The following is a 47,019-nucleotide window of genomic DNA, read 5'->3' on the forward strand; positions in this document are numbered from 1 at the left end:
GGCCCGACTTGTGACGGGGACCCGCCCGGACCGCACCACCCACGCAACGCAACTCCGCCCAACGCAACAGGCGTGCCATCAACCCACGCACGGCGGAGGCCCCCAGATCAGATTGGCGGGGGTCTGGGGGCAGCGCCCCCAGGAAAGGTGACCACCCTCAAACTCGCGCCCTAAGGCAACCGATGCCGAGACCCCACCGGCACCACCAGCGGCGTCCCAGAAACCGGATCCTCCACAACCCGAGCATCCAGCCCAAACACATCCAGCAACATCGACTCAGTCAGCACCTCCCCAGGCACCCCCTGAGCCACAATCCGCCCATCCCTCATAGCAACGATGTTGTCCGCATACCGAGCCGCCAGGTTCAGGTCGTGCAACACCATGATGATCGTCCGCCCCATGGACACATGCAGCTCCTGCACCAGATCCAGCACATCAATCTGGTGAGCAAGGTCCAAATAGGTAGTCGGCTCATCCAACAACAACAGGTCAGTCCCCTGAGCCAACGCCATGGAAATCCAAGCCCGCTGCCGCTGCCCCCCAGACAGCTCATCCACCGTCCGCTCGGCCAGGTCAGAAATCCCGGTCATCGCCAACGCAGCCTCAACCGCCTCGGCATCATCCGACGACCACTGCCGATACCAGGCCTGATGCGGATGCCTCCCCCGAGCAACCAGATCCGCCACAGTCAGCCCCTCAGGCGCCGACGGAGCCTGCGGCAACATCCCCAACACCCGAGCCACATCCCGGGTGGCCATCCGGTCGATCGCCTTGCCGTCCAGCAACACAGCACCGGACCGGACAGGCAACAACCGCCCAAGCGCCTTCAACAAGGTCGACTTCCCACACCCGTTGGGCCCGATCACCGCCGTGACGGTCCCAGCAAGGATCGACAGATCCAACGTGTCGACAACCAGCCGATCCCCGTACCCGACGCACAACGACGAAGCCTCAAGCCGCACGCCCGGACTCACACCCGCGCTCACACCCGCGCTCATACCCGCGCCTCCCGACGGCTCCGAACCAGCAGGAACATCAGATAGGGCGCCCCGAGCACCGCCGTGACCACACCCACCGGCAACTCAGTGCGATAAACAGTCCGCGCCACCAGATCCGACAACATCACCAGCACCCCACCCACCACCACAGACCCGAACAACGGCGGCTGAGCAGTCCCGGCCAACCGCAACGCGATCTGCGGCGTGGCCAGCGCGACGAACGCGATCGGCCCAGCCGCAGCGGTGGCCACCGAGGCCAACACGATCGCCACGAGAATCAGAAACGACCTCGCGACGTTCACCCGCACACCGAGCCCGCGCGAAGTCTGGTCGTCGAACTGCAGCGCCCCCAGCACATGACCACCGATCAACGCCACGGGAACCAGCACGCCCAGCGCCAACGCCACCGGCACGACGTGCTCCCAGCCGCGCCCGTTCAGGGACCCGGTGATCCACACCATCGCCCGCCCGGCGTCCAGCACGTCGCCGACGGTCAGCAGGTAGTGCGTGAAGTTGCCGGCCACGGCAGTGATGCCGATGCCGACCAGCACCATCCGGAAGCCCTCGATGCCCTGCCGCCACGCCAGCGCGTAGACCAGCAGGCCCGCGAACAATCCGCCGGCCAGACCGGCCAGCGGCACCCCGATCGACGCCGCGCTGCCGGTCACCACGCCCAGCGAACCGGAGAAGGTGATCACGGAGACCGCGCCGGCGCCGGCTCCCCAGGTCACGCCCAGGATGTCCGGTGAGGCCAGCGGGTTGCGCACGATCGCCTGGAAGATCGCGCCGGACAGACCGAGCGCGCCGCCGACGAGCAGGCCCGTCAACGCGCGCGGCATCCGCAGTTCCATCACCACGAACTGGTCGCGCCGGGTGCCGCCGCCGAACAGCGTGTCGACGACCTGCGACACGGTCAGCGGGAAGTCGCCGATCATGATGTCGACGACGAACAGGGCCGCCAGCACCACCAGTGCCGCCGCCACCACCAGCAGCGGCCGGCGACGCAGCTTGAACGAGGTGGCGCCCAGCCGCAGAGCGGGCGCCACGGGCCTGGACCTGGTCGCCGTCAAATCTTCACCAGCCTCTTGCGCCGCACCAGATAGATGAAGAACGGTGCGCCGATCAGCGCCAGCATCACGCCGACCTCCACTTCGGACGGACGGGCGACCACCCTGCCGACGATGTCGGCGAACAGGATGAGGATCGCTCCGAGCAGTGCCGAGTACGGCAGGATCCAGCGGTAGTCCGGCCCGGTGAACGCACGGGCGATGTGGGGCACGACGAGCCCGAGGAACCCGATCGGCCCGCACGCGGCCACGGCCCCGCCCACCAGCAGCGTGATGGCGAAGATGCCCAGCGACCGCGTCCTGCTGACGTTGACGCCCAGCGACTTGGCCACGTCCTCGCCCAGCGACATGGCGTTGAGGCCCGGCGCGTTGAACGCCGCCACCACCAGGCCGACGAGGAGGAACGGCAACACCTGCGTCAGCACCGTCATGTCGCGGCCCGCGATGCCGCCGACCTGCCAGAACCGGAACGCGTCGAGCGACTGCTGGTCGAGCAGCACGATCGCGGACACCAGGCCGTTCATCAGCGCGGAGACCGCGGCACCGGCCAGCGCCAGCGTCACCGGCGACGGCCCTCCTCGCCCGGCAGACCCGAGCAGGAACACCACGACGCTCGCGATCATCGCGCCGGCGAAGGCGAACCAGATGTAGCCGACCAGCGAGTTGACCCCGAGCAGGAAGATCGACAGCACCACGGCCAGCGCGGCGCCGTGCGTGACGCCGAGGATGCCGGGGTCTGCCAGCGGATTGCGCGTGTGGCCCTGCATCAGCGCGCCACCGACACCGAGTGCGATGCCCACGGCGATGCCGATCAACGTCCGCGGGACCCGCAGCTCGCGGATCACCACGTCGTCCTCGACACCGGTCGGCGTGAAGAGACCGTGCCAGACCCCGGACAGCGGGATCTCCTTGGAGCCGATCGCGATGCTCGCCAGACACACGGCGACCAGCACGAGCAGCAGGAAGAGCAGGCCCAGCGACTTACGACCCAAGGCCCACCCCTCCTAGCGGCAGCTGAAGACAGGCAAGCCTAACCGAAGTACCGCTGGTCACCGGCGCGCAGGCGCGCGGTCCTGGTCACAACCGGCACAGGAAGAAGGGGGGCAAGAAGATCGGAACGCAATATTTAGGCGAACACGTTGTTGGATCAACCAAATCTCGTTTGGACCGACCATCGTCACCCAGTGAGTAGTTGATCAGTCACTCAAATAGCACGAAGGGGTTCCGGGACGATTCCCGGAACCCCTTCGTGTTTTACCGAATTTCAGCCCTGCTGGTGGTAGGCGTCGAGCACCTCGGCCGGGATCCGGCCGCGGTCCGACACCTTCATGCCCTGCTTGCGGGCCCACTCGCGAATGGCCTGGTTCTGCTCACGATCCGCAGATGCGGGGCGCGCCTTCACACCCGCCGGGCGACCAGGGCCAATGCGCTTGCGACCACCCGCGCGACGAGCACCACCGACGAAGTCGGCAAGAGCGTCCCGCAGTTTGCCTGCATTGCCCGAGGAAAGGTCGATCGTGTAGCTGACACCATCCAGCCCGAACTCGACGGTCTCCTCCGCAGTGGAACCGTCCAGATCGTCGACGAGGGTCACCGTGACCTTCTGCGCCATGCGTATCCTCCAGGACCCCGAATGCGCGGTCACCCGCGTCGCCAACTAAAGCCTCTTGCGAGGCAGGTTAGCGCACGGGTGCCGCATTGCACCTATCGACATCCGGAAAGTTACTCATTCAGGGCGAACGAGCGGGAACAAGATGGTCTCCCGGATACCCAGACCGGTGAGGGCCATCAGCAGCCGATCGATACCCATTCCGACGCCACCACTCGGTGGCATTCCGTACTCCAGTGATCGCAGAAAGTCTTCGTCGATCGGCATCGCCTCGACGTCACCGGCGGCGCCAAGACGCGCCTGTGCTTCCAGGCGTTCCCGCTCGATCACCGGATCCACCAGTTCGGAGTAACCGGTTCCGAGTTCGAATCCGCGGACGTACAGATCCCACTTTTCGGCGACACCCGGCTTGCTGCGGTGCTGCCTGGTGAGCGGCGACGTCTCGATCGGGTAGTCGCGCACGAACGTCGGGGCGTACAGCGAGTCGCACACCAGGTGCTCCCACAGCTCCTCGACCAGCTTGCCGTGCCCGAACTTCGGGTTCACCTCGAGTTCGTGCCGGTCGCAAAGCTTGCGCAGCGCCTCGGCAGGCGTCTCGGGGGTGATTTCCTCACCAACAGCTTCGGACAACGACTCGTAGATGCTCAGCGTCGTCCATTCACCCGACAGGTCGTACTCGCTGCCGTCCGCCAACGTGACGATCTGTGAACCGGTCACCGCTTCAGCGGCTTCCTGGATCAGCTCTCGCGTGAGTACGGCGTTCGAGTCGTACGTCGCGTACGCCTCGTAGTACTCCAGCATCGAAAACTCGGGCGAATGCGACGAGTCGACGCCCTCGTTGCGGAAGTTGCGGTTGATCTCGAAGACCTTCTCGATCCCACCGACCACGCAGCGCTTCAAGTACAGCTCCGGCGCGATGCGGAGGTACAGATCGATGTCGAGCGCGTTCGAGTGCGTGATGAACGGACGCGCGGACGCACCACCCTGCAGCGTCTGCAACATCGGCGTCTCGACTTCGAGGAATCCACGCCGGTGGAACGAGTCGCGCAGAGAACGAACGACGTTCGCACGGGTCCGAACAGTGTCCCGCGCCATCGGCCGCAGGATCAGGTCGACGTATCGCTGACGAATACGGGTTTCCTCGCCGAGTTCCTTGTGCGCGACCGGCAACGGGCGCAGCGACTTCGACGTCAGCTGCCATGCGTCCGCCATCACGGAAAGTTCACCGCGGCGCGAGCTGATGACCTCGCCGTGCAGGAAAACGTGGTCACCGAGATCCACATCGGTCTTCCACTCGGAAAGTGCTTCTTCACCGACACCGGCGAGGCTCAGCATCGCCTGCAGTTCGGTGCCGTCGCCTTCGCGCAACGTCGCGAAGCACAGCTTTCCGGTGTTGCGCATGAACATCACCCGGCCGGTGATGCCGACGATCTGCCCGGTCTGCGTGTCGGGTTCGAGTTCGGGATGCGCTTCACGAATCTCGCGCAACGTGTGCGTACGCGCGACTTCGACGGGATACGGCTCCTTACCGGAAGCGAGCAGCCGCGCACGCTTCTCCCGGCGCACGCGCATCTGCTCGGGCAGGTCTTCTTCGCTGGTCACGAGGTTTTGCTTCGGCTGCTCACTCACGCAGAGAAGGGTACGGAAGCCCGTGGAGTCAAAGCGAACCGGATACCCGTTTCACGAGGTGGCCACCGATGCCGAGCTCGCCGAGGAAGTCGCGAGCGATGACGATCTCGGCCGTGGTGCAGTCGACCAGCACCTTCATCTCGGCGTCGCGCTTCACCACGTCCGCCGTCAGCAGGACACCCGCGACCCCCGCTTCCGGCGCCGATCCGACGAACACGTCGATGCCGTCACCGTCGCCGCTGGTCGTACCCGCCAGGTAGCCGTAGTCGAGCGGGTAGATCACCTCGGGGATGCGCGGGTGGGGCTTGCCCTTCGGCCGGTCGATCACGATCTCGCCCTCGGCGACGAGCTGGTCGAGTGCGGCGAAGAACCTCGCCGAGCCGGGATGTGCCATGTGATCAGTTTTCCTGTGCGCGTGACCAGGTGGGCAACGGCTCGGACACACGTGGGGCCCTAGCAGACCATTTGGGACAAGACAACGGGCGACGAACTAAGTTGGACGGATGGATCTACACGCGAGGCGAGCGGACTCGTTCGGCGCGCAGGCCGAGGCCTACGCCGAACACCGGCCTGACTATCCCGTGGCGGCGATCCGGTGGGCGCTGGAGCCTCTGGGCACGAGCGAGCGGTTAGACGTGCTCGACCTCGCCGCCGGCACTGGCAAGCTGACCGCGGGCCTGGTCGCGGAGGGGCACCGCGTGACAGCCGTGGAGCCCAACGAGCAGATGTTGTCCGAGTTGGTGCGGCGCGTTCACGACGTGCGTGCGCTGCCGGGTCACGCCGAACACATCCCGGTTCCTGACCACACGGTCGACGCCGTGTTCGTCGGCACGGCTTTCCACTGGTTCGACCAGGAGAAGGCGCTGCCGGAGATCGCCCGCGTGCTGCGGCCCGGCGGCGTGCTGGCGGCCTTGTGGATCGAGCCCGACCCCGACGTCGAGTGGTACGCCGAGTTCGAGCAGGTGTCGTCGAGCAGCGTCGAGTCGCAGCGGCACGACCCGGTGGACTTCATGGCGCACCCGTCGTTCACGCGGGCGGAGCGCGGCACGTTCCCGCACGCACTGCGCAGGGACTCGCCGGAAGCGCTCGTCGACACGACCAACACCTACTCGCGCATGCTCGTCATCGACGAACAGGAGCGGGCCGCGATCAACGACAAGATGCTCGCGTTCCTCCGCAGCCGCCCGGAGACGTCGAACGGGCCGTTCGACGTCTCTCTGCGCTCGGAGGTCTACCGAATGGTTCGGGTGAGCGACTAACGCGTCGCCATGTTGCGCTCGAACACGAGCCGCAACCCCAGCAGGGTCAGGTCGGGCACGTGGTGCGCGATCGTCGAGGACTCCGACACGACCAGTGGAGCGAGGCCGCCCGTGGCAATCACCGTCACGGGGCCGGGATCGGTCTGCTGGAGCTCTTCCGTGATCCTGCGCGCGAGACCGTCCACCTGGCCGACGAACCCGTAGACGATGCCGGACTGCAGGCACTCCACGGTGTTCTTGCCGATCACGTTGCGCGGCCGGACCAGCTCGACCTTGCGCAGCTGGGCGGCACGGGCGGCCAGCGCGTCGACGGAGATCTCGATGCCGGGTGCCAGCGCGCCACCGAGGAACTCGCCGCGCGACGAGATCACGTCGAGGTTCGTCGACGTGCCGAAGTCGACCACGACGCACGAGGTCGAGTAGAGGTGGTGCGCGGCCAGCGTGTTGATCACGCGGTCCGAGCCCACCTCCTTCGGGTTGTCCACGAGCAGCGGCACGCCGGTCTTGATGCCCGGCTCGACCAGGATCTTCGGCACGGCGTCGTAGTAGCGGCCGAGCATCACCCGCAGCTCGCGCAGCACCGCGGGCACGGTGGACAGCGCGGAGATGCCGGTGATCTTGTCGGCGTACTCGCCGAGCAGGCCGCGCATGGTCAGCGCGAGCTCGTCGGCGGTCATCCTGGCGTCGGTGCGCATCCGCCAGTCGCGCACGAGCGGGGCCGAGTCGCCGACCCCGTCGTACAGACCGAGCACGATGTTGGTGTTGCCGACGTCGATGGCGAGCAGCACGTTGCGTTTCCTTAGTTCTCGGCCTGGATCAACGCGTCCAGCGCTGTCGCTTCAACGGTCTCAGAAGAAGGTGCGCTCGTGGAGCCGTTCACCAGACCGGACCCCTCCGGGGCGTGCGCGGGATCCGCGCCGAGGTCGACGACCTTGTTGTCGGCGTCCACGAACACGACGCGGGGCCGGTAGGTGCGCGACTCGGCGTCGTCCATCTGCCCGTACGCGATCAGGATCACGATGTCGCCGGGGTGCACGAGGTGCGCCGCCGCGCCGTTGATGCCCAGCACGCCGGTGCCGCGCTCGCCGGGGATGACGTAGGTCTCCAGGCGCGCGCCGTTGGTGACGTCGACGATGGCGACCTGCTCGCCGGCCAGCAGGTCGGCGGCCTCCATCAGGTCCTCGTCCACCGTCACCGAACCGACGTAGTGCAGGTCGGCCTGCGTCACGGTGGCGCGGTGGATCTTGGACTTCAGCATCGTGCGGAACATGTCATCCCCCTACTCGTCGCCTTCACCGAGCAACACCGCGATGTTGTCGATCAGGCGGGTGGAACCGACGCGGGCGGCCACGAGCAGCCGGGCGTCGCCGTTCTCCGGCGCGGGACCGAGGTCGACCCCGCGCAGCTCCAGGTAGTCCAGCTCGATCTCGGGCGTCTGGGCCAGCACGTCGTGCGCGGCCTTGAGCACCGCGTCGGCACCCTGCGACGAGACGTGCGCGCCGGCCGTGAGCGCGGCCGACAACGTGATGGCCTGGTGACGCTGCTCCGCGCTCAGGTAGGCGTTGCGCGACGACAGCGCCAGACCGTCGTGCTCGCGGACGGTCGGCACGCCGACGACGTCGAGCGGGAAGTTCAGGTCGCGCGCCATCTTGTGAATGAGCTGCAGCTGTTGGTAGTCCTTCTGCCCGAACACCGCATACGTGGGCTGCACGATGTTGAACAGCTTCGACACGACCGTGAGCACGCCGCCGAAGTGACCGGGGCGGGAGGCGCCCTCCAGCTCGTCGCCCAGCGGGCCGGGGTTGACCGTGACCTGCGCGCCGGCGGGGTACATGTCCTCGACGGACGGCGCGAAGACGATGCCCACGCGCTCATCGCGGCAGATGTCCACATCGGACTCGAACTGACGCGGGTACTTCGCGAGATCCTCGTTCGGCCCGAACTGCAACGGGTTCACGAAGATCGACACGACGACCACCGTGTTCTGCATGACCTGGGCTTCGCGGATCAGCTGCCGGTGGCCCGCGTGCAGAGCGCCCATCGTGGGCACCAGCGCGACGTTGCGACCGGCGTTGCGCAGCGCCCTGATCACCCGGTTCAGGCGGACGGGGTCGCGGTGCACCGTGACGTCGTCCGGGCGGTAGTCGTCCTTGGTGAGTGGCTTGGTCACGTCAGTCCTCGAGAGTGGTGCGAACGTCGTTGGCCGTGTCGGGCTTGAGCAGCCCGGAGCGTTCGGCCCGCTCGGCGGTGCGGCGGGCGAGCACGCGATAGCTGGGCAGGGTGTCAGGTGCCTGCTCGGCGAGCACGTCGAGATGCTTGCGCAAGGTACCCGTGTCGCCGCGGGCGACCGGACCGGTGAGGGCGCGGTCACCGTGGCGCAGCGAGTTGTCGAGCGCGGCGGAGAGCAACGGGCCGAGCAACCGCTCGGCGTTGGCGACACCGGCGTTGGTGAGCAGGTCGGCGGCGTCGCGGACCAGCGTGATCAGGTGGTTCGCGCCGTGGGCCAGTGCCGCGTGATAGAGCGGGCGGACGGCCTCGGGAACTCGGACCGGTTCGGCGTCCATCTCCACCACCAGCGCCTCGCCGACGCTCCAGGCCACCTCGTCGCCGTCCGCGGCCGTCACCCCGACGCACGCGGCGCTCATCCGCAGCAGGTCCTCCGCGCGGCCGGTGAACGTCATGACGGGGTGCAGCGCGAGCGTGAGCGCACCGAGCTGAGCCGCAGGTTCGAGGACTTCGACGCCCTGCGCGCCACTCGTGTGCACGATGATCTGGCCCGCCCGCAGCGAATCGGTGGCGATGAGGCCCCTCACCAGGCCGGGGAGCTCGTCGTCCGGCACGGCCAGCAGCACCAGGTCAGCGCGTTGGGCGACCTCGGTGGGGTCTTCGATCGGGACGCCGGGCAACAGCTCTTCCGCGCGGTTGCGGGACGCCTGGGAGACGGCGGTCACGCCGACCACCACGTGGCCCGTCCTGGCCAGCGCGGCGCCGAGCACCGAACCGACCCTGCCTGCCGAGATGACACCGACGGCGAGCCTGGCCGGACGTGGGGTCGCGTCCATGCGACTAACTCCTTCAGACGTTCCAGTCCCTAGTGCGGGTACCAGACGACGTCGCCGAGGGTAATCCCGCTCTTCTTGGCTTGTACCTGGTCGGTGACCGGACTCACCGGCGAGCGGCGGCCCTGGCGGCGTGCAGGGTGTCGAGCAGCACGCCGTGCCGGTGCTCGGCGCTCTGGCCCGCCGTTCCCTGTTCGATGCGGTGCCGCAGGAAGGCGAGTTCGGTGACCGCAATCTGGTAGGTCCGCACGGACTTGACCGCCGCGTCACCGGACTTCCGCTTGACCGCCCTGAGCCAGTTCTTGCGGCCGTTGAGGCTGGCCAGCAGGGCCACCTCGCTGTTGGCGATCCACCTGTTCTGCGCCATCGCGGCGAGTTGTCCCGCGACGATCCGCTGCTCCCTGCGCCGCTGCCAGACGACGATCGCGACCGCGCCGGCGAACACCGGCACCATGATCAGGAAGTACAGGTTGATGAAGTCCGAGCCGGTGCCGACCGTGGTCGAGAAGTTCCACAGCGAGTGCAGACCCACCGCGGTGAGGTACCCGAGGATCGGCGAGACGATCCGAGTCGTCGCGTTGCTGGTGGTGGCCGCGATGCCGACCCCGATGCCGGTCATGGCCGTGAACAACGGGTGCGCGAACGGCGACAGCACCCCGCGCAGCACGAACAACGCGATCACGCCGCCACCCATGCCACCGAGCCCGTCCTGCAGGAAGACCCGGCCGAAGTACCAGATGTTCTCGGTGAACGCGAAGCCCGCGGCCGTGATGCCCGCGTAGACCATGCCGTCCACCACGCCGTCGAACTCGTGCCTGCGCCGCACGAACACCGCGATGAGGAACGCCGCCTTGGTGGCCTCCTCGACGATCGGCGCCCCGATCACCGCCGTGAACGTCGTGCCGTCGTTGTAGAGCAGATCGCCGAGCACCCGGCTGGTCTGGTTGAACGCGAGCGAACTGATCGTGGCGCCGCAGGAGCCCCACACGAACGCGAAGAGCAGCATCTTCGCCGGTTCCGGCTCCCACCGGTCGATCCACAGGAACGCGGTCACCACGAACGCGACGGGAATCAACGCGGCGGCGGCACCCACCAGCAACGGCTCGATGCCGATGCTCGACGTGCCCAGTGCGAACAGCACCAGCCCCGCCGCGGCGAGCGCGATCAGCGCCACGACCGGGAACAGGACGGTCCAGCGGCGTTGCTCGATGCGCTTCTTCGTCGGCGTCGGCGTGAGGTCGGCGTCGGTCACGGGAAATGACCTTAGATGCACACTTGTCCGGTGTTCGACTGGGAAGCCGCTTGGCACGCCGCTCTGTACGGCCCTGGAGGCTTCTTCGCGCGCGGCGAGAAGCCGTCATCGCACTTCCGGACCTCGCCGCTGGTCGGCCCGGAGCTGGCCTCGGCGCTCGTCGTGCTGCTCGAACGCGTGGACGCCGCGCTGGGATTTCCCCCGGTCGTGGACTTCGTGGACGTCGGCGCCGGGGGCGGTGAGCTGGCCTTCGCGGTTCGTTCGCAGGCTCGCGGGTCGCTGGCCGAGCGGTTGCGGGTGACGGCGGTCGAGCTCGGCCCTCCCGTGTCGCTGCCCGGGGTCCGGTGGACCACGTCGGTGCCGTCCTGCGTCGGGTTGCTGGTCGGGCACGAGTGGCTCGACTCGATCCCCTGCCCGGTGGTGACCGGACCTTCCGCGGATCCGTGGATCACCCGGTGGTGGCCGTCTTTGGGTGACGGGGAGCAGGCCGAGGTGGGGGCGTCCCGGGATGCTGCCTGGGCCGCTGCGGTTTCCTCGGTTCGCGGGGCGGCTCTGGCGATCGACTACGGGCACTTGGTGTCGTCGCGGCGGTTCACCCTGACCGGGTATCGGGACGGGCGTCAGGTGCCGCCGGTGTTCGACGGGTCCTGTGACATCACCGCGCACGTCGCCCTGGACGCCTGCGCCGCGGCGGCCGGCGGGGACCGGGTTCTGGTGTCGCAGCGGGATGCGCTGGCCGCGCTGGGGCTGACCGGGTCCGTATCCGGTTCCGGGTGGGAGTGGCTGGAGTCGGCCGCACGCGCCGGGCGGATCGCTGAGCTGCGGGATCCTGCCGGGCTGGGGGCGTTCGGCTGGCTGCTGCACGGGAACGGGGTGGCGGTAGCGGACCTGCTGCCCGCGCTGCCGCCCTGGCGTCCGATTCCCGCCAGCTTTTCGCAGGCCTGACGACGATCGTTCTCGGTATGCGAATCCACAACGTCCTGCCAGCCGCTGCTCTGTCCGACGCCGGCCGCGAGTACCGCGCCTCCGAGCCCGACGTGCCGTTGCGGTGCTGCCTGCGGAAGTCGCTACCGGACGAGCCGGTGTGGCTGTTCCGCTACTCGCCTTCGAACGGCAAGGGCCCCTACGCCGAGGTCGGGCCGATCTTCACGCACGTGGACTGCCCCGACTCGCCTTCGCTTGACCGCCTCCCCGCCGAATTGTTGAACAATCCCCGGATCCTTCGCTCTTACAACGCCGCCGGCCAGATCCACGACGGCGAGGTGGTCGAGCCGGGATCCTTCGACCGGGTGATCGAAGGACTGTTCAACGACCCTGCGATCGAGTCGGTCCAGGTCCGCAGCTTGTCGCACGGGTGCTTCTTCTTCGGCGTCACGAGGGCGTGAAACCATGCTCCGGTGAGCGAGCAGATCACCGTCGGCGTCGGCGCAGGCGCCCGCTACCTGGGCGTCGACCGCGTGATCGACCTGGGCCCACTCCACCCGTCGGCCCACGGCGCCTACCGCCTGCGCCTCACCGTCACGCCGGACCTGATGATCACCGCCGCCGAGCCGCTCGTCGGACATCTGCACCGCGGCGCCGAGAAGCTCTTCGAGGTTCGCGACTACCGGCAAGTCCTGACGCTCGCCAACCGGCACGACTGGCTTTCCGCGTTCTGCAACGAGTTGGCGGTCGCACTGGCCGTTGAACGCATGACGGGCATGGACGTGCCGGCCCGTGCGCAGTGGTTGCGTGCGTTGCTGTGCGAGCTCAACCGGCTGATGGCGCACATGGTCTTCCTGACTCCGTTGTGCCCCAACGCCGCCGTACACCGCGAGGGTGTGCAGGCGCTGATGGAAGAGGCCTCCGGCGGGCGCATCCACTTCATGTTCAACCGGATCGGCGGGCTGCGCGAAGACGTCCCCGCCGGCTGGGCCACGAGGGTCGCCGGCTTCCTGTCCACTGTGGACCCCGCGCAACTCGAGATCGACTTCGGGAAGCTCGAGGGGCTCGGGGTTCTCCGGCACGACGACGCGCTGCAGTACGGCGTCACCGGGCCGATCGGGCGGGCCAGCGGGGTGGACTTCGATCTGCGGCGCGACGACCCGTTGCCCGCCTACCAGAAGCTGGACTTCACGCCTGTGGTGCGGACCGAGGGCGACGCCGCGGCGCGGGTGCGGTGCCTGGTGGACGAAGTGGGGCTGTCCAAGGCGTTGGCGCGGCAGTGTTTGGAACAGCTGCCGTCCGGACCGGTGAACGTCCGGCTGCCCAAGGCCATCAAGGCGCCAGAGGGTTCGGTCTACACGCGGGTCGAGGCGCCGCTGGGCACCTCGGGCGTGCACCTGTCGTCACGCGGCGAGAAGACACCGTGGCGGTTGAAGCTGCGCACGCCGTCGTTCAACAACGTTCAGGCGCTGTCCGCGCTGCTGCCCGGCACGAAGGTGGACGACCTGCCCGCCGTGCTGAGCTCGTTCGCCGTCATCGTCGGCGACATCGACAAGTAGGCGGACCCGCCGCCCCGCCAGCTAGTCGTCGCGGCGGCGACGGCGGCGCGGTGCGTCGCCCCCGCCGAGAGACGCCAGCAGCTCGCTCACGGACTTGCCGTCCGCGTGGGCACCAGAAGGGTCTTCCGGCGCTGCACGGCGGCCGGTCGAGACCGCGGGCAGGCGCGTGGACGAGTCCTCTGCTATCCGGCGGCCGGAGACCGGCGGCTCGTCCGCCGCGGTTCGGCGACCGGTCGGCACCACCGGCAGGCGGGCCGACGACTGCTCGGCGGCGCGGCGGCCCGAGGGCGGCAGCGACACCAGTGAGTCCTCGGGTGCGTCGTCCGCCCGGCGGCGGCCGCGGGAGGTCGAGGTGGCCGACGAACTCGGCGCAGGTTCACCGGCGCCCGGCTTCAGGGTCTCCCAGGAGCCGCTGTCCTGCACCGGAGCCGGAGTCGGGCGGTCGTCGGCACGGCGGCGGCCGGTGTTCGACGGCTGCGCGCGTGATTCCAGGACGGCCGGGTTGATCATCTCGGTGCGGTCGGCGACGCGCGGACGTGGTTCCGGCTTGCGGGTCTCCACGGCCTTGGCGATGGCGGCGGGTGCCTTCGGCGGCTCCTGCGGGCGCGACAACGCCTCGGTGCGGGCCGGCGGCTTGGGCTGGGACGGCGGCTGGGGGCGCGGCACTCGCTCGGTCCGGTGCACCTGTGCCTGCACGGGCTGCGGCTGCACCGGCTGGGCCTTGACGGTGTGCGGCTGGGCGACCTGCGGCGGGGACACGCCGAGCCGGGCGGACACGCTGGCGGCCGCGGGACGGGGCTGCGGGCGGACCGGTTCCTGCTTCGCTGCCTTCACCGGCTCGCGGCGCACGACGGCCGGCTGGGGACGGGGCGAGTTCCTGGTCGGCTCCGGACGCGTGGGCTCCGGCCGGGCCTGCTCACGGCGCGGCGGCTGCACCTTCGCGTCGTGGGCGACGCGCTCGATCAGTTCGGTGCGCTCGGACGGCTTCTCCATCGACGACGACATCGACGAGATCGACGAGATCGACGAGATCGACGACGTGATCGCCGGCTTGGCGTTGATGACGCGGTTGTCCGGCAACGCGGCGAGGCGGGCGGCGGCCTCGGAACCCAGGGAGCGCAGGCGGGTGGACTCCGCGCGCAGGGCCACCCGTTCGACCAGCACGTCACCACCCAGCAGGGCTTCGAGGTTGTCCCTCAACGATTTGAGGTCCGCGCGCAGGGAGTCGATGTCCGCGCGCGATTCCGCCTCGATGCGCTTGCGGGTCTCGGACTCGATCTCGAGCTCGTACTCGCGGCGGGCGGCCACTTCGCGCTCGAGTTCCAGTTCGTAGACGGACTGGAGGTCGGCCACCTCGTCGTCGCGCTCAGTGACCTGTTTGCGGTACCTGGCGGCGAGGAAAGCGCCCACCAGCGCCGCCCACAGCGCGGCCACCACGGCCAGGCGCAGCATGCGGGCGCTGTCGCTCGCAACGAGCACCGCCGCGGCCACCAGGGCGAGCGCCAATGCCGCTACTAAGAGCAACCGCCCGGAGCCACGACCGTGATCTTCCTGCTCGTCGTCGATCGACGCGCCTCGCCCGGTCATGCGCACTACGGTACCGCGCAGTTATGCGACTGAGACCTACGGCCGGGTATCTATTCGTTCCCGGAACTCTCCGTGGGCGTCTTGCAGCAGTGCTCCAGCCACAGCGCGGCGGCCGTCAGAACCACCGCGGAGATCATCCCGATCACGGCCGCCACCAGGTCGTTCGAGGCCGCGGGGAACGAGTCGCGCACCGGGATCGTGAAGATCAGCAACCCCGCCCAGGCGCCGAACATCAGCGCGCCCAAAACCGAGGAAGCCTTCGCCAGCGCCACCGCCCTGGCCGCGGTGAGCGGCTGCACCGGACGCGCTCCCGGACGGCGCTGGATCCGGGCCCGCAACGAGAACGCGAGCACAACCTCCACGACCGCGATCACCAAAAGCGTCGATCCGGCGAGCAGAGGCAACGGCGGCAACGTGTCGTACGAGAGTCGCAGCAGCAGATGAGCCAGCAGACCGCCGACGATCGCGACAGCCGCCAGATCACGGGGACGGGTGAACCTCACGAGTCCATCCAACCTGAATTCAGCACGAGATCGTCGCGCCGCCGCACACCTTCGGGTGAGAACGGCAGCGCGGAAACAGGTCCGTGGCCCGCGAGCACGGCGTCCGGCTCGACGTCGAGCCACGGGATGAGAACTGTTGCGCGCTCAAACGCCCCAGGATGCGGCAGAAGCAACTCGGGGTGGTCCGAGGTCACCCTGTCGACCGAAACCACGTCCACGTCCAACGTGCGCGGTCCCCAGCGCTTCTCCCGCACGCGTCCGGCGGCGTTCTCCAACTCCTGACCGCGCCGCAGCCAGCCCCACTCGTCGACGTCGTCCGCCGAGACGATCACGACGGCGTTGAGGAAGTCCGGCTGGTCCTCGACGCCCCAGGCGGCCGTTTCGTACACGGGCGACACCGCGACGACGTGCGGACGCAACCCGTCCACGACGGACCGCAGGAAGGCGAACCGGTCGCCGAGGTTCGAGCCGATCGAGAGGACAGCGCGGGTCAACGAGGTTCCTTGGGCAGCGGTGCGGCGAGCCGGCGCGACCGGCGGATCGTCACCGAGACGTCGTCGAACGTCAGCGGGATCGGCGCGGACGGCTTGTGCACCGTCACCTCGACCGCGTGCAGCCGGGTGTCGGTCATGGCCGCGTCGGCGATGCGCCCGGCCACCGTCTCGATGAGGTCGCACGGTTCGCCGCCGATGATCGCGGCGGCCATCTCGGCGAGCTCGCCGTAGTGGTAGGTCTCCTTGAGGTCGTCCGTCCGCGACGCCGAACTCAGGTCCAGCCAGAGCGTGACGTCGACGACGAACTCCTGGCCGTCGCGCTTCTCGTGCTCGAAAACGCCGTGGTTGCCGCGCACCCGCAGGCCCGTCAACGCGATCCGATCAGCCATGTCCCCGCCTCCACGCACCGGCGACGGCGACCGCGTCCAAAGTCCGGTCGACGTCGTGCACCCGCACTCCCCACGCTCCGTTGAACGCAGCCAGAGCAGACACCGCCGCGGTCGCGTCCTCCCTGCCGTCCGGTGGACGGTTGCCCAGCAGCGTGCCGAGGAAGCGTTTGCGCGACGCGCCCACCAGCACCGGGAAGCCCAGCTCGACCAGCTCGTCCAGGCGCTGCAACAGCTCCCAGTTGTGGTCGCCGAGCTTCGCGAAGCCCAGCCCGGGGTCGAGCACGATGGACGACTCCGCGACACCCGCGGCCATCGCCGTCTCGACGCGTTCCAGCAGCTCACTGCGCACGTCCGACACGACGTCGTCGTACTGCGCGAGAGAGTCCATCTCGGTGCTGTGGCCCCGCCAGTGCATCAGCACGTACGGCACGCCGGCGGCAGCCACCACGGCCGCCATCCCGGGATCCGCCAGACCGCCGGACACGTCGTTCACGATCGAGGCGCCCGCCTCCAGCGCGGCAGAGGCCACGGTGGCGCGCATGGTGTCGACGCTGACCGGCACACCCGCGGCGACCAGCTCGCGGATCACCGGCACGATCCGGGCGATCTCCTCGGCGGGGTCGACCCGCTCGGCACCGGGACGCGTGGACTCGCCGCCCACGTCGATCAGGTCGGCGCCGCGCCGGTGCATCTCCACGCCGTGCGCGACGGCGTCCTGCCGGTCGAGGTACCGGCCGCCGTCGGAGAACGAATCGGGCGTCACGTTCAGCACACCCATCACGACGCACCGGCCGGGCTTGGGCAAACCAGCGGAACCGGTCACCGACGGCCCCTGATGAGTTCGATGGCCTCCGCCCGCGACGAGGCGGAGGTGCGCAGCAGCCCGCGCACCGCGGAAGTCGTCGTGCGCGAACCGGGCTTGCGCACACCGCGCATGCCCATGCACAGGTGCTCGGCCTCGACGACGACGATCACGCCACGCGGTTCGAGCCTGCGCACCAACGCGTCCGCGACCTGCGAGGTCAGTCGTTCCTGCACCTGTGGACGCTTCGAGTAGAGGTCGACGAGCCTGGCGAGCTTCGACAGCCCCGTCACGCGGCCGGCCTCGTTCGGGATGTACCCGACGTGCGCGACACCGTGGAACGGCAGCAGGTGGTGCTCGCAGAAGCTGAACATCGGGATGTCCGTGAGGAGGACGAGTTCCTCGTGGCTCTCGTCGAACGTCTTCGCCAGCACGCTGTCCGCGTCCGTGTAGAGGCCCGCGAACAACTCCCGGTAAGCACGCGCCACTCGTGCGGGTGTCTCGCGGAGGCCTTCGCGCTCCGGATCCTCACCGCACGCGATCAGCAGCTCGCGGACCGCCGCCTCCGCGCGTGCCTGGTCGAAGACCCGCCGCGCGGAGACGCCGGCCTCCCCGTTGCGGGTGAGGCCGGCGTCCACGTCGAGCTGGTTGGGCTCGGTCACTGCCGCTCGTCCTGGTCAGGCTGCGGCTTCTTCGGCTCCCAGACGTTGTGCGGCTTGCCGCCGGGCACGGTCGCCGGGGTCCATCCGGGCGGGGCGCCGTAGTTCGGCGGACCCGACTGGTTGGCCGGCTGGCCGGGCTGGTGCACGCCGTTGGAACCGTTCGGCGAGGGCAGCTCCTCGGTCGGCTCCGCAGCAGCGGGCTCCGCCTGCTGCGACTCCTCGGGAGCGTCGTCGAGGGTGTCCTCGACGACCGGGGGCCACGGCTCGCCGCGTTCCTTGGCGAGCTCGCCAGGAGTCTTGATCGGCGGGATGTCGGACGGCGTGCGGTCACCGAACTCGTTGAACTGGGTGATCCGCGGCCGCTTCTCGACCCGCGCGAAGATCCGCTCCAGTTCCTTCTGGTGCAGGGTCTCCTTCTCGATCAGCTCGAGCGTGAGGTCGTCGAGGACGTCGCGGTAGGTGACGAGCACCTCGTACGCCTCGGTGTGCGCCGCCTCGATGAGCTTGCGCACCTCCTCGTCGATCTCGTGCGCGACCTCGAGCGAGTAGTCCGCCTGACGTCCCGCCGAGCGGCCGAGGAACGGCTCACCCTGCTCCTGCCCGTACTTGACCGCACCGAGCTTCGCGCTCATGCCGTACTCGGTGACCATCGCGCGGGCGATCTTGGTCGCCTGCTCGATGTCGTTGGACGCACCGGTCGTGGGCTCGTGGAAGACGAGCTCCTCGGCGGAACGGCCACCCAGTGCGAACACCAGTCGCGCGATCATCTCGGACCTGGTCATCAGGTCCTTGTCCTCTTCCGGCACCGAGAGGGTGTGACCACCCGTGCGGCCGCGGGCGAGGATCGTGACCTTGTAGACCGGGTCGATGTCCGGCATGGCCCACGCGGCCAGGGCGTGCCCTGCCTCGTGGTACGCGGTGATCTTCTTCTCCTTCTCGGAGATGATCCGGCTCTTGCGGGCCGGACCGCCGATCACGCGGTCCACCGACTCCTCGAGCGCGGCGCCGTCGATGACGTGGCCGTTGTGACGCGCGGTGAGCAGCGCGGCCTCGTTGATGACGTTCGCGAGGTCGGCGCCGGAGAACCCGACGGTGCGCTTCGCGAGGCCGTCGAGGTCCGCGTCCGCGGCCAGCGGCTTGCCCTTCGAGTGCACCCGGAGGATCTGCTTGCGGCCCTTCAGGTCCGGTGCGGACACCGGGATCTGCCGGTCGAAGCGGCCGGGACGCAGCAGCGCGGGGTCGAGGATGTCGGGACGGTTCGTCGCGGCGATCAGGATGATCCCGCCGCGCGAGTCGAAGCCGTCCATCTCGACGAGCAGCTGGTTCAGCGTCTGCTCGCGCTCGTCGTGACCGCCGCCGAGGCCGGCACCGCGGTGACGACCGACGGCGTCGATCTCGTCGACGAAGATGATGCACGGCGCGTTCTGCTTGGCCTGTTCGAACAGGTCACGCACACGCGAGGCACCGACACCGACGAACATCTCGACGAAGTCCGAACCGGAGATCGAGTAGAACGGCACGCCCGCCTCGCCGGCGACGGCTCGGGCGAGCAGCGTCTTACCGGTTCCCGGCGGGCCGTACAGGAGCACGCCCTTCGGGATCTTGGCGCCGAGCGCCTGGTAGCGGCCGGGGTTCTGGAGGAAGTCCTTGATCTCCTCGAGCTCCTCGACGGCTTCCTCGGCACCGGCGACGTCGGCGAACGTCGTCTTGGGCATGTCCTTGGACAGCTGCTTTGCCTTGGACTTGCCGAAGTTCAGGACGCGGTTGCCGCCGCCCTGAGCGTTGTTCATCATCCACATGAGCAGCAGCAACAACAGGCCGAGCGGCACGAGGTAGATCAAGATCTGCATCAGGATGGACTCCTGGCTGACCTTGGTCTCGACGGTCGGCTTGTTGCCGGCCTGGTCGAGGACGGTGAAGATCTCGTCCGTCGAGCTGGCCGGGAACTGCGTGATCAGGCGGTTGCTGCCCTCGAAGGTCGTGCCGTCGGTGAGGGTGAGTCGGAGACGCTGCTCCTTGTCCTCGATCGTGGCTTCCTTGACCTTGCCGTCCCGCACCTGTTGCAGGGCCTGGGAGGTCTTGACCTGGTGATAACCCCGTGAGTCGTCAAAGAGCACGGTGAAGACGAAGTAGAGCAGCAACACCGCAGCGATCCACAGCAGCGGGTTGCGAAGCAGGCGCTTGCGGTCCATGCACTTACGGCCGGCGGGCGGCCTCGACCCTCCCTGACTTGCGCGTCGGGCAGTGGAAGACCCACATACCGCGTCCGACCAGCCTACCGCTCGCCAGTCGGGTACTGAGCAACCAACGGGTGGGGGCGCCTCGCGGTTCCCGCGGGTGACTCCCACCACGCATGTTCACGCAGTTTGGTTCATCCGGAACAAATACGGCCGTCCAGACGAGTGACGCAGGTCACGCCATCTCATTACGTTTGGGGGTCACATCTATCCTCATGCATTCCCCCGAGTGTTCCCCCGCCACTCGAAAGAGTGAACACGTGACCGAAGGTAAGTAACTGTATGTCAGCACGTCACACGTCCCCCGGCTTGTTCCGGCGGGTCGCCCTCCCCGTGGGCGCCCTCCTCGGCGTGGTCGCGGCAGCAGGCGTCACAGTCGTGGCACTTCGTGTCACCAGCGGCGCCGACTGCTCCGGCGCACTTCCGTTGAAGGTCGCTGTCACCCCCGCCGCGTTGGACGTGGTGAACGCGGCGGCCCAGGACTACCAGCGGTCACAACCGGTCGTGAACGGCCGGTGCGTTCAGGTCCAGGTCGAGTCGCGCAACGCGGCCGACGTGGCGAACGAGCTCCCCACCGCGCAGATCAACCCCCACTCCCTCTGGATCCCCGACTCCTCGATGTGGGCCGCGGAAGCCCAGCGCCAGGCCGCGGAAACCGGCCCGGAGGCCCCGAAGCTCGACATCAAGCCCTCGCTGGCGACCAGCCCGCTGGTCATGGCGGGCTCCGAGTCCGCGATGTCCAAGATCGGCTTCCCGGTCTCGCCCGTCTCCTGGTCCAAGGTCGTCGACCCGAAGGTCCAGATCTCGATGAGCGACCCGACGATGACCTCCGAGGGTCTCGCCGCGCTGTTCGTGATCCGCACCTTGCTCGGCAACCCGGACGGAACGCCCAAGCCTGAACTGGTCGGCACCCTGCTGCGCGTGGGCCGCAGCGCCGTGCCGTCGGTCCGCGACTCGTACGGCAAGGTCACCACGGACGCGGAGAAGGCCCCGCTGTTCGCCGCGACCGAGCAGTCCGTCGTCGCGAACAACCGCTCGGTGAAGGACAACGCCGTCCTGGGCGCCCCGCCCAAGGAGGGCACGCTCTCGTTCGACTACCCGCTGGTCCGGGTCTCCCGCCCGAACGAGCCGGAAGGCATCGGCGAGGCGGCGGCCGAGTTCGAGCGGACCCTGCGCTCGGCGGACACCGTCAAGCGCTTCGGCGAGGCCGGCTTCCGCACCGTGCAGGGCGCCGCGCCCGCGAAGTGGTCGACCGACGTCGAGGGCGTGCAGGCCGGCGACGTGAAGCTGATCGAGACCCCGAACGCCGACCAGGTGTCCGAACTGCTGCGCACGTGGGGCGCCATCAGCCTCGACATGCGCATGCTGACTGTCATCGACGTCTCCGGCTCGATGATCGAGAAGTCCGGCAACGGCAAAACCCGTGTCGAGGCCGCCACGCAGGCGTCCATGACCGCCCTGTCGATGCTGCCGGACACCACAGCGATCGGTCTGTGGGCGTTCTCGACGGACAAGAAGCCGCCGAACGACTGGATCGAGCTCGTCCCGATAGGGCCTCTCGGCGAGCCGTTGGCGGGCGTGACGCGCCGCAAGCGCCTCGAAGCCGGCGCTTCGCAGCTACCAGGCCTGGTCGGTGGTGGCACGGCGTTGAACGACACGACGCTGGCGGCCTTCCGGCACGTGCTGTCGGGCTACGACCCGTCGAAGGTCAACTCCGTGGTGCTCATGACCGACGGGCGCAACGACGACATCTCGTCGATCGACACCAGCGCGCTGATCGAGACGCTGAAGCGCGAGGCCGACCCCGCCAGGCCGGTGCCGATCATCATGGTCGGGCTCGGGGACGAGGTCGACATGGAGGCGCTGCGGTCGATTTCCGCTGCTACCGGCGGCAAGGCGTACCAGGCGCCGAACCCGGAGGACATCCGCGCGGTGCTGCTGGACGCGGTGTCGCAGCGGCGGTGCCGTCCGAACTGCTGAGTCGCTTTTGACCGCTCAACGCCGGGCTTCCCTTCGGGGAGGCCCGGCGTTGTTGTTGGCGCCGCACACGGAGCGGCCCGAACGCGAAACGGGGGCGCTGCCAGCGAATTGGCAGCGCCCCCGTTCTCACGTTCGGGATGAGCTCAGCTCGAGTAGACCTTGGGGTCCAACGTGCCGATGTACGGCAGATCCCGGTACCGCTCCGCATAGTCCAGCCCGTACCCGACGACGAACTCGTTGGGAATGTCGAACCCGACGTACTTCACCGGCACCTCGACCTTCACCGCGTCGGGCTTGCGCAGCAGCGTGCACACCTGCAGCGACCGGGGCTTGCGCGACTGCAGGTTCTTCAGCAGCCACGACAGGGTCAGCCCCGAGTCGATGATGTCCTCGACGATCACGACGTTGCGGTCGGCGATGTCGCGGTCCAGGTCCTTCAGGATCCGCACCACGCCCGATGAGGACGTGGAGGAGCCGTAGGACGAAACGGCCATGAACTCGAGCTGCACCGGGACGGGCAGCGCGCGAGCGAGATCGGCCATGAACATCACGGCGCCCTTGAGGACGGTGATGAGCACGAGGTCGGAGTCACCTTCTGGGTGATCAGCCGCGACCTGCTTGGCGAGTTCGGTGACCTTGTCGCTGATCTCCTGCTCGGTGATGAGCACGGATGCGATGTCGCCGTCGTACACAGACAGGTCCCCTCTGCTTAAGACTGTGGTTCCACAACGAGCCTGCCATGCGCGCGCCGCACGACAAAGCCGCCAGGTAGCCAGACACCGCCCTGACCGCGCCATTCACTCACAAGTGCGTCAACGCGGCGCAGATGCGAATCGGACAGTTCCGGCACGCCTTCATCGATGAGCCACGACCTGACCACTCTGCGTCGCAGTGCGACGGGCAACTCGCTGATGTCGTCGACGGCACAGCAGTCGCCGGCGAACGCGGCGGCCAGGGAGTCGAGTGCGTCACAGTCCTCGCGCAGCTGGGACGCCGTGCGCGCCAACGACGACGAGACGCCGCCCTGCAGCACTTCCTCCAGCAACGGCAGAACCTCCGAACGCAGCCGCACGCGCGTGAACGACGGGTCCGAGTTGTGCGGGTCCTCCCACACGTCGATGCCTTGCTCGGCGCAGAAAGCACGGGTGGTGGCGCGCGACACGCCGAGCAGCGGGCGGCCCCACGGCGGGTCGTAGAGGCGCATGCCGGCGATCGAGCGCGGGCCGGAGCCGCGGCCCAGGCCGAGCAGCACGGTCTCCGCCTGGTCGTCGAGCGTGTGGCCGAGCAGCACCACGCCGGAAGCAGGCCTCAGCGCCGCGTACCGGGCCTTGCGGGCCGCCGCCTCTGGGCCGCCACCCCCGGAGACCTCCACGGTCTCCACCCGCGACACCAGACCGAACTCCGCGCACTGCCGGGCCGCGCGCAGGGCCACGTCGGCCGAACCGGGCTGGAGCTGGTGGTCGACGACCACCGCGGACGCGCCGGGCCGCAACTGGCTCACGCAGCAGGCCAGCGCGAGCGAGTCGGCGCCGCCGGAGACCGCGACGGTCACCGCGTCAGGCGACACCGAGTCCAGGAACCTGCGGACCGCCGTCCGAATCTCGGCGACCGGTCCGTTCACGGCGACACGCGACGCAGCCAGGTCATCGGTTCGGTGATCTCCGCGCGGGTCGGCAGGGTGTCGGCGGACGTCCAGATCGCGTTGAAGCCGTCCATGCCGACCCGCTCGACGACGTACTCGGTGAAGCGCGCGCCTTCTTCGTACTGACGCACCTTCGCCTCCACGCCGAGTGCCGTGCGCAGGATCCGGTCGAGCAGGCCGCCGCCCTTGCGGCGCGCGCTGAAGCGGGTGCGGATCGTCGACACGGACGGCACGACGGCCGGGCCGACGGCGTCCATCACGTGGTCCGCGTGGCCCTCGAGCAAAGTGGACAGTGCGATCAGCCGGTCCAGCACGGCTTTCTGCTGCGGCGACTGGATGAGCTCGATCAGCCCGATCGGACCGTCGCCGGCGCGCAGCTTGTGCCGGAAGTCGCGGATGACCTCCGGCAGCGGTGCGCGTTCCTCGTCCATTGTGGAGAGAAGCGTGGTGACCTGGTCGGAGAAGTACTGGCGCAGCCACGGCACGCCGGTGAACTGCAGGCGGTGCGTGCACTCGTGCAGGCACACCCACATCCGGAAGTCGTCCGCGGGAACGTCCAGAGCCTGTTGCGCGCCAACGATGTTCGGTGCGACCAGCAGCAGGCGCCCGGCGAGCTGCTCGTTCGGGCTGAACGGGTCGTACTGGCCGAGCACCCGCGAGGACAGGAACGCCATCACGACGCCGGCCTGCACTCCGGCCGTGCTCGCGAGAATGCTCGCCATCGCACCGGTCTGGCGCGGCATGGCGGGTGCGGTCAGCGCGGCCAGGCCCTGGGCGGCGGCCGCGACCCACGCCGGGCGGTCGACGACCTCACCCGGCAGCAGCGGCAGCCCCTGACCGAGACCTGTCAGCTCACGGACGTGCACCTCCGACTGCGGCGCGAGCTCGCGAAGTCTGCCGACGACGTGGTCGGCCTCGTCCTTCCCGATCACCGGGCCTGGTCGTACGAGCCGCGTGGCGGTCGAAACCGCCAGCTCCCAGTCCACCGGCCCGAGCTCTGCCTCCGAAACGCCGTTCACGCTTCCGACGCTACCTGCGCACGCCCCGCTACGAACAGCCACAACCCCGCAACGCAGCGGCCATCACGTCCAGCGCCGGCCGCACCTCGGCTTCGGCGCTGCGGTTGCTGGCCGACATGAACGCGAACACCAGCACCCGGCCGTCCACGTCGACCACCATGCCGGCGAGCGCGTTGACCCCGGTGAGCGTGCCGGTCTTGGCCCGCACCCAGCCCTTGCCGGCCGTCGCGTTCCCGCCGTAGCGACCCGCGAGGGTGCCGCTGCCGCCCGCCACCGGCAGTGCCGTCAGCAACGGCCGCAGCTTCGCCGTGCGCGGGTCGTCGAGCGTGGGCTTGGCCGCCGCCGAGAGCACGTCGGTGAGCAGCTTGGCCGGGATCTTGTTCGTCGCCGAGAGGCCGCTGCCGTCCACGAAGTTCGCGGTGGTGAGGTCGAACCCGTTCTTGGTCAGCACGTCCCGCACGGCCTTGACCCCGCCCGCGAACGACGGCTCGTTGCCCGTCTTGATCGCGATCTCGCGGGCGATCGCCTCGGTGAGGACGTTGTCGGAGATCTGCATCATGTTGTCGACGAGCTGCTCGATCGGCGCCGACTTGATCTCACCGAGCACCGGCGCGTTCGGCGGGGCGGCGCCCACCGTGGCACCGGGAGCGCCGATCCGCTGCGCGAACGCGTCCGCGGCCGCCTGCGCCGGGCTGGCAGTGCGCGCACCGTTGACGTTCGACTGGTCGACCCGCCCGCCGTCGAGCATGAACGGCACGATCGGCGCGACCGAGCCGCCGCCGATGTCCGCCTGCTCCCACTGCGGTCCGAGCGCCTCTCCGGTGTAGCGGGTCAGGTCGAACTGGACCTTGGTGACCGCGCCCTTCTGCTTCACCTGGTTGACCAGCTCGTCGAGCGTCGCCGCGCCGGGGTAGACGGACTTGCCGGGCACGCCCGAGATCGTCGGGTCGCCGCCGCCGACGATCACCACGCTGCCGGGCTCCGCGCCCTGGACGACCTTGGTGCTCAGCTGGTCGGTCTTCTCGAGGCTGAGCAGCGCCGCGGCCGCCGTGAGGATCTTGAGGCTCGACGCCGGGGTCGCGGGCGTGGTGTCGCCCTGCTGCCACAGCGCGGTGCCGTTCGCGGGGTCGACGACGCTGCCGGTCACCGTGCCGAGGGCGCTGCTGGCCGCCGGGCCGGTGAGTGCCTGCGTCACGCCGGCGGGTGACGGTGCCGGTGCGCCCGCGGTGGCGGCCTTGACCAGCGGCTGGACGTTGGCGGGCGCGGCCGGGGGCTTGGTTTCGATCGCCTTGGTGCCGCCGAACTCCTTGACCGCGTAGACGGTGGCGCCGCCCAGGGCCGCGACGACCAGCAGGGCGATGACCGCGAAAAGCGCCTTGCGGCCCTTCTTGGGTTCCTCGGTGGTGAGCCGGTCCTCCGGCTCCTCGTCGTACCCGGTGACGGGGAGGTCTCTGGGCTCCGGACGCTTCGGCTGCTCGGCTCGCGGTGGCTCAGGACGGGGTTCCGGACGCGGCGCTGGACGCGGTTCCGGACGCGGTTCCTGGCGTGAGGGCTGCTGCGACTGCGAGGGGTGCTGACGCTGGAGCTGGTCGACCCGCAGCATCTCGGTGCGCTGCGGTGGTGGTGCCTGCTGGCGCTGCGCCTGCTCACTTCTGCCCTGCTGGTCGAACCACGACGGCTCCGAGTGCGGCAGCTGGTCGACCCGCGCGGTCTTGGCGTTCGGGACCGACAGCTCCGTCGTCTTCTGCTCGCCCTTCGGCTCGATCCGCATCGGGACGGCCCGAGGTTCGCCACCGTCTGGACCAATCGCCCCGTGAGACTTCCCACCGGAAGATCCGCCCGCAGGGCCTCCGGAGCCGCCGGAACCAGCAGAAGGTCCACCGGAACCCCCTGAGCCGGATCCCAGACCGTTCGGAGTGGAACGAACGGGTGAGGAGCGCAGCGGCTCCTGAATGGACGGTGGCTTGAGCACCGCGGCGAGCGGGAACCGCATCGTCGGCTGGTCGACGGACGGGCGGCTGACCTGCAACGTCGGTTCACCGGGCGCCGAGTCCGCACCGGCGTCGTCGTCCTCGGTCGGCCACTGGGGGTCGTCCGGCAAGAGAGCCTCCGTCAGCTCGGTACGGGCAATCTCACACCCTCCAGCCGCCGCTCCGATGAGGGTTGACAGGGCGTCGTGGTCCACACTAGTGGCGTCACGAATGGGCTACATGAGCGAGGACCAGTGGAGTTCGACGTCCTGATCGAGATCCCCAAGGGCGTGCGCAACAAGTACGAGGTGGACCACAAGAGTGGCCGCATCCGCCTCGACCGCACGTTGTTCACGTCGACGCAGTACCCCGCCGACTACGGGTTCATCGAGAACACCCTGGGTGAGGACGGCGACCCGTTGGACGCCCTCGTCCTCGTCCAGGAGCCGACGTTCCCCGGCTGCCTGATCGCGGCACGTGCCATCGGCATGTTCCGCATGACCGACGAGAAGGGCGGCGACGACAAGGTTCTGTGCGTCCCGGCCTACGACCCGCGGCACGAGCACCTGCGCGACATCCACCACCTGGCGGAGTTCGACCGCCTGGAGATCCAGCACTTCTTCGAGGTCTACAAGGACCTCGAGCCCGGCAAGAGCGTCGAGGGCGCGACCTGGGTCGGCCGCACCGAGGCCGAGGCGGAGATCCACCGCTCCTACCAGCGTCTCAAGGACGCTGAGGCGCGCGGCGAAACGCTGCACTGAACCAACGCGAAAGGGCCGTCCCCCGCAAGGAGGACGGCCCTTTTTCGTGCTCTGATGCCCTTGAGAACTAGACCGCGATCGACTCCGCGTCCGCGACCCGCTCGAGACCCGACCTGGTCGACAGCGGCTTCTCGCGCAGGAACCACACGAGGACGAACGCCGCCACCATCACGATCCCGCCGGTCATGAAGACCGTGTCGATCGCGCCGGAGAAGCCGTCCAGGAACGGACGCGCCAGCACCGGGTCGAGGTGGTTGAGGAACTCGGTGTTGTTGATGTCCACACCGGACCCGCCACCGCTCTGCAGCTGCTTGGCGAACTCCGGGTTCTGGCTCAGCGCCACCCGGAACGCGTCGGTCTGCATGGCGGCCTTGAGGCCCTCGGCGATCTTGTCGCCGACCGTGCTGAACAGGATCGACAGGAACACCGCGGTACCGACCGTGCCACCGATCTGGCGGAAGAACGTCGCCGAAGCGGTCGCCACACCCATGTCCCGCGGCTCGGCGTCGTTCTGGATCGCCAGCAGCAGCGTCTGCATGCACTGGCCCAGACCGGCGCCCATGACGAACATGTAGATCATGGTCAGCCAGTTCGGCGTCTCGGTGCCGATGGTGCTGAACAGCAGCAGCGCGATCGACATCAGCCCGGCGCCGATGATCGGGAAGATCTTGTAGCGCCCGGTCTGCGCGGTGATGCGACCGCTGATCGCCGTCGCCGAGATGATGCCGAACGTCATCGGCAGCAGCATCAGACCGGAGACCGTGGGCGAGACGCCCTTCACGATCTGCAGGTACAGCGGGATGGAGACCATGCCGCCGAACATGCCGATGCCGAGCACGAAGTTGATGGCGTTGCCCAGCGCGAACGTGTGGCCGCGGAACAACCTGATCGGCAGCAGCGCCTCGTCACCCATGCGGCTCTCGGTGAAGACGAAGGCGATCAGGCCGAGCACACCGATCACGTACATGGCGATCGACGTGCCGGACGCCCAGCCCCACTCGCGGCCCTGCTCGGCCACGATCAGCAGCGGCACCAGGCCGACGGTCAGCGTCAGCGCACCCATGTAGTCGATGCGGTGGTCGACCCGCTTGTGCGGGATGTTCAGCACGCGGGCGACGACGAACAGCGCGAGCAGCGCGATCGGCACGTTCACCAGGAACACCCAGCGCCAGCCGGTGACACCCAGGAACGACGTGAGACCGGCGAACACACCACCGATGACCGGCCCGAGCACGCTGGCCGAACCGAACACGGCCATGAAGTAGGCGGAGTACTTGCTGCGCTCACGCGGCGAGATGATGTCCGCCATGATCGCGAACGCGAGCGACATCAGACCGCCGGCGCCCAGGCCCTGCACCGCACGGAACGCGGCCAGCTCGTACATCGACGTCGCGATGCCCGAGAGCAGCGAACCGGCCAGGAACAGCGAGATCGCCGCGAGGTACATCGGCTTGCGGCCGTAGATGTCGGACAGCTTGCCGTACAGCGGCGTCGTGATGGTCGCGGTGATCAGGTAGGCGGTGGTCGCCCACGCCTGCAGCGTCTGGCCGTGCAGCTGGTCCGCGATGGTCTTCATGGCGCTGGCGACGATCATCTGGTCCAGCGCCGCGAGGAACATGCCCAGCAGCAGGCCGGACAGGATCGTCATGATCTGACGATGTGTCAGGGACGCCCCTGGCGTGGGTGTCGCCTCGGCTGTTGATGACATTTCTAGTCTTCCCCTCCTGCGCGGGTCCCCGTCCCGCGTTCGGTCAAAAGCGCCGGAATCGTGCGCTCGTAGTCCTGGACGAAGCGTTCGAACAGGTCCGCGAAGCCTTTGAAGTCCTCGTCGGGCCAGTCCGCGAACACCTGCTCGATCGCCTCGTTGCGCTGCCGGCGTCGCTTGAAGATCAGCTCACGGCCCGCTTCGGTGACCGCGAGAACGCTGGCCCGGCCGTCCGCCGGATCAGCACGCCTCTCGACGAGCCCGTCCTTGACCAGCCCGGCTACCTGCCTGCTGACCGTGGACGGGTCGGAGAGCACCGCCTCCGCAAGCGCACTCGAGCGGCACTCACCGAGACCGGAGAGCGTCGCGAGGAGCACGAAGGCGGACTTGTCCATGCCCTGCTTGGCCATCTGGTGGGCGACCTGGGCGTGCATCTTGTTCATGCGCACCATCGCCATCCCGACTCGGTCCGCGAGCTCGTGCTCCGGATCGATGCCGGTGCCGAAGCACCTGCCCGGATCGACCATCTGACACCTCGTTGCTTGTAGCACCCAACTAGTTGCTCAGTACAAGCATCCATCTCGGTCCACCAGAACGCAAGTGAGTTCCGAGTCTCACTCCACAGTGGAGCTGTACAAGCGCGGCGAGTAGTTGTTACCGACGGGTAGCAGCATGGGTTACTCACCGGTAGCATCCGTCTCATGAGCCAAGACGTGTCGTTCGTCGCCGATGCCATGAAGCAGGCCGTGCCGTACGTGAAGACCACCGGCATCGAGTTCGAGGAGGTCTCCGCCGGCCGCATCGTCGCGTCGCTGCCGGACGACCCAGCGCTGCACAACCACATCGGCGGGCCACACGCCGCGATGATGTTCGGTCTCGGCGAGTCCACGTCCGGCGCCGTCGTGATGGCCGCGTTCGCCGCGCACCTCGGCAAGGCCACGCCACTCGCCGTCCGTGCGGAGATCGCCTACAAGAAGATCGCGATGGGCGTCGTGCGCGCGGAAGCCGTGCTGGGTCGTTCCGTCGACGAGATCCTGGCCGAACTGGAGTCCGGTTCGCGGCCAGAATTCCCGGTGACGGTGACGCTCACCGACGCCGCGGGCGTGACCACCGGCGAGATGGTCGTGGTCTGGACCTTGAAGCCCGCGCGCTGAACTGGGCATCTCCGTATTTCAGTTCGGACTACCGGTGAACCGAACCGCACCAAATACGTAACCTTGGCCACTCTCCGCTCAGGTAGCACTATCCAGTGTCATGTCGGGGTGGAGAACTGTGGGCGGAGTACTGCTGGTGGTGCTCACCGCGGGTTGCACCGCGCAGGTACACCAGTCGACTCCTGTCGCCGTGGAGAAACCGGTCGAGGACGTGCCGGTGACGACGTCCGCGTCGGTGCCGCCGGCGCAGCTGGGCATCAGCGTGACGTCGATCGTGGACGGCCGCGCCGTGATGCTGTCCGACGGCTCGAAAGCCGAGGTCACAGGCCTCGCCCAGCCGGGACCGTGCTGGGCTGAGGCCTCTGCCGCGTTCGCCAGGGCCATGCTGCTCAACCAGCAGGTGCGCTACGACCGGACCACCGGCGCGCTCACCCTCACGGACGGCACGGACTACACGTTGCTCGCACTGGGCAACGGCGCCGGGCGCACCGCGGGCACCCCGACGGCGGCGCAGCGCGAAGCCGAAGGAGCCGCTCAGCGGGTGCCGATGGGGCTCTGGGGCACGCCGTGCGGTGGCAAGGACACCACCGAGACACCCACTCCCCCGCCTCCGCCACCGCCGCCGGTCACCACGACGACGAAGCCGAAGCCGACCACGACGACGAAGCCCACGCAGAAGCCGGTCTTCTACGCGACCTGCGAGGACGCGCGGCGGGCCGGCGCGGCACCGCTCTACTGGGGGCAGCCCGGCTACCGCGTCGAACTCGACGAGAACCGCAACGGCATCGCCTGCGAGTCCCGGTACCGCTAATACCCTCTGCGGCATGAAGCTGGACAGGAGCGCCGTCGACTACGCCCCCGGCACCGTCGGGGGCATCGCGAAGAGCGCGGAGGACCAGGGCTACGACGGGTTCTGGCTCGCCGAGACCAAGCACGACCCGTTCCTCGCGCTGAGCGGTGCCGCGGCGGCGACCGAGCGGATCGAGCTCGGCACGGCGATCGCGGTGGCGTTCGCGCGCAACCCGATGACCGTCGCGACCACGGCGAACGACCTGCGACTGCTGTCCGCGGGCCGGTTCAACCTCGGGCTGGGTTCGCAGGTCGAAGCGCACATCACCAAGCGCTTCTCCATGCCGTGGAGCAAGCCCGCCGCCAGGATGCGCGAGTTCGTGCTGGCCGTCCGCGCGATCTGGCACGCGTGGGAGACGGGCGAGCGGCTGGCGTTTCGCGGCGAGTTCTACAAGCACACGCTGATGACGCCGTTCTTCGACCCGGGACCGAACCCGCACGGCACCGCGCCGATCTACCTCGCGGGCGTCGGCGGGCTGATGACCGAGGTGGCCGGCGAGGTCGCGGACGGCTTCCTGTGCCACAACTTCACGACCGAGCGGTACCTGCGCGAGGTGACGCTGCCCGCCCTGGAACGCGGCAGGGCGAAGGTGGGCAAGACCTTGGAGGGCTTCGACATCAGCGGTCCGGTGTTCGCCGCCACGACGGACGAGGAGATCGCCGACGTCAAGCGGCAGATCGCGTTCTACGGGTCGACGCCCGCGTACAAGCCGGTGCTCGACCTGCACGGCTGGGGTTCGTTGCACGAGGAGCTGCACCGGATGTCCCGGCGGCAGCAGTGGGCCGAGATGAGCGAGCTGATCAACGACGACGTGCTGCACACGTTCGCCGTCGTCGGGTCGCCAGAGGAGATCAACGCGGCCTTCGACGAACGGTTCGGCGACGTGGTCACCCGCATCTCGCCGTCGAAGGACGTGGTCAGCGCCCGGAGAAGTGGCTGAGACCCTGACGAGCCAGCTCGGCGTGGAAAGCGTCGAGCTCGGCGCGCACTCTGGCGACGCCCCTCTTGCGGATCCACCTGCGTCTGCCGACGTTGGCGGCGGTCAGGGCGAACGGTAGGGCCAGCAAGGTCAGGGCCAGCATCGTGAGCATCTGTCTCCTCAGGGGTTGCGAACGTGCAACGACCAATCGAGACATCGCTTACGGTACCGGGTCCAACGCCACCCAGGTGGAGCAAAGTCACCGACAGCAAGTCAGTTCTTGACTAATTTTGTTTTCGGTGCGACGGTGAAGCCATGTTCGAAGTGGCGGTGATCGAGGATCCGGCAGCGGCCGAGGTGTCGCTGGACCCAGTGCGAGCGCGTCTGCTCGCGGAGCTCGCCGAGCCGGGATCGGCGACGATGCTCGCCGCGCGGGTCGGCCTGCCCAGGCAGAAGGTCAACTACCACCTGCGCACGCTGGAGCAGCACGGCCTGGTGGAGCTGGTCGAGGAACGGCGCAAGGGCAACGTCAACGAACGCCTTCTGCAGGCGACGGCGGCGTCCTACGTCATCTCCCCGACCGCGCTCGCGGCCGTGCAGCCGGACCCGGCGCGTTCCCCCGATCGGTTGTCCGCGCGGTGGCTGCTGGCCGTCTCGGCCAGGCTGGTGCGCGACGTCGGCACGTTGCTGACGGGCGCGACCAAGGCGAAGAAACGCCTCGCGACCTTCGCGCTGGACGGCGAGATCCGGTTCGCCACGGCGGCGGACCGAGCGGCGTTCGCCGAAGAGCTCGCGACCTGCGTGACCCGGCTCGTCGCCAAGTACCACGACGAACAGGCCGAAGGAGGGCGACCGCACCGCGTGATCGTCGCTCTGCATCCCAGCGTCAACGCTGCCAAGGAGGAAGAGTCGTGACCCGCGAGTTCGAGATCAAGAAGGAAGTCGAGGTCGAAGGGACCCCGGAGCAGGTCTGGGAGGCCATCGCGACCGGGCACGGCATCGACTCGTGGTTCATGGGCCCGCACACCGTCGACGGACGTGTCGGCGGCCGCATGACGCTCGACATGGGCTTCTTCCAGGAGGCCTCCACGATCACGGCGTGGGAGCCCGGCAAGCACCTCGCCTACCGGTCCGACGCCGGCGAGGACGGCACGGTCCACGCGATGGAGTACCTGATCGAGGCCCGCGACCAGGGCACGACCGTGCTGCGGTTCGTGCACAGCGGCATCCTCGCCGACGGCTGGGGCGACGAGTACCTCGAGCAGTCCTCGCACGGCTGGGACATGTACCTGTTCACGATGGCCTCGTACGTCAAGTACTTCTTCGGCCGCCGGGGCACGTACGTCTTCGCCCAGGCTCCCGAGCAGCCGGAGGGCACCGACGTGTGGCCGACCCTGATGAAGGCCCTCGGCGTACCCGAGGACTTCCAGGTCGGCGACGAGGTGACGCTGGAACCGTTCGGCATCACCGGTGTCGTCGACTACGGGCACAAGGGCCTGCTCCTCGGCGTGCGCGGTGCCGATGGCATGTACCGCTTCCACCCCGGCGCCTCCGTCGGCCACCACGTGTTCGGTGACGCGACCGGTCAGGCCGAGAAGTGGCAGGCGTTCCTGGCTCAGGCACTCGGGCACGCTTCGTAGACGTGTCGTAACACCGAGGGCATCCATCGCTCACAAATGAGATTTAGCTTCCGGCAGGTGAAAACCCGGTCGCTCTTCTTGCAGCTCCTCGTCGCCGTGGTCGCCGGCGTGCTGGTCGGCCACTTCTTCCGGTCGTTCGGTGCGGACCTGAAACCGATCGGCGACGGCTTCATCAAGCTGATCAAGATGGTGATCGCGCCGCTGATCTTCTGCGTGGTGGTGACGGGCATCGCGAAGGTCGGCGATCTGCGCTCGGTCGGCCGGATCGGGGTGAAGGCCCTGATCTACTTCGAGGTGGTCTCGACGGCCGCGCTCGCGTTCGGGCTGCTGGTCGGCAATGTCGTGCGGCCCGGCGCGGGGATGAACGTCGATCCCTCCACTTTGGACGCCTCCGCCGTCGACGCGAAGACGCAGGGCGGCCACCTCCCCGGCGTCGTCCAGTTCCTGCTGGACCTCATTCCGTCCAGCGTGGTGGACGCGTTGGCGCGCAACGCGTTGCTGCAGGTGCTGCTGTTCGCGGTGTTGTTCGGCTGCGCGCTCGCCCAGCTCGGCGAGCGCGTGACGCCGGTCGTGGACCTGCTGGAACGCATCAACCTGGCGTTCTTCACCGTGCTCGGCTACGTGATGAAGCTGGCACCGCTCGGAGCGTTCGGCGCGATGGCGTTCCTGGTCGGGCAGTACGGGCTGGGCTCGTTGCGCACGTACCTGTGGCTGATCCTGGCTTCCTACGGCGCGGCTCTGCTGTTCTGCTCGCTGCTGGGCGTGATCGCGTGGGTGTTCGCCAGGGTCAACATCCTGCGGTTCATCCGCTACGCCAAGGAGGAGTTCCTGCTCGCGCTCGGCACGGCGTCCTCGGAAGCCGTGCTGCCGCGAATGATGGTGAAGCTGCAGCGGGCCGGCTGCGCACCCACCTCCGTCGGCCTGGTCCTGCCGACCGGTTACTCGTTCAACCTCGACGGCGCCTCGATCTACCTGTCCTTGGCGACCGTGTTCCTGGCGCAGGCGCTGAACATCCCGCTCGACCTCGGCGACCAGCTCACGATCGTGCTGGTGCTAGTGCTGACCTCGAAGGGCATGGCAGGCGTGCCGGGCTCGGCGTTCCTGGCGCTGTCGGCCACGGTCGCCGCGGTCGGGTCGATCCCGGCCGCGGCGGTGGCGTTGCTGCTGGGCGCCGACCGGATCATGGACTCGATGCGCGTCTTCACGAACCTGCTGGGCAACTGCGTGGCGACGTTCGTCGTGTCCCGCTGGGAGGGCATGCTCGATCTCGGGCAGATGCGGTCAACGCTCGGCGATCCACGTGGTGACGACGTGGTCCAGCAGGCCGAGCGTGAGCCTGCCGTGGCCGAGGACGACCTCGTGGAAGTCACGGATGTCGAACGCCGCTCCTAACGCTTGCTCCGCTCTCGCGCGCAGTTCGTCGAACTTGAGGCGCCCCACCATGTACGCGAGCGCCTGACCCGGCTCGGCGAGGAAGCGGTCGACCTCGGCCTCCGCCAGCTCCGGCGGCATCGGGGTGTTGCCCAGCAGGTAGTCGATCGCCTGCTGCCTGCTCCAGCCCTTGGCGTGCAGGCCCGTGTCCGCGACGATCCGGCCCGCGCGCTTGGCGTCCATCGTGAGCATGCCGAGCCTTGCCTCCTCGGTGCTGTACAGGCCCATCTCGTCGGCCAGGCGTTCGCAGTACAGCGCCCAGCCTTCGCTGAAGGCACTGATCAGCGCCTTGCGACGCAGCAGAGGGAGGTCCTGGAGCAGCATGACTCTGGCGCTCTCGAAGTGATGGCCCGGCACCGCTTCGTGGAACGCCGTCGCCTCCCCGACACTGCGGAGCCTGGTGTGCGGATCCTTGGTGTTGATGAAGTACGTGCCGGGCCGGCTGCCGTCGAGCGAGGCGGGCAGGTAGTGCGGCGGTGTGCTCGACGGCACCGACGGCGCTGTTTCCGCGATCACGCACTGTTGTTCGGGGATCGTTCGAAACCATTGCGGGGCAACGGATTCAGCCCTGCTGAGGGCCGTGCGGGCGTCCTCCATCATCTCCGCGGCGCTGGTGCACTTGAGGCCGCTGGGCTTGCGCCCGCCGAACTCGCGTCGCAGGTTCTCGATGAGCCGGAGGCCGGTGACGTGCAGTTCGTGCGGGTCGAGGTCGACGGTTGTGTGCGTGCGGATGGCCTTGCGGTACAACGCCTCGCCGTCCGGCAGCCAGCACAACCCGGCGTGCTCGGTGTCACGCCCGTGCGGCAGGACGTCGTTCGCGAGGGAATCGCGGTAGTTCCGCAGCGCCGGCTCGTGGTGTTCGGCGAGCTGGCGTTCCGCGAGGTGGCGGTCCACGAGTTCGATCGCCTGCTCCACCAGGTGTTTCACCGGCGTTCGACCGGCTGCGATGCCCGCGCGGTGCCGGTCGGCGACCGTTGCGAGGAACCGCGGCACGGCGTGGTGGCTCTTCAGGTGGCCCAGGAAGTACAGCAACTCCGGCACCGCGGACCGCACGTTAGCGCTCACGCCGAACTCGATCGTGCGCGACTCGATCGTCTCGCACTCCGCACGGGCAAGGTGCCGGACCAGGTCCTGGCTGATCCGGTCGTCGAGGGATCGCGGGGTTCGCCGATCCACCTCCGCCGCGATCTCCCGACAGCGCTCGAGGTAGCCCTGATCAGCCTCTTCGCTGTGGTCCTGCAGCACGCCGTCGTCGCGCAGGCCCATCAGGTTCGCCCGCAACGGGTGGTGGTCCAGCATCAGGTCCGACAGCCGCTCGGCGAGGTCACGCATCGGCCAGCCACTCGTCGACGACCTCTTCGAGCAACGCGAGCGTGAGTCGGCCCTGGCTGAGCACCACCTCGTGGAAGTCGCGGACGTCCCTGCCCGCGCTCTCGGCCCTGGCGCGCAGCTCCTGGAACTTCAGCCGCCCCACCATGTACGCGAGCGCCTGACCCGGCTCGCCGAGATAACGGTCCACTTCGGACTCGATCTGCATGAGCCCCATCGGGGTGTTCTCAACGAGGTAGTCGATGGCCTGCTGACGGCTCCACCCCTTGGCGTGCAGGCCGGTGTCGACGACGAGCCGGCCCGCGCGCATGGCGTCCATCGTGAGCATGCCGAGCCTCGACTCGTCGCTGCTGTACAGCCCCATCTCGTCGGCGAGACGTTCGCAGTACAACGCCCAGCCCTCGCCGAACACGCTGATCGGGGCCTTGCGCCGCACCACGGGGACGTCCTTGAGCAGCCCAGCGCGGGAGTACTCGAAGTGGTGCCCCGGCACCGCCTCGTGATAGGCCGTGGCCTCGTCCTCGATCTTCAGGCGGTTCTGCGGTTCCTTGGTGTTGACGAAGTACGTGCCGGGCCGGCTGCCGTCCTCCGAGGCGGGAAAGTAGTGCGGCGGCACGTGCGCGGGCACCGTCGGCGGCGCTTCCTCGATCGCGCACACGTCGTCCGGCATCGTGCGGAACCATTGGGGCGCAGCGGCTTCGGCCTTCGCGACGGCCGTGCGCGCGGCGGCGAGCATCTCCTCGGCGTTGCTGTGCCGGAAGGCCGGATCGTTGCGGATGCGGCCGAACACGTCGTCGCCGTACCGCGCGAACTCCCGCTTGAGATCCTCGATGAGCCTGATTCCGGTGGCGTGCAGCACTTCCGGGTCGAGGTCCTCGGTGGTGTGGGTGCGGATCGCCATCCGGTAGACCGCCTCGCCGCCGGGCAGCCAGCACAGGCCGGGGTGCTCGGTGTCGCGGCCGAGCGGCAGGGCTTCGTCCAGCAGGAAGGCGCGGTAGTTCTCGACAGCAGGCCGGAGAACCTCGTCGATCGCATCCCTCGCGCCGTCGACGACGTCGAACGCGCTGAGGTTCTCGAGGTGCCCGTCCAGCAACGCGACGGCCTGCTCCACCAGGTGCTTCACCGGCGTGCGACCGTCCGCGAAACCCTTGCGGTGGCGCGTGATCATCGTCGCGAAGAACCCGTCGATCCCGCGCAACCGCTTCAGGTACCCGGCCCGGCGCTCCGGTGTGTCGACGGGCAGCCGCGGCAGGAACGCGAGCGTGCCGGGCACCGTCGTGCGGATGTTCGCACTGATGGTGGACTCGATCTGCCGCCCGTCGATCTCGTCCGACTGGGTGCTCACCTCGTGCAGGACGATCCCGACCGTGATGCGTTCGGACAGGTTCGCCGGCTCAAGTTGTGCTGCGACAGCGCGGATCTCGTGCAGCCGCGCCTGGTACCGGTGATCGGCTTCCTCGCTGTGGTCGACGAGGCTCTCGTGGTCGAGATCGAAGCCCATCAGGCTGGCGTCGACCGGATAGCGCTCGAGAATCGTGTCGAAAAGCCGATCGGCGAGCGCGTTGACTTCAGACATCCGTCCCCCAGAGTTACGCCGTTGGGCGGCCATCACCGCCCGTTGTCGCGGGTATGCCCTTCCCATGCGGTGGCTGCTCCTGATCATCCTGCTGACCGGCTGTTCCGCGATACCCCTGTCCCCGGGGACACAGGCCTCAGGGCCACAGGTAGATCGCGTGCCCGCCGGAACCCTCGACGCCGTGGCGGCGCGAACATCCCTGGCGACCCTGCCGTTGAGCGCCCCCGGCCGCCTCGACGGCTACGTGCGCGACTGCGACGACGGCAAAGCCTGCGTGTTCGGCCAGCCGTGGTTCGACACCGACGGCGACGGCTGCGACCAACGCAGCCAGGTGCTGGCCCGCGACCTGACCGCCGTGGAACGCAAACCCGGCCGCTGCAGCGTCCAGTCCGGCACCCTCGACGACCCCTACACGGCCACACAGATCAGCAGCGTGTCGAAGATCCAGATCGACCACGTGGTGCCACTCGCCGAGATGTGGCGCAGCGGCGCGGCCACCTGGCCCCAGGACCGCCGGGTGGCGGCGGCCAACGACCTGCGCAACCTGGTCGCGACCTCCGGGAAGGTCAACCAGTCGAAGGGCGACAAAACGCCGGACGAGTGGATGCCGCCCAACGCCGGATATGCGTGCTCGTACGGGCGGATCTACGTGACGGTGAAGGCGGCTTACGGGATGAGCGTGGCTCCGGCGGAACGGTCAGCGCTGGAGCAGGCGCTCACGACCTGTGGCACACCGCCTGCGACATAAACCGCGGAACAATGCCAATTGATTGACAATTGAGCGTCCACCCATTTGTACCAACTTCGATGACGGCTCCGACAGACCCGAGTTATCCTGATCAGTCCGGCTGTTGCGGCCGACCAGAGGGGTGGGCACGGGTGCTGAAGTCGTTCGCGCAGTGGCTGGAGAAATTCCTCCAGGACGAAGGAGCGGTCGGGTTCGTCAAGGGACTGCTCGGCCTCGTCGCGTTCGGTGCCGTGTTGTCGACTCTGTTCGGAACGGTCGCCATTCGCACGACATTCGTGATCGGCGCAATCGTGCTGGTGCTACTGCTGCTGGTCCACCTGACGACCCGCGTCGCCAAGCTCGAGTCGGAGTCCCGCGAGTACCGCGCCCTTCTGTCCAAGTACTCGTACATGCTGATGGAACTGCAGCCCAGCCAGTTCGACATCAAGGTGTGGGAGCAGGTCGCCGTCATCGACGCCAACGGCGACACGCAGGAGTTCATCACGGTCCACGCCGTCATTCGCCACGCGGAAGCGAAGTTCTTCCGACTGCGCTTCGGCCCCGGCTGGGACCAGCCGAAATGGATCGAGAAGAAGGTCGACGCGAAAGTGCGCAGCCTGCTGGTCGACGGAACAATGGGGCCGAGCTTCCTGGTCACGTCCCATTGGAGCGCGGACGGAAAACTTGACATGGTCTCGCACTTCCACTCACCCGCTGAGGTGGACAGCGAAATACGTCTGGGAATGGAGTGGACCTGGCCAAAGAAATGCGTTCCGCTGATGGTCAACAAGAAGCCGGACCCGTTCACCTTCTACTTCCGGCAACCGGTGGAACGCGCGACCTACACGATCGTCCTGCCGGCGGGAGTGGACGTGCACTGGGACGTGATCGCACTCAACCGGATCCGCGACGACTTCGAGATCACCAGGAGGACCGACGCGGGCCGCGTCGAGATCAAGCTGGCCATCAACAACCTGCCGGCGAACCGCCGGGCCGGCATGCTGCTGGAACTCAAGAGGTAGAACGGCCTGCACACCGCACCAGGCTGTGCAGGCCCCCTGTTACGGGGCACAAAAGCCCTGGTCAGCGACTCACTTGTCGCCGTTCTCGCCGCCCATGTACGACATGGTGTGCGTTCCTCCTTCTGCCTTCAAAAGGTGATGCGCATCAGATCACCCACGCACGGGGCGGAGGTCGAGACTCGCCGGACCCGTTGGTGGACTCATCGCGCGAAGGTCGGCGATCGTAACGAGTCAGGCCTGGTTCACCTTAGGTGACCCCGCGGAAGCGCCTGGTCACTGCTTCTTCCACTGGATACGGCCCGAGCTTAGTCCGCAGTTCAGCTCGAGGCGTTGCGAACGACTAAACAGCAGAGGGGCCAGGTCAGCGAACTGACCTGGCCCCTCCGTCTCACCGAGCCGCCTATCGGAATCGAACCGATGACCTGCTCATTACGAGTGAGCCGCTCTGGCCGACTGAGCTAAGGCGGCGAGACGCGATAACTATAGCCGACACACAGACCCGTCACTCACGGGGGTCGGCTTCGTTGTACGGACCGTGACCGATGTCACCACCTCCTATCCGCCGAGGAGAGGTTCATGCGTCGTTCGTTGTCCGTGCCGCTGGCCGGGGTGCTGCTCGCGCTCGTCGCAGCGCCCGCGCTCGCGCAGCCTCCCACCACGCCGGTGCCTGGGCCGCGTGACCCGAATCAGCCGCCGGCGTCGGCGCCGAACGGGCCGCAACCGCTTGCGCATGCGGTTGGGGATGCGGGGACCGGGCTCACGATGATTCGGCTCGGGCCGCAAGGGGTGCCCACGAACACGATCCTGCCTGGGCTCGGGGACCAGTTGCCCAAGCAGTCGGTCACCGAGTTCGGGTTCGGGCTGGCGAGTGCGCAGGTCAACACCGAGGCGTTCCTGAGCACCGAGCGGGTCGTGACGCAGGCCAATCCGTTCGGGTTCGCGGTGGCCGGGCGGTCGCCGCAGTCGCCGGGCACGCTGGTGCAGACGGCCATTCCGGACAATCCGCAGCCGACCAACGGTGGGTTGCCGATTCCGGAGACGCCGCTTGGCAAGTTGAAGCTGCTCAACGGCAGCGTGCACGCACGGTGGGACGAGAAGCTCGGGCCGTGTGTCAGTCCGCTGGCCACGGCCAAGACGTCGCTGGCCGGCCTCGAAATCCTCAGCGCGTTGCCGGCTGAGGTGCCGTTGCCGGTGAAGACCAGCCTGCTCAGCGTTCCGGACGCGTTCGAGGCGAACTCGGTCGTCAGGCTCGTGGATCTGCCCGGTAGCAAGAACAAGGCGGTCGAGTCGACGTCCACGATGCGGGCGGTCAGCGTCGAGCTCGCGGGTGGCATCAAGATCGACGTCGCCACGCCGCCGACGCTCACGGCCACGGCTACCGGGGACGAGAAGACTTCGAAGATCACGTACACGGCGCCGGTGCTCAGGGTCAGTCAGAACGGCAAGGAGCTCGGCACGCTGGACGCCGCGCATCCGACGCTGGACGTCCCGTTGTTGCTCGATCTGGTCGTCGTCAGGCTGCAGGTCGCGGGGCTCAACGAGAAGAAGGCGAGCTTCACGGGCAACGGGTTCAGCGGGTTCCAGCTCGGGGCCACGGCGCGGATGCTCGACGTGCAGCTGTTGCCGACGGACAAGCTGAAGCTGCCGAACCTGCCGACGGCGCTCGCGCAGATCTCGCTCGGCGAGCAGATCGTGCGGGCCGCGGCGCCGCAGGGTGGCGTGGTCTGCGGGACCTCTCAGCCGCCGCAGACCGTTCCTGAGCAGCCCGGCGGTCCGGCGGCACCTCCTGCGCAGAAGGCGCCGCCGCTCGCCTACACCAACGCCGCGTACCAGTCGATCCCGCTGTTCTGGACCGGTACGGGACTGCTGCTCGCGGGCGTGGTGATCTTCGCCGCGCTGCCGGTCAGAGGCCGATCGCGCGGCCGAGCTCCCGAGGTTTCAGAACCCTGAGCAACGCCTCCATGAGGTAGTAGTCGCCGTAGGGCAGGGAAACCTCGATGCCCACCTCGATGCGGCGGTTGCGGGTGCCGCGCGCCAGGATGGCCTCGTGCCGTTCGGAACGGGTCGTCAAACACGTGCGGCACAACGCGTCCAGGATGCGCAGCGCGGCCACGTAGTAGGAAACACGACCCGTGGCGTGAAAGAGGTCGATCAACCCGCACGCCATGATGGCGCCCGCCGACGAGTCCTTGACGTCGTTGGGCGCCAACGGTGAGCGGTAGTCCCACACCGGGATGTGGTCCGGGGTAAGGGCGTCCAACGCGAAGTCAGCGAGTTTCCGAGCAGCATCAAGGAACTCACGCCTGCGCGTACGCCGGTACATCGTCGTGAACCCGTAGATGCCCCACGCCTGTCCGCGCGACCAGCACGACGTCGGGCTGTAGCCCTGGTTCGTGTTGGGCCCGATGTCCTCCCCCGTCTCCGGGTTGAAGTCGAAGACGTGCGGCGTGGACCCGTCCGGGCGGATGAACTTCGCGCGCGTGGTCAAAGCGTGCTGCACAGCCACGTCCAGGAACCGCGACTCCCCGGTCTGCTCCGACGCGAACGTCAGCAGGTCCAGGTTCATCATCGTGTCCATGATCGCCCGGCCCGCGTTGTTCGGCGTGCCGAGCGCTCCCCACGCCCTGATGAAGCGGCCTTTTTCGTTGTACCGCTGGATCAACGACGACGCGGCCTGCACCGCACCGTCCCGCCAGGAGACGTCACCGGTGAGCCGGTACGCCGTCACCCACGACGGGTAGAACAGGAAGCCCAGGTCGTGGATCGACGTGTCGGTGCGCCGCGGCGACAACCGCAGCGCCGACTCGACCGCCCACTTCCTGAACTGCTCGTCGCCGCTGTCCAGGAACGCGAGCCAGTGCATGCCCGGCCAGAACCCACCGACCCAGCCGCCGGAGTTGACGTAGATCCACTTCTCGAACTTCGTCTCCTCGGGGAACGAGGTGACGTTCGGCGCGACCTGGCGCAGCTTGCCGAGCGCGTAGTCCAGCGACTCGCGGAACAAGCGATGGGAAGACGCCGACGCAACCCCTGCAACCCCGGCCACAACCGGAGCCGCGGCAGCCGCGCCGAGCAGCGTTCTGCGACTGAACGTCATGGCACCATCCATCCGAGCACGGGGGTGGACTGGAGATAGGCGATCACGCACATCGCCAGCAGCAGCAACAGACTCCAGCCGAACACCTTGCGGAACAGGTCGCCCTCACGTCCCACCAGACCTGCCGCCGCGGTGCCGATGGCCAGGTTCTGCGGCGAGATCATCTTCGCCATCACGCCACCCGAGCTGTTCGAGGCACCGAACAGGAACGGCGACGCGCCGAGCTGTTGTGCCGCAGTGACCTGCAGGCCGCCGAACAACGCGTTGGAGCCCGCGTCCGTACCGGTGATCGCGACGCCGAACCAGCCGACGACCGGCGACAGGAACGCGAAGAACGCGCCGGTCCCCGCGAGCCAGAGGCCCAAAGTCGTGATCTGGCCCGAGTAGTTCATGACGTACGACAGCGAGAACACGGCGAGGATCGCCAGTATCGCCCAGCTGAACTGCTTGATCGTCTGACCGTAGATCTGCGCGGCCTTGGCGGCCCCTATGCCCAGCACGGCCATCGTGATCAGGCCGGACAGGAACAGCAGCGATCCCGTCGCGGATGCCCAGTTCAGCGCGTACTCGACCTTGATCGGCTTGCCGTTCGGCGCGACCAGGTGCATGCCGGGCCATGCGAACTTGTACGTCAGCGAGTCGAGGAACTTCTTCACCGGCACGATCTGGGCGATCGAGAAGATCACCACGATGATCGCGTACGGGCTGAAGGCGGTGATCACGTCGCGCCGCGAGTCCGTGGTCGAGCCACCGGCGATCACCGGCGGGATCGAACGCGCCGGCTGCCACACGCGCATGAAGCCGATCACCGCGAGCACCGACACGACGGCCGCGATGATGTCGCACAGCTTGTAGGACCAGAAGTTCGAGACCAGGTACTGCGTGATCGCGAACGAACCACCCGCCACCAGCGCGGCCGGCCACGCCTGCTTGACGCCGCGCTTGCCGTCCACCACGAAGATCAGCACGAACGGCACCAGCAGCGCCAGGATCGGCACCTGACGGCCGGTCATCGCACCGAACGTGTCCGCGGGCAGCCCGGTGACCGTGTTCAGCACCGTGATCGGGTTGCCCATGCCGCCGAACGCCACGGGCGCGGTGTCGGCGATCAACGCCAGCGCCACCGCCTTCATCGGGTCGACGCCCAGAGCGATCAACATGACCGAGCAGATCGCGACCGGCCCGCCGCCACCCGCCAGCGCCTCGAGCAACGCGCCGAACGAGAACGCGATGACGATCGCCTGCACGCGCTGGTCGTCCGAGATCGAGCTGAACGACCGCCGCAGCACCGCGAAGTGTCCGCTGTGGACAGTCAGGTTGTAGATCCAGATGGCGTTGAACGTGATCCACAGGACCACGAGCACGCTGGTGGCGGCACCGAACGCCGCCGAGTTGAGCGCCTGGCCGAGCGGCATCGAGTAACCGACGATCGCGACGCCGATGGCGAGCGCGAGCGCGGTCAGACCCGCCCAATGAGCCTTCCACTTGAGTCCGCCGAGCAGCACCAACACTGCCACGAGCGGGATCAACGCGAGCAGAGCCGACAGGAACAGCGAGCCCGTCGGATTCGGGTTCTGCTGGTACACCAAGGCCGCCTTTCACATGCCTGAACTCGTCTCCGGCGGCGGGGAGACGAGAGCCTTGTTCCATTACACGGAACGTAGTTCCATATTGGTCGGCGCACATCGTGTCACTCCGCCGCCCCGATCGGAAGGCATCCTCAGATGCAAATCAGGCACTCGACCCATCCGGCGCAGTTGCCGGGCTTCGACACGGACGGGCTGCGGCAGCACTACCTCGTGGACGACCTCTTCGTACCGGGCGAGATCCGGACCGTCTACACGCACGAGGACCGCATCGTGCTCGGCGGAGCGACCCCGTCACCAGGCAAACCACTCAAGCTGGAAAGCGCTTCCCCGCTGCGATCTGCGCACTTCTGCGAACGCCGCGAGCTCGCGGTCCTCGCCATCCGCGGTACCGGAACAGTTACCGTGGACGGAACCGAACACAAACTCGGTACGCGCGACTGCCTCTACGTGGGCCAAGGCGCCGTAGACGTCGAGTTTCACGCCGCCGACGACGACACCCGCTTCTACCTCTTCTCCACCCCGTCACACGCCTCGTTCCCCACCTCGGTAGCCCGCTTCGACGAGGTGGACGTCCTCAAACTCGGCGACCAGAGCACCGCGAACGTCCGCGAAATCCGCAAGTTCGTGCACACCGACGGCATCCGCTCGTCACAACTGGTCCTGGGCGTGACATCACTGGCCCCGGGCAGCGTCTGGAACACCATGCCGCCACACACCCACGACCGCCGCACCGAGTGCTACCTCTACTTCGACCTGCCAGAAGAGCACCGCGTCATCCACCTCTGCGGCGAACCGCAGAACACCCGAAACATCGTGGTGCGCAACGAAGAAGCCGTGATCTCCCCGTCGTGGTCCGTCCACAGTGGAGCAGGCACGCACTCCTACACCTTCGTCTGGGCCATGGGCGGCGAGAACCAGGCTTACGACGACATGGACCCGGTAGCCGTGACGGAGCTCCGGTGACCTTCTCCCTAGCAGGCAAAACCGCCGTGGTAACCGGCGCCCGCACCGGCATCGGCCGAGCCATCGCCCAAGGCCTCCACGACGCGGGCGCCACCCTGATCCTGATCGGCCGAGGCGACCTATCCGACGTGGCCCCAGCCCTCGCCACCGTCTCAGTCGACCTCGCGGACCCGGCCTCGATCGAACCGGCACTGGCCCCGATCCTCGCCGAACACCGCGTAGACATCCTCGTCAACAACGCGGGCACCATCCACCGAGGCGCCGCCGTGGACGTCTCACTGTCCGACTGGCAACGAGTCATGGCCGTCAACCTCGACTCGGCGTTCGAGATCTCGAAGCTCTGCGGCCGTCAGATGGTCGCGAACGGCAGCGGCAAGGTAGTCAACATCGCCTCCCTGCTGTCCTTTCAGGGCGGAATCCTCGTCTCGGCCTACACCGCCTCCAAGCACGCCCTCGTCGGCATGACCAAACTCCTCGCCAACGAGTGGGCAGCCTCAAACGTGCAGGTCAACGCCATAGCCCCGGGCTACATCGAAACCAACAACACCGCCCCGCTCCGCGCCGACCCAGACCGCGAACCCGCGATCCGCCACCGAATCCCAGCCGGCCGCTGGGGCACCCCCCAAGATCTGGTGGGCCCAGCGGTGTTCCTTTCGTCCGCCGCGTCCGATTATGTGACCGGACACGTACTGGTGGTCGATGGAGGCTGGCTGGCGAGATGACCGATACCGCCGTCGAAAAAACGCTCGCCGTGCTGGAGGCCCTGGCCGACCACACGCGCATCACAGACATCGCGCGAGTAACCGGCCTGCCCAAATCCACAGTCCACCGCCTGCTCCAGGCAATGGTGGACCGAGGCTTCGCCACCCTGGGCTCGGACGGCTACCTCACCGGCCCCAGGGTCCTGGCCCTGGCAGGCAAGGTCCTGCGCCCTCTGGACACAGTGGAGCGAGCACGGCCATTCCTTCGCTCGTTGCAGGAATCCACAGGCTGCACAGTGCACCTGGCCGTGCTGTTCGGCGACGAACTCGTCTACGTGGACAAGATCGAGGCCAACAAGCCCTACCGCATGGCCTCCCGCCTGGGCATGTCACTCCCAGCCCACGGCACAGCCATCGGCAAGGCCCTGCTGGCCTCGCTCCCACCCTCAGAACTGGACGCCTACATCACCAGAACAGGCCTCCCAGGCAGAACACCACGCACGATCACCTCGTCCTCACGCCTGAAATCGCAACTGTCCCGGGTCCGCCGATCGCGATTCGCTCTGGACGACGAGGAAAACGAGCTAGGAGTGCGCTGCGTGGGCGCCGCGATCAAAGACCACACAGGCACAGTGATCGGCGGCCTGTCGGCCTCATCTCTAGCAATGGAGCACTCGCTACAAGAGCTGATAGCGCTAGGCCCACGGGTACAACGAGCGGCAGACGAGGTATCAACAGCACTCGGCTGGATCTAACGCGAAGCCGAAGGCGAGCCGACCCGATGGCGAAGCCGAGGCGTCTTTAACGCTTGAAACGGGAGGTTCCGGTGGGTGGTCCCGTCACGAGTCGTGCCTCAGCTCTTGCTGCAACCAGGCAGGGGTGTCAACTCGACACGCTTTTCGTCGAGTTGACAC

At 68.1% G+C, this 47,019-nt stretch carries 47 protein-coding genes and 1 tRNA gene; 18 read left to right on the forward strand and 30 right to left on the reverse strand.

The genetic code is table 11. The features are described from left to right. Nucleotides 1-170: 170 nt before the first annotated feature. The 6 genes from ACWGE0_RS41585 to ACWGE0_RS41610 form a co-directional block, all read right to left on the reverse strand. The gene (locus ACWGE0_RS41585; RefSeq protein WP_452266386.1) at nt 171-998 is read right to left on the reverse strand and encodes an ABC transporter ATP-binding protein; all 828 of its coding nucleotides are present in this window, start codon (nt 996-998) and stop codon (nt 171-173) included. Beyond that, nucleotides 995-2,044, reverse strand: coding sequence for a FecCD family ABC transporter permease (locus ACWGE0_RS41590; protein ID WP_452266387.1), 1,050 nt, complete (start codon nt 2,042-2,044; stop codon nt 995-997). The genes ACWGE0_RS41585 and ACWGE0_RS41590 overlap by 4 nt, the downstream gene beginning before the upstream one ends. Before the next feature lie 20 nt (nt 2,045-2,064). Continuing rightward, a complete protein-coding gene (locus ACWGE0_RS41595; RefSeq protein WP_452266388.1) occupies nt 2,065-3,057 on the reverse strand; it encodes a FecCD family ABC transporter permease in 993 nt (330 codons plus the stop codon). A 272-nt stretch (nt 3,058-3,329) separates the two neighbouring features. Beyond that, nucleotides 3,330-3,677 (reverse strand): histone-like nucleoid-structuring protein Lsr2, encoded by a 348-nt coding sequence (locus ACWGE0_RS41600; protein ID WP_394614301.1) that lies wholly within the window; start codon nt 3,675-3,677, stop codon nt 3,330-3,332. Nucleotides 3,678-3,791: 114 nt separating this feature from the next. Beyond that, on the reverse strand, nt 3,792-5,246 hold the full coding sequence (gene lysS, locus ACWGE0_RS41605; RefSeq protein WP_452266428.1) for a lysine--tRNA ligase: 1,455 nt from the start codon (nt 5,244-5,246) through the stop codon (nt 3,792-3,794). 85 nt (nt 5,247-5,331) lie between these two features. Next, nucleotides 5,332-5,697, reverse strand: coding sequence for an inorganic diphosphatase (locus ACWGE0_RS41610; protein ID WP_452266389.1), 366 nt, complete (start codon nt 5,695-5,697; stop codon nt 5,332-5,334). A 109-nt stretch (nt 5,698-5,806) separates the two neighbouring features. Between ACWGE0_RS41610 and ACWGE0_RS41615 the strand changes: the two genes are divergently transcribed. Continuing rightward, nucleotides 5,807-6,562, forward strand: coding sequence for a class I SAM-dependent methyltransferase (locus tag ACWGE0_RS41615; RefSeq protein WP_452266390.1), 756 nt, complete (start codon nt 5,807-5,809; stop codon nt 6,560-6,562). On the opposite strand, the gene ACWGE0_RS41620 is transcribed toward ACWGE0_RS41615, so the two are convergent. From ACWGE0_RS41620 to ACWGE0_RS41640, 5 genes are all read right to left on the reverse strand, one after another. Next, complete coding sequence (locus tag ACWGE0_RS41620) at nt 6,559-7,350, reverse strand: type III pantothenate kinase (RefSeq protein ID WP_452266391.1); 792 nt, start codon at nt 7,348-7,350, stop codon at nt 6,559-6,561. The genes ACWGE0_RS41615 and ACWGE0_RS41620 overlap by 4 nt on opposite strands. Nucleotides 7,351-7,361: 11 nt before the next feature. Further along, a complete protein-coding gene (gene panD, locus ACWGE0_RS41625; RefSeq protein WP_452266392.1) occupies nt 7,362-7,832 on the reverse strand; it encodes an aspartate 1-decarboxylase in 471 nt (156 codons plus the stop codon). A 9-nt stretch (nt 7,833-7,841) separates the two neighbouring features. Beyond that, on the reverse strand, nt 7,842-8,732 hold the full coding sequence (gene panC / locus ACWGE0_RS41630; RefSeq protein WP_452266393.1) for a pantoate--beta-alanine ligase: 891 nt from the start codon (nt 8,730-8,732) through the stop codon (nt 7,842-7,844). A 1-nt stretch (nt 8,733) separates the two neighbouring features. After that, on the reverse strand, nt 8,734-9,624 hold the full coding sequence (locus ACWGE0_RS41635; RefSeq protein ID WP_452266394.1) for a Rossmann-like and DUF2520 domain-containing protein: 891 nt from the start codon (nt 9,622-9,624) through the stop codon (nt 8,734-8,736). Nucleotides 9,625-9,727: 103 nt separating this feature from the next. Next, entirely contained in the window at nt 9,728-10,873 is a 1,146-nt protein-coding gene (locus ACWGE0_RS41640; protein ID WP_452266395.1) for a PrsW family intramembrane metalloprotease, read from the reverse strand. Nucleotides 10,874-10,903: 30 nt separating this feature from the next. Between ACWGE0_RS41640 and ACWGE0_RS41645 the strand changes: the two genes are divergently transcribed. From ACWGE0_RS41645 to ACWGE0_RS41655, 3 genes are read left to right on the forward strand one after another with little or no spacing between them, the layout of a single operon-like run. Next, a complete protein-coding gene (locus ACWGE0_RS41645; protein WP_452266396.1) occupies nt 10,904-11,818 on the forward strand; it encodes an SAM-dependent methyltransferase in 915 nt (304 codons plus the stop codon). A gap of 17 nt (nt 11,819-11,835) precedes the next feature. Further along, nucleotides 11,836-12,258: a DUF1203 domain-containing protein gene (locus tag ACWGE0_RS41650; protein WP_452266397.1), complete on the forward strand. Its 423-nt coding sequence runs from the start codon at nt 11,836-11,838 to the stop codon at nt 12,256-12,258. A gap of 12 nt (nt 12,259-12,270) precedes the next feature. Then, complete coding sequence (locus tag ACWGE0_RS41655) at nt 12,271-13,356, forward strand: NADH-quinone oxidoreductase subunit D (protein WP_452266398.1); 1,086 nt, start codon at nt 12,271-12,273, stop codon at nt 13,354-13,356. 21 nt (nt 13,357-13,377) lie between these two features. Here ACWGE0_RS41655 and ACWGE0_RS41660 read toward each other — a convergent pair whose 3' ends face one another. The 7 genes from ACWGE0_RS41660 to ftsH are packed head-to-tail and all read right to left on the reverse strand — an operon-like array spanning nt 13,378 to nt 19,985. Next, the gene (locus ACWGE0_RS41660) at nt 13,378-14,943 is read right to left on the reverse strand and encodes a DUF6779 domain-containing protein (protein ID WP_452266399.1); all 1,566 of its coding nucleotides are present in this window, start codon (nt 14,941-14,943) and stop codon (nt 13,378-13,380) included. Nucleotides 14,944-14,993: 50 nt separating this feature from the next. After that, nucleotides 14,994-15,446, reverse strand: coding sequence for a DUF3180 domain-containing protein (locus tag ACWGE0_RS41665; protein ID WP_452266400.1), 453 nt, complete (start codon nt 15,444-15,446; stop codon nt 14,994-14,996). Then, complete coding sequence (folK, locus tag ACWGE0_RS41670; protein WP_452266401.1) at nt 15,443-15,940, reverse strand: 2-amino-4-hydroxy-6-hydroxymethyldihydropteridine diphosphokinase; 498 nt, start codon at nt 15,938-15,940, stop codon at nt 15,443-15,445. The genes ACWGE0_RS41665 and folK overlap by 4 nt, the downstream gene beginning before the upstream one ends. Then, nucleotides 15,937-16,329 (reverse strand): dihydroneopterin aldolase, encoded by a 393-nt coding sequence (gene folB / locus ACWGE0_RS41675; RefSeq protein ID WP_452266402.1) that lies wholly within the window; start codon nt 16,327-16,329, stop codon nt 15,937-15,939. Before folB ends, folK begins: the two co-directional genes overlap by 4 nt. Continuing rightward, the gene (folP, locus tag ACWGE0_RS41680; RefSeq protein WP_452266429.1) at nt 16,322-17,107 is read right to left on the reverse strand and encodes a dihydropteroate synthase; all 786 of its coding nucleotides are present in this window, start codon (nt 17,105-17,107) and stop codon (nt 16,322-16,324) included. The genes folB and folP overlap by 8 nt, the downstream gene beginning before the upstream one ends. Nucleotides 17,108-17,148: 41 nt before the next feature. Beyond that, nucleotides 17,149-17,793, reverse strand: a complete 645-nt coding sequence (folE, locus tag ACWGE0_RS41685) for a GTP cyclohydrolase I FolE (RefSeq protein WP_452266403.1) — start codon at nt 17,791-17,793, stop codon at nt 17,149-17,151. After that, a complete protein-coding gene (gene ftsH / locus ACWGE0_RS41690; RefSeq protein WP_452266404.1) occupies nt 17,790-19,985 on the reverse strand; it encodes an ATP-dependent zinc metalloprotease FtsH in 2,196 nt (731 codons plus the stop codon). The genes folE and ftsH overlap by 4 nt, the downstream gene beginning before the upstream one ends. A 327-nt stretch (nt 19,986-20,312) precedes the next feature. Between ftsH and ACWGE0_RS41695 the strand changes: the two genes are divergently transcribed. Beyond that, the gene (locus tag ACWGE0_RS41695) at nt 20,313-22,010 is read left to right on the forward strand and encodes a substrate-binding domain-containing protein (RefSeq protein WP_452266405.1); all 1,698 of its coding nucleotides are present in this window, start codon (nt 20,313-20,315) and stop codon (nt 22,008-22,010) included. A gap of 143 nt (nt 22,011-22,153) precedes the next feature. On the opposite strand, the gene hpt is transcribed toward ACWGE0_RS41695, so the two are convergent. From hpt to dacB, 4 genes are read right to left on the reverse strand one after another with little or no spacing between them, the layout of a single operon-like run. Further along, nucleotides 22,154-22,702 (reverse strand): hypoxanthine phosphoribosyltransferase, encoded by a 549-nt coding sequence (gene hpt, locus ACWGE0_RS41700; protein ID WP_030477529.1) that lies wholly within the window; start codon nt 22,700-22,702, stop codon nt 22,154-22,156. A gap of 17 nt (nt 22,703-22,719) precedes the next feature. Next, nucleotides 22,720-23,631 carry a tRNA lysidine(34) synthetase TilS gene (tilS, locus tag ACWGE0_RS41705; RefSeq protein WP_452266406.1) on the reverse strand — a complete coding sequence of 304 codons (912 nt, stop codon included), beginning with the start codon at nt 23,629-23,631 and terminating at the stop codon, nt 22,720-22,722. Continuing rightward, nucleotides 23,628-24,671, reverse strand: coding sequence for a zinc-dependent metalloprotease (locus tag ACWGE0_RS41710; protein ID WP_452266407.1), 1,044 nt, complete (start codon nt 24,669-24,671; stop codon nt 23,628-23,630). The genes tilS and ACWGE0_RS41710 overlap by 4 nt, the downstream gene beginning before the upstream one ends. A gap of 28 nt (nt 24,672-24,699) precedes the next feature. Then, nucleotides 24,700-26,772: a D-alanyl-D-alanine carboxypeptidase/D-alanyl-D-alanine endopeptidase gene (gene dacB / locus ACWGE0_RS41715; protein ID WP_452266408.1), complete on the reverse strand. Its 2,073-nt coding sequence runs from the start codon at nt 26,770-26,772 to the stop codon at nt 24,700-24,702. Nucleotides 26,773-26,895: 123 nt separating this feature from the next. On the opposite strand from dacB, the gene ACWGE0_RS41720 reads away from it, so the two are divergent. After that, nucleotides 26,896-27,402 carry an inorganic diphosphatase gene (locus ACWGE0_RS41720; protein WP_167979739.1) on the forward strand — a complete coding sequence of 169 codons (507 nt, stop codon included), beginning with the start codon at nt 26,896-26,898 and terminating at the stop codon, nt 27,400-27,402. Nucleotides 27,403-27,469: 67 nt separating this feature from the next. Here the strand turns inward: ACWGE0_RS41720 and ACWGE0_RS41725 are convergent, their stop codons facing one another. Both ACWGE0_RS41725 and ACWGE0_RS41730 read right to left on the reverse strand, forming a co-directional pair. After that, nucleotides 27,470-29,110 (reverse strand): MDR family MFS transporter, encoded by a 1,641-nt coding sequence (locus ACWGE0_RS41725; protein WP_452266409.1) that lies wholly within the window; start codon nt 29,108-29,110, stop codon nt 27,470-27,472. A 2-nt stretch (nt 29,111-29,112) separates the two neighbouring features. Next, nucleotides 29,113-29,634, reverse strand: coding sequence for a MarR family winged helix-turn-helix transcriptional regulator (locus ACWGE0_RS41730; RefSeq protein WP_452266410.1), 522 nt, complete (start codon nt 29,632-29,634; stop codon nt 29,113-29,115). A gap of 174 nt (nt 29,635-29,808) precedes the next feature. Here ACWGE0_RS41730 and ACWGE0_RS41735 point away from each other — a divergent pair, with 174 nt between their 5' ends. The 3 genes from ACWGE0_RS41735 to ACWGE0_RS41745 all read left to right on the forward strand — a co-directional run bounded on the left by ACWGE0_RS41735 (nt 29,809) and on the right by ACWGE0_RS41745 (nt 32,051). Further along, on the forward strand, nt 29,809-30,261 hold the full coding sequence (locus ACWGE0_RS41735; RefSeq protein ID WP_452266411.1) for a DUF4442 domain-containing protein: 453 nt from the start codon (nt 29,809-29,811) through the stop codon (nt 30,259-30,261). Nucleotides 30,262-30,379: 118 nt separating this feature from the next. Continuing rightward, the gene (locus ACWGE0_RS41740) at nt 30,380-31,072 is read left to right on the forward strand and encodes an excalibur calcium-binding domain-containing protein (RefSeq protein ID WP_452266412.1); all 693 of its coding nucleotides are present in this window, start codon (nt 30,380-30,382) and stop codon (nt 31,070-31,072) included. Between the two features lie 13 nt (nt 31,073-31,085). After that, nucleotides 31,086-32,051 carry a TIGR03617 family F420-dependent LLM class oxidoreductase gene (locus ACWGE0_RS41745; RefSeq protein WP_452266413.1) on the forward strand — a complete coding sequence of 322 codons (966 nt, stop codon included), beginning with the start codon at nt 31,086-31,088 and terminating at the stop codon, nt 32,049-32,051. Here the strand turns inward: ACWGE0_RS41745 and ACWGE0_RS41750 are convergent. Continuing rightward, complete coding sequence (locus tag ACWGE0_RS41750) at nt 32,029-32,202, reverse strand: hypothetical protein (protein WP_452266414.1); 174 nt, start codon at nt 32,200-32,202, stop codon at nt 32,029-32,031. The two genes, ACWGE0_RS41745 and ACWGE0_RS41750, sit on opposite strands and share 23 nt — an antisense overlap. Nucleotides 32,203-32,345: 143 nt before the next feature. Between ACWGE0_RS41750 and ACWGE0_RS41755 the strand changes: the two genes are divergently transcribed. From ACWGE0_RS41755 to dctA, 3 genes are read left to right on the forward strand one after another with little or no spacing between them, the layout of a single operon-like run. Next, the gene (locus ACWGE0_RS41755; RefSeq protein WP_452266415.1) at nt 32,346-32,945 is read left to right on the forward strand and encodes an ArsR/SmtB family transcription factor; all 600 of its coding nucleotides are present in this window, start codon (nt 32,346-32,348) and stop codon (nt 32,943-32,945) included. Further along, nucleotides 32,942-33,670, forward strand: coding sequence for an SRPBCC family protein (locus ACWGE0_RS41760; RefSeq protein ID WP_452266416.1), 729 nt, complete (start codon nt 32,942-32,944; stop codon nt 33,668-33,670). The genes ACWGE0_RS41755 and ACWGE0_RS41760 overlap by 4 nt, the downstream gene beginning before the upstream one ends. Before the next feature lie 57 nt (nt 33,671-33,727). Beyond that, the gene (gene dctA, locus ACWGE0_RS41765; RefSeq protein ID WP_452266417.1) at nt 33,728-35,062 is read left to right on the forward strand and encodes a C4-dicarboxylate transporter DctA; all 1,335 of its coding nucleotides are present in this window, start codon (nt 33,728-33,730) and stop codon (nt 35,060-35,062) included. Here the strand turns inward: dctA and ACWGE0_RS41770 are convergent. Beyond that, nucleotides 34,952-36,433, reverse strand: coding sequence for a DUF885 domain-containing protein (locus ACWGE0_RS41770; protein ID WP_452266418.1), 1,482 nt, complete (start codon nt 36,431-36,433; stop codon nt 34,952-34,954). The genes dctA and ACWGE0_RS41770 overlap by 111 nt on opposite strands. Further along, nucleotides 36,426-38,006 carry a DUF885 domain-containing protein gene (locus ACWGE0_RS41775; RefSeq protein ID WP_452266419.1) on the reverse strand — a complete coding sequence of 527 codons (1,581 nt, stop codon included), beginning with the start codon at nt 38,004-38,006 and terminating at the stop codon, nt 36,426-36,428. Before ACWGE0_RS41775 ends, ACWGE0_RS41770 begins: the two co-directional genes overlap by 8 nt. A 157-nt stretch (nt 38,007-38,163) precedes the next feature. Here ACWGE0_RS41775 and ACWGE0_RS41780 point away from each other — a divergent pair, with 157 nt between their 5' ends. Next, nucleotides 38,164-38,754, forward strand: coding sequence for an HNH endonuclease family protein (locus ACWGE0_RS41780; RefSeq protein ID WP_452266420.1), 591 nt, complete (start codon nt 38,164-38,166; stop codon nt 38,752-38,754). Between the two features lie 131 nt (nt 38,755-38,885). Then, entirely contained in the window at nt 38,886-39,755 is an 870-nt protein-coding gene (locus ACWGE0_RS41785) for a hypothetical protein (protein ID WP_452266421.1), read from the forward strand. Between the two features lie 394 nt (nt 39,756-40,149). Here ACWGE0_RS41785 and ACWGE0_RS41790 read toward each other — a convergent pair. After that, nucleotides 40,150-40,223, reverse strand: a tRNA-Thr gene (locus ACWGE0_RS41790). A gap of 108 nt (nt 40,224-40,331) precedes the next feature. On the opposite strand from ACWGE0_RS41790, the gene ACWGE0_RS41795 reads away from it, so the two are divergent. Beyond that, nucleotides 40,332-41,705, forward strand: coding sequence for a hypothetical protein (locus tag ACWGE0_RS41795; RefSeq protein WP_452266422.1), 1,374 nt, complete (start codon nt 40,332-40,334; stop codon nt 41,703-41,705). On the opposite strand, the gene ACWGE0_RS41800 is transcribed toward ACWGE0_RS41795, so the two are convergent. Continuing rightward, nucleotides 41,659-42,852 (reverse strand): glycoside hydrolase family 88 protein, encoded by a 1,194-nt coding sequence (locus tag ACWGE0_RS41800; protein ID WP_452266423.1) that lies wholly within the window; start codon nt 42,850-42,852, stop codon nt 41,659-41,661. The genes ACWGE0_RS41795 and ACWGE0_RS41800 overlap by 47 nt on opposite strands. Continuing rightward, nucleotides 42,849-44,438: an L-lactate permease gene (locus ACWGE0_RS41805; protein WP_452266424.1), complete on the reverse strand. Its 1,590-nt coding sequence runs from the start codon at nt 44,436-44,438 to the stop codon at nt 42,849-42,851. The genes ACWGE0_RS41800 and ACWGE0_RS41805 overlap by 4 nt, the downstream gene beginning before the upstream one ends. Before the next feature lie 138 nt (nt 44,439-44,576). Here ACWGE0_RS41805 and kduI point away from each other — a divergent pair, with 138 nt between their 5' ends. The 3 genes from kduI to ACWGE0_RS41820 are packed head-to-tail and all read left to right on the forward strand — an operon-like array spanning nt 44,577 to nt 46,860. Further along, nucleotides 44,577-45,404 carry a 5-dehydro-4-deoxy-D-glucuronate isomerase gene (kduI, locus tag ACWGE0_RS41810; protein WP_452266425.1) on the forward strand — a complete coding sequence of 276 codons (828 nt, stop codon included), beginning with the start codon at nt 44,577-44,579 and terminating at the stop codon, nt 45,402-45,404. Then, nucleotides 45,401-46,126 (forward strand): SDR family oxidoreductase, encoded by a 726-nt coding sequence (locus ACWGE0_RS41815; protein ID WP_452266426.1) that lies wholly within the window; start codon nt 45,401-45,403, stop codon nt 46,124-46,126. The genes kduI and ACWGE0_RS41815 overlap by 4 nt, the downstream gene beginning before the upstream one ends. Next, nucleotides 46,123-46,860, forward strand: coding sequence for an IclR family transcriptional regulator (locus ACWGE0_RS41820; RefSeq protein WP_452266427.1), 738 nt, complete (start codon nt 46,123-46,125; stop codon nt 46,858-46,860). The genes ACWGE0_RS41815 and ACWGE0_RS41820 overlap by 4 nt, the downstream gene beginning before the upstream one ends. The last annotated feature ends 159 nt before the right edge of the window (nt 46,861-47,019 follow it).

Source organism: Lentzea sp. NPDC054927 (genome assembly GCF_053610285.1).

What these genes read in the sequence shown, in the direction of transcription:
- ACWGE0_RS41585 (WP_452266386.1), bottom strand. Translation starts at nt 998, where the DNA reads ATGAGCGCGGGTGTGAGCGCGGGTGTGAGTCCGGGCGTGCGGCTTGAG.
- ACWGE0_RS41600 (WP_394614301.1), bottom strand. Translation starts at nt 3,677, where the DNA reads ATGGCGCAGAAGGTCACGGTGACCCTCGTCGACGATCTGGACGGTTCC.
- lysS (WP_452266428.1), bottom strand. Translation starts at nt 5,246, where the DNA reads ATGCGCGTGCGCCGGGAGAAGCGTGCGCGGCTGCTCGCTTCCGGTAAG.
- ACWGE0_RS41610 (WP_452266389.1), bottom strand. Translation starts at nt 5,697, where the DNA reads ATGGCACATCCCGGCTCGGCGAGGTTCTTCGCCGCACTCGACCAGCTC.
- ACWGE0_RS41615 (WP_452266390.1), top strand. Translation starts at nt 5,807, where the DNA reads ATGGATCTACACGCGAGGCGAGCGGACTCGTTCGGCGCGCAGGCCGAG.
- panD (WP_452266392.1), bottom strand. Translation starts at nt 7,832, where the DNA reads ATGTTCCGCACGATGCTGAAGTCCAAGATCCACCGCGCCACCGTGACG.
- ACWGE0_RS41635 (WP_452266394.1), bottom strand. Translation starts at nt 9,624, where the DNA reads ATGGACGCGACCCCACGTCCGGCCAGGCTCGCCGTCGGTGTCATCTCG.
- ACWGE0_RS41650 (WP_452266397.1), top strand. Translation starts at nt 11,836, where the DNA reads ATGCGAATCCACAACGTCCTGCCAGCCGCTGCTCTGTCCGACGCCGGC.
- ACWGE0_RS41660 (WP_452266399.1), bottom strand. Translation starts at nt 14,943, where the DNA reads ATGACCGGGCGAGGCGCGTCGATCGACGACGAGCAGGAAGATCACGGT.
- folB (WP_452266402.1), bottom strand. Translation starts at nt 16,329, where the DNA reads ATGGCTGATCGGATCGCGTTGACGGGCCTGCGGGTGCGCGGCAACCAC.
- folP (WP_452266429.1), bottom strand. Translation starts at nt 17,107, where the DNA reads ATGGGTGTGCTGAACGTGACGCCCGATTCGTTCTCCGACGGCGGCCGG.
- ftsH (WP_452266404.1), bottom strand. Translation starts at nt 19,985, where the DNA reads ATGGACCGCAAGCGCCTGCTTCGCAACCCGCTGCTGTGGATCGCTGCG.
- ACWGE0_RS41695 (WP_452266405.1), top strand. Translation starts at nt 20,313, where the DNA reads ATGTCAGCACGTCACACGTCCCCCGGCTTGTTCCGGCGGGTCGCCCTC.
- ACWGE0_RS41725 (WP_452266409.1), bottom strand. Translation starts at nt 29,110, where the DNA reads ATGTCATCAACAGCCGAGGCGACACCCACGCCAGGGGCGTCCCTGACA.
- ACWGE0_RS41730 (WP_452266410.1), bottom strand. Translation starts at nt 29,634, where the DNA reads ATGGTCGATCCGGGCAGGTGCTTCGGCACCGGCATCGATCCGGAGCAC.
- ACWGE0_RS41735 (WP_452266411.1), top strand. Translation starts at nt 29,809, where the DNA reads ATGAGCCAAGACGTGTCGTTCGTCGCCGATGCCATGAAGCAGGCCGTG.
- ACWGE0_RS41745 (WP_452266413.1), top strand. Translation starts at nt 31,086, where the DNA reads ATGAAGCTGGACAGGAGCGCCGTCGACTACGCCCCCGGCACCGTCGGG.
- ACWGE0_RS41750 (WP_452266414.1), bottom strand. Translation starts at nt 32,202, where the DNA reads ATGCTCACGATGCTGGCCCTGACCTTGCTGGCCCTACCGTTCGCCCTG.
- ACWGE0_RS41755 (WP_452266415.1), top strand. Translation starts at nt 32,346, where the DNA reads ATGTTCGAAGTGGCGGTGATCGAGGATCCGGCAGCGGCCGAGGTGTCG.
- ACWGE0_RS41770 (WP_452266418.1), bottom strand. Translation starts at nt 36,433, where the DNA reads ATGCGTGACCTCGCCGAGCGGCTGTCGGACCTGATGCTGGACCACCAC.
- ACWGE0_RS41775 (WP_452266419.1), bottom strand. Translation starts at nt 38,006, where the DNA reads ATGTCTGAAGTCAACGCGCTCGCCGATCGGCTTTTCGACACGATTCTC.
- ACWGE0_RS41795 (WP_452266422.1), top strand. Translation starts at nt 40,332, where the DNA reads ATGCGTCGTTCGTTGTCCGTGCCGCTGGCCGGGGTGCTGCTCGCGCTC.
- ACWGE0_RS41800 (WP_452266423.1), bottom strand. Translation starts at nt 42,852, where the DNA reads ATGACGTTCAGTCGCAGAACGCTGCTCGGCGCGGCTGCCGCGGCTCCG.
- kduI (WP_452266425.1), top strand. Translation starts at nt 44,577, where the DNA reads ATGCAAATCAGGCACTCGACCCATCCGGCGCAGTTGCCGGGCTTCGAC.
- ACWGE0_RS41820 (WP_452266427.1), top strand. Translation starts at nt 46,123, where the DNA reads ATGACCGATACCGCCGTCGAAAAAACGCTCGCCGTGCTGGAGGCCCTG.